Annotated in this window: 51 protein-coding genes, 6 pseudogenes and 1 other annotated feature (2 of these 58 cut by a window edge); of the genes and pseudogenes, 31 read left to right on the forward strand and 26 right to left on the reverse strand. The window is 61.0% G+C overall.

The features are described from left to right. A protein-coding gene (locus K663_RS21915; protein WP_020817427.1) for a hypothetical protein crosses the window boundary here: on the forward strand, window positions 1-976 show its 3' portion. Its footprint begins 146 nt before the window's first position; the window shows 976 of its 1,122 coding nt (coding positions 147-1,122); the start codon falls outside the window, past its left edge; the stop codon is at window positions 974-976. Between the two features lie 4 nt (window positions 977-980). Here K663_RS21915 and K663_RS21920 read toward each other — a convergent pair whose 3' ends face one another. Genes K663_RS21920 through K663_RS21940 form a run of 5 tightly spaced genes read right to left on the reverse strand, consistent with a single transcriptional unit; the run spans window position 981 to window position 5,033 of the window. Then, complete coding sequence (locus tag K663_RS21920; RefSeq protein ID WP_062121849.1) at window positions 981-2,138, reverse strand: FAD-dependent oxidoreductase; 1,158 nt, start codon at window positions 2,136-2,138, stop codon at window positions 981-983. Continuing rightward, on the reverse strand, window positions 2,135-2,773 hold the full coding sequence (locus K663_RS21925) for a glutathione S-transferase N-terminal domain-containing protein (RefSeq protein WP_020820192.1): 639 nt from the start codon (window positions 2,771-2,773) through the stop codon (window positions 2,135-2,137). Before K663_RS21925 ends, K663_RS21920 begins: the two co-directional genes overlap by 4 nt. A 6-nt stretch (window positions 2,774-2,779) precedes the next feature. Beyond that, the gene (locus K663_RS21930) at window positions 2,780-3,748 is read right to left on the reverse strand and encodes a Bug family tripartite tricarboxylate transporter substrate binding protein (protein WP_020820191.1); all 969 of its coding nucleotides are present in this window, start codon (window positions 3,746-3,748) and stop codon (window positions 2,780-2,782) included. Between the two features lie 41 nt (window positions 3,749-3,789). Next, window positions 3,790-4,404, reverse strand: coding sequence for a glutathione S-transferase family protein (locus K663_RS21935; RefSeq protein ID WP_020820190.1), 615 nt, complete (start codon window positions 4,402-4,404; stop codon window positions 3,790-3,792). Next, window positions 4,401-5,033, reverse strand: coding sequence for a glutathione S-transferase family protein (locus K663_RS21940; protein ID WP_020820189.1), 633 nt, complete (start codon window positions 5,031-5,033; stop codon window positions 4,401-4,403). Before K663_RS21940 ends, K663_RS21935 begins: the two co-directional genes overlap by 4 nt. Before the next feature lie 141 nt (window positions 5,034-5,174). Here K663_RS21940 and K663_RS21945 point away from each other — a divergent pair, with 141 nt between their 5' ends. The 15 genes from K663_RS21945 (at window position 5,175) to K663_RS22015 (ending at window position 16,604) form a co-directional block, all read left to right on the forward strand. Further along, a complete protein-coding gene (locus K663_RS21945; protein WP_020820188.1) occupies window positions 5,175-5,732 on the forward strand; it encodes a MarR family winged helix-turn-helix transcriptional regulator in 558 nt (185 codons plus the stop codon). Next, a complete protein-coding gene (locus tag K663_RS21950) occupies window positions 5,732-6,067 on the forward strand; it encodes a YciI family protein (RefSeq protein WP_020820187.1) in 336 nt (111 codons plus the stop codon). Before K663_RS21945 ends, K663_RS21950 begins: the two co-directional genes overlap by 1 nt. Before the next feature lie 11 nt (window positions 6,068-6,078). Further along, window positions 6,079-7,152: a maleylacetate reductase gene (locus K663_RS21955; protein WP_020820186.1), complete on the forward strand. Its 1,074-nt coding sequence runs from the start codon at window positions 6,079-6,081 to the stop codon at window positions 7,150-7,152. An 11-nt stretch (window positions 7,153-7,163) separates the two neighbouring features. Further along, window positions 7,164-8,303 (forward strand): muconate/chloromuconate family cycloisomerase, encoded by a 1,140-nt coding sequence (locus K663_RS21960; RefSeq protein WP_157838174.1) that lies wholly within the window; start codon window positions 7,164-7,166, stop codon window positions 8,301-8,303. After that, on the forward strand, window positions 8,300-9,001 hold the full coding sequence (locus tag K663_RS21965) for a dienelactone hydrolase family protein (RefSeq protein WP_020820184.1): 702 nt from the start codon (window positions 8,300-8,302) through the stop codon (window positions 8,999-9,001). The genes K663_RS21960 and K663_RS21965 overlap by 4 nt, the downstream gene beginning before the upstream one ends. Next, entirely contained in the window at window positions 9,001-9,699 is a 699-nt protein-coding gene (locus tag K663_RS21970; protein WP_020820183.1) for a 3-oxoacid CoA-transferase subunit A, read from the forward strand. Before K663_RS21965 ends, K663_RS21970 begins: the two co-directional genes overlap by 1 nt. 4 nt (window positions 9,700-9,703) lie before the next feature. Continuing rightward, complete coding sequence (locus K663_RS21975; protein WP_020820182.1) at window positions 9,704-10,369, forward strand: 3-oxoacid CoA-transferase subunit B; 666 nt, start codon at window positions 9,704-9,706, stop codon at window positions 10,367-10,369. Beyond that, window positions 10,366-10,608 carry a hypothetical protein gene (locus K663_RS21980; protein ID WP_021225953.1) on the forward strand — a complete coding sequence of 81 codons (243 nt, stop codon included), beginning with the start codon at window positions 10,366-10,368 and terminating at the stop codon, window positions 10,606-10,608. The genes K663_RS21975 and K663_RS21980 overlap by 4 nt, the downstream gene beginning before the upstream one ends. Before the next feature lie 161 nt (window positions 10,609-10,769). Beyond that, window positions 10,770-11,432 carry a peroxiredoxin-like family protein gene (locus tag K663_RS21985; RefSeq protein ID WP_013521175.1) on the forward strand — a complete coding sequence of 221 codons (663 nt, stop codon included), beginning with the start codon at window positions 10,770-10,772 and terminating at the stop codon, window positions 11,430-11,432. Beyond that, on the forward strand, window positions 11,429-12,418 hold the full coding sequence (locus K663_RS21990) for a DMT family transporter (RefSeq protein ID WP_013521174.1): 990 nt from the start codon (window positions 11,429-11,431) through the stop codon (window positions 12,416-12,418). The genes K663_RS21985 and K663_RS21990 overlap by 4 nt, the downstream gene beginning before the upstream one ends. Further along, the gene (locus K663_RS21995; RefSeq protein WP_013521173.1) at window positions 12,415-13,131 is read left to right on the forward strand and encodes a glutathione S-transferase family protein; all 717 of its coding nucleotides are present in this window, start codon (window positions 12,415-12,417) and stop codon (window positions 13,129-13,131) included. Before K663_RS21990 ends, K663_RS21995 begins: the two co-directional genes overlap by 4 nt. A 1-nt stretch (window position 13,132) precedes the next feature. Continuing rightward, window positions 13,133-13,927 carry an SDR family NAD(P)-dependent oxidoreductase gene (locus K663_RS22000; protein WP_013521172.1) on the forward strand — a complete coding sequence of 265 codons (795 nt, stop codon included), beginning with the start codon at window positions 13,133-13,135 and terminating at the stop codon, window positions 13,925-13,927. A gap of 63 nt (window positions 13,928-13,990) precedes the next feature. Beyond that, window positions 13,991-14,605 (forward strand): TetR/AcrR family transcriptional regulator, encoded by a 615-nt coding sequence (locus K663_RS22005; protein ID WP_013521171.1) that lies wholly within the window; start codon window positions 13,991-13,993, stop codon window positions 14,603-14,605. Next, window positions 14,602-15,306, forward strand: a complete 705-nt coding sequence (locus tag K663_RS22010) for a glutathione binding-like protein (RefSeq protein WP_013521170.1) — start codon at window positions 14,602-14,604, stop codon at window positions 15,304-15,306. Before K663_RS22005 ends, K663_RS22010 begins: the two co-directional genes overlap by 4 nt. Before the next feature lie 128 nt (window positions 15,307-15,434). After that, window positions 15,435-16,604 (forward strand): AlbA family DNA-binding domain-containing protein, encoded by a 1,170-nt coding sequence (locus K663_RS22015; protein WP_020820181.1) that lies wholly within the window; start codon window positions 15,435-15,437, stop codon window positions 16,602-16,604. Window positions 16,605-16,878: 274 nt separating this feature from the next. Here the strand turns inward: K663_RS22015 and K663_RS22020 are convergent. From K663_RS22020 to K663_RS22050, 6 genes and pseudogenes are all read right to left on the reverse strand, one after another. Next, window positions 16,879-17,139, reverse strand: a pseudogene (locus K663_RS22020) (transposase); the annotation flags it as partial. A gap of 63 nt (window positions 17,140-17,202) precedes the next feature. Then, window positions 17,203-18,260 (reverse strand): annotated as a pseudogene (locus K663_RS24115) (IS3 family transposase); the annotation flags it as partial. After that, window positions 17,863-17,979: a sequence feature (AL1L pseudoknot), on the reverse strand. It overlaps the preceding pseudogene by 117 nt. A gap of 805 nt (window positions 18,261-19,065) precedes the next feature. Then, a pseudogene (locus K663_RS22035) lies at window positions 19,066-21,147 on the reverse strand (Tn3 family transposase); the annotation flags it as partial. A gap of 30 nt (window positions 21,148-21,177) precedes the next feature. Beyond that, window positions 21,178-21,942: an IS6-like element IS6100 family transposase gene (locus K663_RS22040; RefSeq protein ID WP_001389365.1), complete on the reverse strand. Its 765-nt coding sequence runs from the start codon at window positions 21,940-21,942 to the stop codon at window positions 21,178-21,180. Window positions 21,943-21,974: 32 nt separating this feature from the next. Then, window positions 21,975-22,343: a PepSY domain-containing protein gene (locus K663_RS22045; protein ID WP_235589626.1), complete on the reverse strand. Its 369-nt coding sequence runs from the start codon at window positions 22,341-22,343 to the stop codon at window positions 21,975-21,977. Window positions 22,344-22,399: 56 nt separating this feature from the next. Continuing rightward, entirely contained in the window at window positions 22,400-23,290 is an 891-nt protein-coding gene (locus K663_RS22050; RefSeq protein ID WP_008603797.1) for a DUF1259 domain-containing protein, read from the reverse strand. 168 nt (window positions 23,291-23,458) lie between these two features. Here K663_RS22050 and K663_RS22055 point away from each other — a divergent pair, with 168 nt between their 5' ends. From K663_RS22055 to K663_RS22070, 4 genes are all read left to right on the forward strand, one after another. Then, window positions 23,459-24,409 carry a chromate resistance protein ChrB domain-containing protein gene (locus K663_RS22055; RefSeq protein WP_025160483.1) on the forward strand — a complete coding sequence of 317 codons (951 nt, stop codon included), beginning with the start codon at window positions 23,459-23,461 and terminating at the stop codon, window positions 24,407-24,409. A gap of 2 nt (window positions 24,410-24,411) precedes the next feature. Continuing rightward, window positions 24,412-25,809: a chromate efflux transporter gene (gene chrA / locus K663_RS22060; RefSeq protein WP_008603799.1), complete on the forward strand. Its 1,398-nt coding sequence runs from the start codon at window positions 24,412-24,414 to the stop codon at window positions 25,807-25,809. Window positions 25,810-25,883: 74 nt separating this feature from the next. Next, entirely contained in the window at window positions 25,884-26,552 is a 669-nt protein-coding gene (locus K663_RS22065) for a superoxide dismutase (protein WP_017184236.1), read from the forward strand. 88 nt (window positions 26,553-26,640) lie between these two features. Further along, window positions 26,641-27,720 carry a Cj0069 family protein gene (locus K663_RS22070; RefSeq protein WP_157838154.1) on the forward strand — a complete coding sequence of 360 codons (1,080 nt, stop codon included), beginning with the start codon at window positions 26,641-26,643 and terminating at the stop codon, window positions 27,718-27,720. Between the two features lie 84 nt (window positions 27,721-27,804). Here K663_RS22070 and K663_RS22075 read toward each other — a convergent pair whose 3' ends face one another. Together K663_RS22075 and K663_RS22080 are read right to left on the reverse strand one after the other, a co-directional pair. After that, window positions 27,805-28,365, reverse strand: coding sequence for a recombinase family protein (locus tag K663_RS22075; protein WP_017184234.1), 561 nt, complete (start codon window positions 28,363-28,365; stop codon window positions 27,805-27,807). Between the two features lie 167 nt (window positions 28,366-28,532). Further along, window positions 28,533-28,955 carry a MerR family transcriptional regulator gene (locus tag K663_RS22080; RefSeq protein WP_014072603.1) on the reverse strand — a complete coding sequence of 141 codons (423 nt, stop codon included), beginning with the start codon at window positions 28,953-28,955 and terminating at the stop codon, window positions 28,533-28,535. Between the two features lie 76 nt (window positions 28,956-29,031). On the opposite strand from K663_RS22080, the gene K663_RS22085 reads away from it, so the two are divergent. The 5 genes and pseudogenes from K663_RS22085 (at window position 29,032) to K663_RS22105 (ending at window position 35,030) form a co-directional block, all read left to right on the forward strand. Next, window positions 29,032-29,427: a mercuric transporter MerT family protein gene (locus tag K663_RS22085; RefSeq protein WP_014072602.1), complete on the forward strand. Its 396-nt coding sequence runs from the start codon at window positions 29,032-29,034 to the stop codon at window positions 29,425-29,427. 12 nt (window positions 29,428-29,439) lie between these two features. Beyond that, a complete protein-coding gene (locus K663_RS23645; protein ID WP_004213249.1) occupies window positions 29,440-29,769 on the forward strand; it encodes a heavy-metal-associated domain-containing protein in 330 nt (109 codons plus the stop codon). Between the two features lie 37 nt (window positions 29,770-29,806). Then, window positions 29,807-31,225, forward strand: a complete 1,419-nt coding sequence (gene merA, locus K663_RS22095) for a mercury(II) reductase (RefSeq protein WP_004213247.1) — start codon at window positions 29,807-29,809, stop codon at window positions 31,223-31,225. A 91-nt stretch (window positions 31,226-31,316) separates the two neighbouring features. Beyond that, window positions 31,317-33,896 (forward strand): annotated as a pseudogene (locus K663_RS22100) (Tn3 family transposase); the annotation flags it as partial. 99 nt (window positions 33,897-33,995) lie between these two features. Continuing rightward, window positions 33,996-35,030, forward strand: coding sequence for an IS110 family transposase (locus K663_RS22105; protein WP_010338606.1), 1,035 nt, complete (start codon window positions 33,996-33,998; stop codon window positions 35,028-35,030). 289 nt (window positions 35,031-35,319) lie between these two features. Here the strand turns inward: K663_RS22105 and K663_RS22110 are convergent, their stop codons facing one another. Beyond that, window positions 35,320-38,289, reverse strand: a complete 2,970-nt coding sequence (locus tag K663_RS22110) for a Tn3 family transposase (RefSeq protein ID WP_004213245.1) — start codon at window positions 38,287-38,289, stop codon at window positions 35,320-35,322. A 140-nt stretch (window positions 38,290-38,429) separates the two neighbouring features. On the opposite strand from K663_RS22110, the pseudogene K663_RS22115 reads away from it, so the two are divergent. Continuing rightward, window positions 38,430-38,699, forward strand: a pseudogene (locus K663_RS22115) (recombinase family protein); the annotation flags it as partial. A 63-nt stretch (window positions 38,700-38,762) separates the two neighbouring features. Then, window positions 38,763-39,527, forward strand: a complete 765-nt coding sequence (locus K663_RS22120) for an IS6-like element IS6100 family transposase (RefSeq protein ID WP_001389365.1) — start codon at window positions 38,763-38,765, stop codon at window positions 39,525-39,527. 18 nt (window positions 39,528-39,545) lie between these two features. Here the strand turns inward: K663_RS22120 and K663_RS22125 are convergent, their stop codons facing one another. The 4 genes from K663_RS22125 to linX form a co-directional block, all read right to left on the reverse strand. Then, window positions 39,546-40,703, reverse strand: a complete 1,158-nt coding sequence (locus tag K663_RS22125) for an FAD-dependent oxidoreductase (protein WP_021246209.1) — start codon at window positions 40,701-40,703, stop codon at window positions 39,546-39,548. A 428-nt stretch (window positions 40,704-41,131) separates the two neighbouring features. Then, window positions 41,132-41,602: a hexachlorocyclohexane dehydrochlorinase gene (gene linA, locus K663_RS22130; protein WP_013040172.1), complete on the reverse strand. Its 471-nt coding sequence runs from the start codon at window positions 41,600-41,602 to the stop codon at window positions 41,132-41,134. Between the two features lie 60 nt (window positions 41,603-41,662). Continuing rightward, window positions 41,663-42,403, reverse strand: coding sequence for an SDR family NAD(P)-dependent oxidoreductase (locus tag K663_RS22135; protein WP_235589627.1), 741 nt, complete (start codon window positions 42,401-42,403; stop codon window positions 41,663-41,665). 302 nt (window positions 42,404-42,705) lie between these two features. Beyond that, complete coding sequence (gene linX, locus K663_RS22140) at window positions 42,706-43,458, reverse strand: 2,5-dichloro-2,5-cyclohexadiene-1,4-diol dehydrogenase LinX (protein WP_007682029.1); 753 nt, start codon at window positions 43,456-43,458, stop codon at window positions 42,706-42,708. A 367-nt stretch (window positions 43,459-43,825) separates the two neighbouring features. Between linX and K663_RS22145 the strand changes: the two genes are divergently transcribed. Next, a complete protein-coding gene (locus K663_RS22145; protein WP_007682027.1) occupies window positions 43,826-45,064 on the forward strand; it encodes an acyl-CoA dehydrogenase family protein in 1,239 nt (412 codons plus the stop codon). 134 nt (window positions 45,065-45,198) lie between these two features. On the opposite strand, the gene gorA is transcribed toward K663_RS22145, so the two are convergent. The 8 genes from gorA to K663_RS22185 form a co-directional block, all read right to left on the reverse strand. Further along, window positions 45,199-46,545, reverse strand: coding sequence for a glutathione-disulfide reductase (gene gorA, locus K663_RS22150; RefSeq protein ID WP_007682024.1), 1,347 nt, complete (start codon window positions 46,543-46,545; stop codon window positions 45,199-45,201). 38 nt (window positions 46,546-46,583) lie between these two features. Then, window positions 46,584-47,576: a molybdopterin-binding protein gene (locus K663_RS22155; protein ID WP_007682023.1), complete on the reverse strand. Its 993-nt coding sequence runs from the start codon at window positions 47,574-47,576 to the stop codon at window positions 46,584-46,586. Then, window positions 47,573-48,514 (reverse strand): XdhC family protein, encoded by a 942-nt coding sequence (locus K663_RS22160; RefSeq protein WP_007682022.1) that lies wholly within the window; start codon window positions 48,512-48,514, stop codon window positions 47,573-47,575. Before K663_RS22160 ends, K663_RS22155 begins: the two co-directional genes overlap by 4 nt. 170 nt (window positions 48,515-48,684) lie before the next feature. Further along, on the reverse strand, window positions 48,685-51,219 hold the full coding sequence (locus K663_RS22165) for a TonB-dependent receptor (protein ID WP_062121855.1): 2,535 nt from the start codon (window positions 51,217-51,219) through the stop codon (window positions 48,685-48,687). Between the two features lie 117 nt (window positions 51,220-51,336). After that, a complete protein-coding gene (locus tag K663_RS22170) occupies window positions 51,337-51,576 on the reverse strand; it encodes a lipoyl domain-containing protein (RefSeq protein ID WP_007682525.1) in 240 nt (79 codons plus the stop codon). Continuing rightward, entirely contained in the window at window positions 51,573-52,556 is a 984-nt protein-coding gene (locus tag K663_RS22175; RefSeq protein ID WP_013040175.1) for an alpha-ketoacid dehydrogenase subunit beta, read from the reverse strand. The genes K663_RS22170 and K663_RS22175 overlap by 4 nt, the downstream gene beginning before the upstream one ends. Continuing rightward, complete coding sequence (locus K663_RS22180; RefSeq protein ID WP_021244803.1) at window positions 52,549-53,520, reverse strand: thiamine pyrophosphate-dependent dehydrogenase E1 component subunit alpha; 972 nt, start codon at window positions 53,518-53,520, stop codon at window positions 52,549-52,551. The genes K663_RS22175 and K663_RS22180 overlap by 8 nt, the downstream gene beginning before the upstream one ends. Next, window positions 53,517-55,160, reverse strand: a complete 1,644-nt coding sequence (locus K663_RS22185; RefSeq protein ID WP_007686272.1) for an AMP-binding protein — start codon at window positions 55,158-55,160, stop codon at window positions 53,517-53,519. Before K663_RS22185 ends, K663_RS22180 begins: the two co-directional genes overlap by 4 nt. Before the next feature lie 459 nt (window positions 55,161-55,619). Here K663_RS22185 and K663_RS22190 point away from each other — a divergent pair, with 459 nt between their 5' ends. The 3 genes and pseudogenes from K663_RS22190 to K663_RS23660 form a co-directional block, all read left to right on the forward strand. Further along, the gene (locus tag K663_RS22190; protein ID WP_007686274.1) at window positions 55,620-56,378 is read left to right on the forward strand and encodes a TetR/AcrR family transcriptional regulator; all 759 of its coding nucleotides are present in this window, start codon (window positions 55,620-55,622) and stop codon (window positions 56,376-56,378) included. Between the two features lie 221 nt (window positions 56,379-56,599). After that, complete coding sequence (locus tag K663_RS22195; RefSeq protein WP_062121858.1) at window positions 56,600-57,514, forward strand: alpha/beta hydrolase; 915 nt, start codon at window positions 56,600-56,602, stop codon at window positions 57,512-57,514. A 72-nt stretch (window positions 57,515-57,586) separates the two neighbouring features. After that, window positions 57,587-57,671, forward strand: a pseudogene (locus K663_RS23660) (SDR family NAD(P)-dependent oxidoreductase) (its annotated part continues 311 nt past the right edge of the window); the annotation flags it as partial.

Below are 57,671 nucleotides of genomic sequence, written 5' to 3' on the forward strand. Positions count from 1 at the left end.
CTTGCGCGCAGTGGCTGCGGCGATGAGAGCCAGCACGATGACCGTGACGCAGATCGCCTGGCCTTGGGCGGGCAGGATTGCAGCGCGCATAACGGGCAGCCGCTCGGCGGCGAAGGGGCCCCTGCTGGCGCGGATCCGATGGCAGGCCCGCAAGACCCAGGCCATCATCGTTCCCGAGCGCACCTCTGCGGCGTTGCGATGGCTCGGATGGAAGCGTCCGCTGGTACATTTCCGCCACGGCGCTGGCGACCGTGCACCATCCTCCGAAGCCAAGCAGAGAGCCTTCGATGCCATCTTCGTTCCCGGACAGAAAGACATCGAGCGTGCCGTCGCGCAAGGCCTCAGCCGTAAGCGGCTTTCGGCCGTGGGCTATATAAAGATCGACTATTTGCAGGCCTTGCCCACCGGACCGCGATTGTTCGACAACGATCGCCCGACCGTCTTCTACAACCCTCATTTTGATCCTGCGCTGTCCTCGATCGGGATCGCTCGCGATGTCATCGCCCGTTTCCGCCAACAGGAGCGGTACAACTTGGTCTTCGCCCCTCATGTCCGCGCGTTCGAAAACCTCGATCCGATCGCGCGAGCGCGGTGGCTGGAACTTGCCGTGCCAGAGCACATCGCGGTCGATCTGGATTCTCCCAAGCTGTTCGACATGAGCTATGCGCGGGCCGCCGACATCTATCTGGGCGACATGTCGAGCCAGCTTTACGAATTCCTCGCTAAGCCGCGGCCCGTCGCTTTCGTGAATGCGCATGGCGCTAACTGGCAGGACGATCCAAGGTACGCTGGTTGGCATCTGGGAGAGGTCGCATCAGGTGCTGACGATGTGCTTGCTGCAGTAGATCGAGCCTTCGAACGGCATCCCGACATGATCCAAAGACAGGCGAAAGCGACAGCGTTCGCGTTCGGCCGCTACGATGGCGCAATCAAACGGGCCTCATACCAACTGCTCCACACCCTGCAATCGCTCTGATCCCTTAGCGTACGTTTTCGAACATTCTCTCACCGGACCCCCGGTACACCGTGACCCTGCCAAATTTCTCGCGCGCCTGCGCCTCGCCAAACCCCACAGTTCCGATATTCGGATGCGTAAACACAGCGGTGGGAATATAGTCGTAGCTCATGAAGCGTTGTGCCGGTCCGAAGAGCCGGTCCACCAGCACCATCGCTTCGCCCAGCGCCACGGGTGTAAGTTGCACCCGCGCGGTTACGTCGCCCAGGGCGTACACCGAGTGAAGGCTGCTGCGGTAGCCCTCATCGACTAGGATCGCGCCGTCCCTACCCCGGGCGACCCCAAGTGCCTCCAGGCCCAAGCCGGTGACGTTAGGCACGCGGCCTGTAGCGAACAGCACGGTGTCGGCCCGCAGCCTACCTCCATCGGCAAGCGTGAGCTCCAGCCCGTCGGTCGTGCTGGAAATCGAGCTAAGCTGGGTGTCCCGCCGGACATTTATGCCGGCCTTGCTCATTTCTTGCGCGATGAACTCCCTGATCTCATCGTCGAAGCCGCGCAGCAACTGCGGTCCGCGGCACAGCTGCGTCACCCGCGCACCCAAGCCGTTGAAAATCGAAGCGAACTCGCAGGCGATATAGCCGCCACCCACCACCACCAAGCGTTTTGGGAACCGCGCGAGATCAAACATAGCGTCGGAGCTGACGGCGTATTCGCTGCCGGGAATATCGGGCACGCTGGGTGTGCCGCCCGTGGCGAGAAGAATGTGATGTGCAGTGAAGGTGCGGCGACCGCCCTGCGTCTGCACCTGGACCGCGTGCTCGTCCAGCAGCGATGCCCAGCCCTGCACGATCGTCACGCCCGCGCCTTCCAACAGGCCCTGGTAGACGCCGTTGAGACGCAGGACTTCAGCTGCGCGCCGAGCCTTCAGGCGCTCCCAGTCCAGCACCGGCGCGCCGGTAACCCAGCCAAAGCCACGCGCCTCCTCGAACGCATCGGCGTAGTGCGCAGCGTAGCTATAAAGCTTCTTCGGGATGCAGCCGACATTAACGCATGTGCCGCCTAGCGCAGCGGCTTCAGCCACGCACACGCGCACGCCGCGCTGCGCCGCCATGCGCGCGGCCCGGACACCGCCAGAGCCCGCTCCGATGACGAACAGGTCAAAGTCATAGACATCCTTCGTCACGGCTTGATGCGCTCCAGTGCCAACACGCCCTGGACCGCAGGACGCAACAGAACCTGCTGGGCGACCGCAGCGTATTTGGGGACGGCAGGCAACCGTTCTTTCAGCGGCACACGCAGGCTCCACAGGTAGAACACAGTGAGGTAACCGTCACAGACGGTGAAGTCATCGCCGATCAAAAAGTCCGATGCACCGATACGGTGGTCGGCCTCCTCCAGCGCTGCGCCGAGCGCGGCGATGCCATGCTCCCGCACACTATCTATAGCCTGTGGCGAATCGCCGGCAACGCGCTCAGCACGGAACATGTTGCGAAAGGCCGGATGCACAGTGCTGGACAAAAAGGCCAGCCATTCCATGGCCCTGGCGCGCGCCACCGTACCCGGCTCCGGCAGCAGTGCGCGTCCACGCGCGGAGTCGGCGATGTGCGTCAGAATCGCGGGCCCCTCGGTAATCACTTCACCCGTGGCCAGCAGGAGTGCGGGCACCTTGCCCCAGCGATTGATGCGCAGGTAGTCGGGCGTTCGGTTGTCACCGTTTTTGGTGTTGATTTCCGTTAATCGGTATGCCAGCCCCGATTCCGCCAGCGCGATGTGCGATGCAAGCGAGCAGGCGCCCGGGCTGTAGTAAAGGGTGTGCATGGGAGCCTAGTCGGGCTGCGCGCCTGAGCGGCGTACAGCGTCGCCCCACTTCGCACGCTCCTGCTTGACGTAGGCGCCGAAGGTGGCGGCGTTCATCCATGTGATCTCGTTGCCCGAAGTTCTGGCGAACTCTTTGGCCCTGGGCGAATTGATCGCGCGCTCAAGCTCTGTCTCCAGCACGCGTGCGATGGCATCGGGCGTGCGCTTGGGCACCACATAGCCGTACCAAGCAGTCGCCTCGAAGCCGGTCAAGCCGGACTCGCTGACAGTGGGGATGTCCTGCGCGCTGGACAGGCGCCTGGTCGAGGTCACGGCTAGGGCCTTGAGACGTCCCGCGCGCACCAGCGGTAGCGTGGCGGTCGGGGTGACCAGCGCCAGCTGGATATGTTCGCCGGCAACCATAGTCAGCGGATCCTTGGCGGCGATGTGCAGCAGGTCGATGCCCGCCTGCGCGTTGATCATCGCGCCAGCTAGGTGCCCGGTGCTGCCGGCTGCGTAGGAGCCGAAGGACAGGTGGCCAGGATTCTTTCGCGCGTAGGCCAGCATGCCTGCGAAATCTTTGAATGGCACCGCATTGTTGGCCACGATCAGATTGGGCGCGGACATAGCCAAACCCAGCGGCCTGAAGTCTGCATCGGCATCGAAGCCCACGGCCGCCTTGCTGTATAGCGTCTGGTTGATCGCGAAGTTGGGTGTTGCGGCCATTAGGATCGTGTAGCCGTCGGCCGGGCTGCGCGCGGCTGCTTGACTGCCGACGTTGCCGCCCGCGCCAGGGCGGTTTTCCACGATGAAAGGCTGCTTGAGGCTTCCGGACATGCTGTCGGCCAGCAGGCGCGAGATCGTGTCGCCGGCGGTTCCCGTGGCGAAGGGCACGATGATGCGCACCGGCTTGTCCGGATAGGTTTGCGCGGCTGCGAGTTGCGCCGAGGCTAGGAACGCGGTGATCAGCAGCAGGTGGATTCGATTAGTTTTCATGTGATGGGATCAGAAGTGTTGAACGTGAGTTGGGCGCAAGTTCACGAGAGGCCCACCATGACTTGTTCGCGGAAAGCCGGCCTGGCCCTGGCGGCCTCGTACCAGCGAGCGAGCGCAGGAAGGTCCTCACGTTCGATAGGCAGCTCGAACCAGCGGTACACCGAAGGCCCAATGCAGATGTCTGCCAGCGTGAATTCATCGCCTGCCAGGTACTGCCTTTGCGCGAGAGCCGATTCAATGATCCGCATCGCGGTCGCAGACGTGGTCCGGTGGCGCGCAATCAGCTCTGACTGGTGCTGCTCCTTAGGTGTGCGCACGATCGACTGGAACAGCGGGACCATGCCGGCCACCAGGGTTGTCAGCTGCCAGTCCATCCAGCGCTCGACCTCAGATCTCTGCGCGGCACCGGCGGGATACAGGCTCGTGGGATGCGTATTGCACAGATATCTCAGGATGGTGTTGGATTCCCAGACAACCACGCCATCATCCAGCAGGGTCGGCACTACGCCGTTGGGATTGAGCCGCAGATAAGCGTCTTCCTTGTTGCCTCCAAACTTGCCGCCTACGTCGGTGCGCTCCACGGCAATGCCGAGTTCCGCTGCGCACCACATCACCTTCTGCACATTGTGCGAACTCAACCGGCCGAGAACTTTCATGCGGGCCTCCTGGTGTGGGGAATGCTCATGCCGCGCTGCACGGCAGGCCGTGCGCCCACCTCGTCGAACCAGCGCTTAACGCTGGGCAGACTGTCCCATGAGATGTCGTGCAGTTCGAAGCGGTCCACCCAGGGATAGATGGCGATGTCGGCAATGCCGTATTCGCTGCCCGCCAGGTAGCGGTGGGTCCGCAGCTGCCCCTCTAGCACTCGGTAGAGGCGATGCGTCTCATTCGAGAAGCGCTTGAGAGGATAAGCTTCACCCGATGCAAAGCGGCGGAAGTGATGGGTCTGGCCGAACATGGGACCGACCCCACCCATCTGGAACATAAGCCACTGCAGTGCCAGGTAGCGATCCTGGGCACTGGCAGGGAGCAGCTTGCCAGTCTTCTCCGCCAAGTAGATCAGGATCGCGCCCGACTCGAACAGCACCAGCGGCCGCCCGCCGGGGCCCTGACTGTCCTCGATCACGGGAATCTTGTTGTTGGGATTGAGCTGCAGGAATGCGGGTGAAAGCTGCTCGTCCTTTGACAGGTCCACCGGCACGACTTCGTACTCCAGCCCCAGCTCTTCCAGCGCGATCGATACCTTTCGCCCGTTGGGCGTTGTCCATGTGTGCAGTTTGATCATAGTTTTAGACAGAATGTCTGGCTATATTAGACAGTCTTTTTGTCTTTGTGAATTGGTATTTCGTCAGTAATAACCCGAATAATGAACTTGACATCACTTCTTTTAGGCAGATAATATGTCCATATTGATTCACGGAAAATTATGAAAAAGTCCACCGAAACCTATTCGCCCTGGAAGCCCGCCAAACCAGATGCCACCATGGGCGCCTTGGCCGGCACGCTTGGCACTTTGCTACGCACGCCGTTCGAAGCACTGGCAGCGCGCGTCTACACGGCGCTGGCCGTCAGCTATCCCGACGTTCGTGAAGCGCATGGCGCTGTGTTCAGGCACCTGCCGCTGGCCGGCGCCTCCGTGTCTGATCTGGCCCGGCGCGCTGGCATGGCCAAGCAAAGCATGGGCTTCTTGGTCGATTCGCTGCTGGGAGCCGGCTACCTGGAAGCCGCGCAGAGCGCGACGGACCGGCGGGCCAAGCTAGTGCGCCTGTCCGCCCGCGGCATGCAGATGCAGTCGCGCGCGATAGAGATCGGCTTGGCGATCGAGGCCGAATGGGCCCAGAGCATGGGAGAAGTCGAAATGGGCGCGCTGCGCGCCCTGCTCAAGGTGCTGGCCGAGTCGATCCCCGAATCCACGACGGCGGGCAATGTGCCCGCAGAAACATCCACCCTCAGCAAGACACGCAAGAAGAAGGAGACTGTCTAATGTACGTAGCGATTTTTTTCCAAGATCTGCCTGGCACCGCCGCCAGGCGCCAGGCCGTGGTGTCTGAGCACCGCAAATACATGGAGGCGCGCTCCTCCCAAGTGCTGGCTGCCGGCGCGACATTTACCGACGACGGCAAGGCTGTCAAGGGCGGCAGCTATGTGATCTCAGTCGCCAGCATGGAGGAAGCTCGTGCCTTCGTAGACAACGACCCCTTCACCAAGGCGGGACTGCGTGCCTTTGTCACCATTCAGCCCTGGATCAAGGCTGTGTTCGACGGTCAGTTCAACATCCCGACGGACGACAGCCCGCTCTACGCGAGCTCGGTGGCCTGAAAGCTGCAACCATGCTGAACTTCACCTACCAAAGCCTCCCGTCGCGCGTGCGCTTTGGCCGCGGGACTATCTCGGAATTGGGCAGCGAGCTGGACAAGCTGGGTTGCCGCCGAGCGATGGTTGTTGCCAGCGCGCCCCAGGCCGCCCACGCGCAACTCCTGCGCGAGCAGCTGGGCGGCGCTTGCGCCGGCGCTTTCACGCGCGCGGCCATGCACACGCCCACCGAGCTCACGCAGGAAGCGCTGACGGAGGTTGCTAGGCTGGGCGTGGACGGAATCGTCGCAATTGGGGGCGGTTCGGCCATCGGCCTGTCCAAGGCCATCGCGCTGCATACTGACCTGCCCCAACTGGTAATTCCCACCACCTACGCAGGCTCGGAGATGACGCCCATACTCGGGCAGACCGAAAGCGGCATAAAAACGACGCAGCGCAGCCCCAGGGTCCTGCCCGAAACCGTCATCTACGACGTCGAACTGACTTACTCGCTGCCACTGGCCATGTCGGTCGCCAGCGGCATTAATGCCATGGCACATGCCGTGGAGGCGCTTTATGCCAGCGACACCAACCCGGTGGTCGCCCAGATGGCTGAAGCCGGTATCGCCGCTCTATATCGCAGCCTGCCGGCGCTGCGCACAGGCGCGGCCGATCCTGAAGTGCGCGGTCAGGCACTGTACGGCTCCTGGATGAGCGCCATGTGCCTTGCGTCCACCTCCATGGGCTTGCATCACAAACTGTGTCACACGCTCGGCGGCGCGCTTAACCTGCCACACGCCGAGACGCACACCATCGTGCTGCCGCACGCAATCGCCTACAACGCGCCCAGTGTGCGCGATGCTGTGGATGTCATCAAGCGCGCCATGGGCGGCGGTGGCATTGCTGGACGCATCCACGATATCGCCAGCAGCTGTGATGTGCCGGTTGCGCTGCGCGACATCGGCATGCGGGAATCAGACATCGACAAGGTTACCGATCTGGTCATGTCCAAGCCCTATGCCAACCCTCGCCCTCTAGACGCAGGCCTCATCCGCAGGTTGCTGACCAATGCATGGTCAGGCCTGCGCCCAGACCACTCTACCTACCTGTGATGAATTCTCGCGTGCCGCAGAACGAAACTATTGAGGCCATCGAAACACGCATCGTCGATGTCCCGCTGAAAAAGACCCACAATCACTCCAATGCCTCGCATGCTCAGCAGTCGCTAGTGTTCCTGACGCTGCGCACTTCGGGCGGCGCAGTCGCACACGGAGAAGGTGGCACGCCCGCAGGCACCGCCTTCTGGGGCGGCGAATCCTGCGAAACAATCAAGTGTGTGATCGACCGCTACTTGGCGCCGGCGCTGCGGGGTGTAAACGTGTTCGCCCATGAGCAGGTGCTCAAGACCATGGACCGGGCGGCGGCCGGCAACCACTTCGCCAAGGCGGCCGTAGACGTGGCCGTGCACGACGCCGTGGGGCGCCTGCTGGGGATTCCCGTCAGCGCGCTTTACGGCGGCCAGGTGCGCGGTTCCATGCCCGTGCTGTGGGCATTGGTCTCGGGCGACGCGGCCGCAGACATCGACGATGCGGCCCGCATGCTGCAGGAGCGCCGCCATAAGACGTTCAAGATCAAGATGGGGTTCGAAGGTCCTGAGACTGAATCTCGTAGAGTCATGCGTACTGCGCGGGCGATCCATGATATCGCTGCGCACGCGGTTGTGACGGTCGACCTGAACCAAGCTTGGGATATAGCGACATGCGCGCGCTACCTGCCGCAGTTCGAAGACGCAGGCATCGCCATGGTCGAGCAGCCGCTGCCTCACTGGAACCGTGACGGCATGGCGGCGCTGTCGTTGCGCCTACGGATGGCGGTGGTGGCCGATGAAGGTTTGTGGGATTTCCACGATGCATACGCCTCCTTCAAGTCGGGCGCCACCGGACTGTACGGAGTGAAGATCGGCAAGGGCGGCGGCATTCGTCGCGCCTACAAGGCTGCTGCGGTGGCCGAGGCCGCCGGCATTCCCATCTATGGCGGTATGGCGCTGGAAAGTTCCCTAGGCACGGCCGCCGCCCTGCAACTGTTCAGCGCGCTGCCGGCGCTAGACTGGGACTGCGAACTCATCGGCCCGCTCCTGCTGGCCGATGACCTGGCCACTGAGCCCACACGATACCGCGACTTTGAGGTTGTGGTACCGGGCGGCATCGGCCTGGGCGTACAGCCCGACCACGACAAGATCAATTTCTACACCCGCAAGACATGACTAATTTCAATTATTCCATCGACACCTCGCACGGCCCCATGGATGGCTACATCACTGCGCAGCCTGGTCAGGCCCGGCCCGGCATCGTGCTGCTGCCTGAGATTTTCGGCATCAACGGCGCGATGCGCCTGGCGGCAGACCAGTTCTCGCAGGCAGGGTTCGCGGTGCTGGCACCCGACCTATTCAGCCAAGTAGAGTCGCGCGTTGAGCTGGGCTACACGGAAGCGGACCGCGAACGCGCGATCGCCATCTGGCAAAAGATGGACGACTCTGTGGCGCTGGCGGACAGCCGCGCTGCCATCAATGCACTGGCGGCTGATCCACGCTGCAACGGAGAAATTAGCGTATTAGGTTTTTGCCTAGGAGGCAAATACGCGTTACTGTTGGCGGCCCAAGGCGGCATCCTCGCGAGCGTGTCCTTTTATCCGGTGCGTGTTAACGACTACCAAGAACAACTGATTACGCTAAAGTGTCCCACGCAGGTCCACGTTGGCGACGACGACGCGCACATACCGCCTCCAGTGCTCGATGTCCTTACAAGCGCGCTCTCGAGCAGCGAGACCAACGAGCTGCATCTGTATGCGGGAGCCGGGCACGGCTTTTTCAACTCGGTTCGCTCCTTCGGCTACTCGCCGCGCGCCGCGGAATCGGCGTTTACGCGCGCCGTCGCCTTTCTGAATCGGCACCAAGGTACTTGATGGCCGGCAAGATCGCAAGTACGGTGGCCGAGGCGATCGGCCCCGTAGCCGACGCATCGGTCGTGATGGTCGGCGGTTTCGGCACCGCCGGCATCCCCAATGAACTGATAGGAGGACTGATCGCCACCGGTGCTAGGGAATTAGTGGTTGTCAATAACAACGCTGGCAATGGTGACAGCGGCTTGGCCGCGCTGCTCAAGGCCGGCCGCGTGCGCAAGATAATCTGCAGCTTCCCGCGGCAAGCCGACAGCCAAATCTTCGATGCGCTGTACCGGCAGCGCCGCATCGAGCTGGAGCTGGTGCCGCAAGGCAATCTAGTCGAACGCATACGCGCCGCAGGCGCCGGCATAGGCGGCTTCTTCACGCCGGTGGGCTACGGCACGAAGCTCGCGCAGGGCAAAGAGACGCGCGAGATCGCGGGAAGGATGTACGTGCTGGAGTTGCCCATCCACGCGGACCTGGCGCTCATCAAGGCCGAACGCGGCGACGCCTGGGGCAACCTCACCTACCGGAAAGCCGCCAGGAACTTCGGTCCCATCATGGCGACGGCGGCCCGGCGCACCGTCGCCTCGGTCCATGAGGTGCTGGCGGCTGGTGACATGGACCCGGAGACCGTGGTCACGCCTGGCATCTTCGTCAAGTCACTGGTGCAGGTGCCGCGCGCGGCCACCGGCGCCGGCGGATTCAAGGGGGCATGAGGCAATGAACTACCGAAGCCGTGACAAGGCTGAACTGGCGTCCCTAATCGCCCGCGACATTCCGGACAATTCCTATGTGAACCTGGGCATCGGCATGCCCACGCTGATTGCCAACTACCTGCCGGAGGGCGCTGGTATCGTGCTGCACAGCGAGAACGGCATACTGGGCATGGGACCAGCCCCAGAATCGGGCGAGGAAGACTACGACCTCATAAACGCTGGCAAGCAACCAGTCACACTTCTAGCTGGAGGCTCTTACTTCCACCACGCAGACAGCTTTGCCATGATGCGCGGCGGCCATCTCGACATTTGCGTGCTGGGCGCATTTCAGGTCAGCCAATTCGGCGACCTTGCGAACTGGCACACCGGCAATCCGGAGGACATCCCTGCCGTGGGGGGCGCCATGGACCTTGCTACGGGCGCTAGGCAAACGTGGGTGATGATGGATCTGCTGACCCGGTCGGGGCAGAGCAAACTAGTCAAGGCATGCACTTATCCGCTCACGGGCTTGGCCTGTGTCGGTCGCGTCTACACGGACTTGGCCACCTTCACCCGCACACCCTACGGCATGACCGCAAGCGACATCGTCGAAGGTTTGAGCCTGCACGCTTTGTGCGACATGACCGGCCTTGAGCTGCTGGATGGAAATGCCGGGGGGAGCAGAGATTGAAGTGGCTGGCCGCAAAATGGCGTCGAGGCGCGGACATCGTCCCCTTTAGCCTGTTCGGTTGTCTACTGACCTCAACGGCCGGAGCGGTGACCAACGGACTGTTGGAAGGCAGCAGCGCGGGGTCCATCGCGCACCGGCTGGCCTGCGGCTATGCAGGTGCCTGTGTGATGGTGATTGCTCTCTTTCCCTTTCTTGCCACCATGCGCAAATCGCGCGCCGCGCGAAGCAGTGACACCTGAAAAGCGCATGAAGAGTCCGGCAATTTCAGTCACGACTATGCCTGATGCGACCTGCATTCAGGCAAAACGCTTGACACAAGCCATTTTTTATCGACTGATATAAAATAACGGGAGTCCGCTGCGATCCCCGCCGCGACTGCCTTGCTCGAAGGGAGATCCAAGTGGCCGTTATTGATCTTGATCGACAACTGCAAGAATTGCGAAAGGAGTTCGCCCGCACCGCTCCAGCCGGCCGGGTCGCGCTCTATGAGTCCAGGATCGAGGAACTGCGATCGACCTTTGCGAGGCACGCTGCGCTGAAGGAGGGAGACAGGGCCCCCGACTTTTCGTTGCCGGACGCCCAAGGCGGCACGGTGTCGCTGTCCGCTGCTCTCAAGCAAGGTCCTGTGGTGGTGACCTTCTATCGAGGTGGCTGGTGTCCGTACTGCAACCTCCAACTGCGGTCCTACCAGGCCTTGCTGCCCGAGTTGGCATCCTTTGGCGCAAGCATGCTGGCCATCTCACCTCAGCTTCCGGACGCATCACTGTCAACCGCGGAGCGCGAGGCGTTGACGTTTAACGTCCTGAGCGATCTGGGCAATGACGTGGCTCGCCAATTCGGGCTGGTCTATCCATTGCCGCAGGAACTGCGCGATGCCTTGAGTTCCAGCAACAAGGCGCTGCCGAGCATAAATGGGGACGCCAGTTGGGAGCTGCCCGTTCCCGCCACCTATGTGATCACGCCGAACCAGAGGATCTCGCTGGCTTTCATCGAGGTCGATTACCGGCAGCGATTGGCCCCGCAGCGACTTCTTGCGGCGCTGCAAGAGCAGGCGGTTACGTGACGCAGGCCGTCGACTTGGTGCAAGAAGCGGTAGTCGGACCGGCTGCCGCGTCGTGGCCTCAGAGATCATCCCGGAACGTCTTGCGCGGATTCTGCTGGGCCGGGCTCAGCGTCACGATCTTTGCGGGCTGGTTCGTCGTGACGCGCTTCAGTGTCACGCGCGAACTTCGCCTGTGGGATGTGACCGCGCTGCGGTTCGGCATCGGTGCCGTCATTCTTCTTCCAGTGCTGTTGCGGGGAAAGAGACGCCTATCAGCCAAGGAATGGCGTGAGGGGCTGGTCTATGCCTGCCTTTGGGGGTTGCCCTTCGTCCTGGCGGTCGCGCTCGGCCTGCAGCTCACGTCGGCCGGCCGCGCGGCAGCGATAGCGCCGACCCTGATGCCGGTATTCGCCGGCGCCTTCGCGTGGATTTTCCTGAAAGAGAAACAGGGCCGCGCGCGCTGGTGTGGCTACCTCGCCATCATCATCGGACTGGTGTTCATGGTTGCAGGCGGTGTTTCCGCTCACGGTGGCATGAACCCGATGGGCCTCATCGCCCTGATGACTGCCGCTGCCATGTGGGCCGTCTACACGCTGCTTTTTCGGCGCAGCGCCCTGACACCTGTGCAGGCCGCAGCCCTGATCTGCTTCTGGTCGGCCATCCTCTTCCTGCCGATCTATATTTTTGGCGGGCTCAGTCGCCTCGCCATGGCCTCACCCAGCGAGATCGGCTTGCAGGCCGTCTATCAGGGCGTCCTGATGAGCGGCGTTGCGATCGTTTCCTTCAATCGCTCTGTCGCGCTTCTGGGCCCATCTGCGGCCACAGCCATCATCGCCCTGATTCCGGTCGTTGCTTCGCTGGCCGCCATTCCCGTACTTGGAGAGCTGCCGTCTGGTGGAGAGTGCGTTGCACTTGCCGTCGTTGTTGGCGGCGTGCTCTTGGCAGCACGTCCTGCCCGTAAAGCAGCGAAGCCATCGATTTCCGCAACCACGAGGCATACACCATGATCCGGTTCTACTTTCATCCGACCCCCAACCCCGCAAAGATCGCGCTCTTTCTGGAGGAGACCGGTCTGGCCTACGAAGCCTTGCCGGTCGACACAAGCAAGGGCGAGCAGCATGCGCCCGCCTTTCGTGCGATCAATCCGAACGGCAAGGTACCGGCCATCGTCGATACCGAGGGGCCGGGCGGCAACGAAGTCAGGGTCTTCGACTCGACCGCCATCCTGATCTATCTGGCGGAAAAGACCGGCCAGCTTCTGGGCACGTCCGAGGATCGGCCGGAGTTGCTGTCCTGGCTGCTCTTCATCGCCTCGGGATTGGGGCCGTTCTCCGGGCAGGCGGTGCACTTCCAGTTCGCCGCGCCCGAGGGCTTGGACTACGCGGCCAATCGTTACCGCCGCGAGGCGGAGCGGCACTATCAGGTTCTCAACGATCACCTGTCCGGACGCGAGTTCATCGTCGGCAGCGGTTTCACGATCGCCGACATCTCCGCCTGGGGCTGGCTCGATCGCGCTTCCCGCGTGCGCAAGGGCGCCGAGGATCCTCTGGGGCCCTTTCCCGAACTGAAGCGGTGGTTCGCAGGCGTGGATGCGCGTCCGGCGGTCGCTCGCGCCCGGGCGCTCGCCAAGAGCCATGCGTTCAAGGCGATCAACGACGAGGAGACCAAGCGTGCGCTCTTCCCGTCGAACTATCCCCCTGCATCGGCGCAAGGAGTTTGAAATGGAACTGAAGAACAAGCGGGTCCTCGTCACGGGCGGATCGAGCGGGATCGGCCTCGCGCTGGCCCATGCGCTGATCGCGCGAGGCGCCAGGGTGGTCATCACCGGAAGGCGCAGAAGCGTCCTGGACGATGCACTGCGCAGCCTTGACTCGGCGACGGGCGTCTGCGCTGACGTGGGAAGTCCCGAGGGACGCGCGGCCACGCTGGACCAGGCGATACAGACGCTGGGCGGACTCGACATCCTCGTCAACAACGCCGGCGGCGTGCGGGCTGGCCGGCTGGAGAACACCACGGAAGCCGATATCGAGCAGATGGTGATCGTCGACTTGCTCGCGCCAGTCTTGTTGACCCGCGCGGCGCTCCCCGCTCTGCGGGCCAGCGGAGATGCCATGGTGGTGAATGTCGCCTCCGGCATTGCCCTGGTCGGCGCACCCTTCTATGCAACGTATGCCGCGGTGAAAGCAGGTCTGGCTCGCTTTGGCGAGGCGCTCAGGCGCGAGCTCAAGGGCGAAGGCATTCATGTGTTGACGGCCTATCCTGGAGGCACGGACACGCCGATGATGAAGTCGAATCGCGCTGGTCCCGAACTGGGGTTTTCGCGCGAGCCTGCTTCTGCGGTGGCCGATGCCATCGTCGCCGGGATCGAGGCGAACGCTTTCGAGGTCATCCGGGGCGGGGAGGCGAGAGCCCAGATGATTGCGCTCAACCGTAACGATCCGGTAGCGGTCGATGCGAGATTCCTGACGCTCAAGAGCGCGCTGGAAGAGGCGGTCAAGGACCACAGCGCATTGTGACGACGCGGCATCAAGCACCGCATCCACTCACGAAGCCAACCACGAACCGATCCAGGAACGATCATGGCGCGCCCCAGAGAGTTTGACGAAGCAGTGGCCCTCGATGCCGCGATTCAATGCTTCTGGTCGAGGGGCTACGAAGCCACCTCGGTGCGGGACCTGGCCGACGCGATGGGTATCGCCGGCCCCAGTCTGTACAACACGTTTGGCGACAAACGCACGCTGTACCGGCAGGCGCTCGAACACTATGTCGAGCGAGGCTTTTGCGATCGGGTCCGGCGCTTCGAGTCCCAGTTGGCACCTCGTGCGGCCATCGGTGCGTTCTTCGATGAGATCATCGAATTGTCGCTGGCCGACGACCAGCGCAAGGGATGCCTGATCGTGAACTCGGCACTGGAGCTGGCACCTCACGACGCGGAGTTTCAGGCTGCACTGGCCGCTGTCTTGCGCGACATGGAGGCCTTCTTCTACCGTTGCGTCAAGGCCGGCCAAGATGCCGGCGCGATCAACATCACGTTGCCGGCCGATGATCTCGCCCGGATGCTGCTCGGCTTGCTAATGGGGCTGCGCGTCCTCGCGCGATCGCGGCCAGAACCGGAATTGCTGCGTGGGCTTGTCCGGCCCGCATTGGCGCTGCTCGATGGCGCCGGCACATCTCAACGACGGAGTCGCAAATGATCGACCTCTACTATTGGCCCACGCCCAATGGCCACAAGGTCACGATGTTTCTGGAGGAGGCTGGCCTCGAATACCGCATTCATCCTGTCGACATCAGTGCGGGCGACCAGTTCAAGCCTGAGTTCCTCGCGTTCTCGCCGAACAACCGGATGCCTGCGATCATCGACATGCAGCCGGTCGACGGCGGGGAGCCCGTGACCGTCTTTGAATCGGGCGCCATCCTGGTCTATCTTGCGGAGAAAACGGGTCGCTTCATGCCGACCGACCTGCGTGAGCGCAAGGCGGTGCTGGAATGGCTCTTCTGGCAGGTCGGTGGACTCGGCCCCATGGCCGGTCAGAACCATCACTTTGGCATCTATGCGCCCGAGAAGATCCCCTATGCCATCACGCGCTACGTCAACGAGACCAATCGCCTGTACGGTGTGCTCGACCGACGCCTGGCCGTGCAGGAATATCTCGCAGGTGAAACCTATTCGATCGCGGACATGGCGACCTACCCCTGGGTGGTGCCGTGGAAGCGCCAGCAGCAGGAACTCGACGAGTTCCCCAGTCTGCGGCGGTGGTTTGATGCGATTCGCAATCGTCCCGCGACGATCAGGGCCTATGCGCGCGGCGAGCCTTTCGCATCGCGTCCTGCGGTGACGGAGGAGGGCAAGAAGCTTCTGTTCGGTCAAACTGCCGCAGGCCCGCAGGCGCGCTGATACGTTTATGGTGCACACACCAGCGATTACTCAAAGTCAAAGCAATCACGCGACGTGGGCGTGCGCCAGCTGCTGCAGGGAGCTCGGGAATTCGTGGAGATCTTTCGAGGCGCGGGCATGATATCGCTATGACCATCGAACCGTGGGCGGACGCCCAGCTATCTGAAGATATTCCTCGGCTTGCTCAGGGCGGTGAGAGCGAGACTGTGGAATTCAAGCGAGAGCTGCCAAAGCAGGTGCGGGATCTTGCCAAGGAAATCGCGGCTTTCGCTTCCAGCAGCGGGGGCCGACTCCTTCTTGGAGTGGCAGACGACGGCTCGATTCCAGGAGTCGAAAATGCACATGACCCAGCGGTTCGAGATGATCTCGGCAGAAGGATCGTGGGCGTTTGCCAGATCATCGATCCCCCCGTCCGCCCGCAGATCGGCTGGACATCGGCAAATGGGCTCGGCGTTCTCGTCATCACTGTCGAGAAGGGTTCAGAGCCTCTGTACTACGTGGATTCGCGCGCGTACATCCGGCACGGCACGGTCTCCCGACCGGCGACGGCCTCAGAGGTTCGCGCTGCCTTGACAGCTTCCATGCCCGGGGAGGCCGCAGAAGGACCCAAGAATCATCCGGAGCTGTCTGCGCTGGCCGACGTGCTCGCCAACGTGCGACGCTGGAGCGATACGGACTCCGAGATGCGAAGCCTGAAACCCTGGATTGAAGATTGGTCGGCAGATGCGGAGGTCTATGCGTCAAAGCTGCGCGACCTGTCCGTCTCCGACTGGGCCATTGAGAGCCACGTCAATGAACGGTTGGAAGCCACAGCTGAGAAGCTCGATGAAGTCGCACAGTTCCGGCACTACCTCGGCGAAGGGGAAAACTTCAACGACGTGTGCAACTCCGCAGGCTTCGCTGCTGCGGAGTTGATGCGCGATCTGGTCGATCCTATCGAGGTCAGCGATGAGACACAGCGAAAAGTCCTGGAGGCGATTGCCAAACTTGCCCGCAAGTTGACCCAAATGTGGGACCGTGCCAACAAAGAGATCTTCGATGGGCGTGTCGAGAAAGCCCAGCAGGAAACCTATGGCATCGGCCAGCAAATCGCCACTTGGACCTATTTCAGGCTGTCTGTTGTGCCGGAAAGCACGCTGGCCGATCTGCGCCGAATCGGTCTTAGCCTGCTCCAACTGGTGTCCATGAGGGTCTACATGGATGGCGGCGCTTCACTACAGCGCATCGTCGATGATGCTCAGACTCTTGTGAAAGAGCTGAATGCGAACGTCGAGAGTTTCCTGCAGTTCGATCGCTGAGTACTGTGTGCGCCGCCGTTTGCCCTTGGGCGGCTGCGGGCCACGGCTGCCAGAGGCGTGCTCGCTCCAGCGGTACGGTGACCGTGCGCGCACTCAGCGTCTATGCGCTGGCGCGCGCCTCAGGTCGCCGGGAAGCACAATCCCCAGGCTCCCATGCAACTCCTGACATGGATGCGGTCCGTAGCTACCCGGAACCCGAATACCCTCTAAACCCGCGTCAGATATGGGTTTGCGTCCGTCCGATGCAAATCGAAAGTCCTTGACAGCGGACATTTTTTAGGATGTCGCGCTCCTCGGTCAGACGCTTGATCTCGGCCTTCAGTCGCCGGACCTCCGCCGAGTCCTTCGCCGTCGGCAGCAGTGCCGCCTCCGCGCCGTCGGCATTGGCAGCGCTCTTCGCCTTGCGCAGCCACTCGTACAGGCTGTGGGTGGAGACCCCGAGCCGCTGGGCCACATCGGCCACCCGGAAGCCACGTTCGGTTACCTGCTTGACCGCTTCGGCCTTGAACTCATCCGTGTACTGCCTGTTGCTCATAAACACCTCTGTCGTTGCCATGAATTATGGCTCCTAGGTGTCTACGAAAGGCTGGCCGGTCCAGACCTCCGTTTTGTACAAGCCGTTGATAGTTTCAGCCAGGGCGTTGTCATAGGAGTCGCCGGTGCTGCCCACCGAAGGCATCAGGCCAGCTTCCTCCAAGCGCTCTGTGTAGCGAATGGACACGTACTGACTCCCCCTGTCGGAGTGATGAATCAGCTTTTCATCGCTTGAAGGATGCCGTGCGTAGAGAGCTTGCTCCAATGCATCCACAACAAAGTCAGTGCGCATGTGGCTGCTGACTCGCCAACCCACAATCCGGCGGGCATAGACATCAATCACAAAGGCCGCAAACATCTGACCTTGCCATGTCGATACATAGGTAAAGTCTGCAACCCAAAGCTGGTTAGGACGTTGGGCTGTGAACTGGCGGTTGACGAGGTCTAGTGGGCATGGCCTTGCCACATCTGGGCGTGTTGTGCACACCTTCTTGCCACGCCGCGCACCCTCCAACCCTAGCTTGCGCATCAGGCGCTGCACCGTGCAGCGGGCAATAGGCAAGCCCTCTCGATGCATTTGCTTCCAGACTTTGATCACCCCATAAACTTGCCAGTTTGCATGCCATACACGTTGGATATGACCGCAACTCTCTTCGTCTGATTGGCTGCGCTTGCAGCGCAGCCATGGGCAGTTTCTTTGTTGAACCCTGCGTCTGTAGCCCGATGGGGCAATTTGCAGCAGTCGGCAAATTGGCTCGACCCCATAGGCATCACGGTACTTGTCTACAAAGTCAATCAGCTCTTGATGCGACGGTCCAGCTCCGCCTGCGCAAAAAAAGCGCTCGCAGCCTTGAGTATGTCATTGGCACGCCGCAACTCCTTGTTCTCCCGCTCCAGTTGCTTGAGCCGCTCACGTTCATCTGTAGTCAAACCCGGTCGTTGGCCTGCATCTATTTCTTTGCGCTGTACCCATCCATGCAGGGTACTGACAGAGCAGCCAATCTTGGGGGCAATCGATTCGCATGCACCCCACAGTGATGCGTAATCCGCTTGGCACTCCTGCACCAAACGTACGGCACGTTCACGTACCTCAGGGCTAAAACGAGCAGCTTTAGTGTTCATGACTCAATCCTCTCAGGAGTTGAGCCTCCACGGAAGCCGGTGCGATTCAGTTGGGCAATTGCAATTGCCATGGTGAAAGTGCCACGAACAGTCAAACATCTGGGTAAGTAAGGGCTTAGCGTGCTTTATTTTCCGTTTTCTGAGGCGACCCCTTTCTGGCCCCTTCTCGGGGCCATAGAGGGCCGGCGCTGCCTGGTCGGCCTTGTGGATCGTTTGGGGACAAAACGCCGGCTGGTGACAGTTGAGGGGCGTTTCTTGACACTTGGGGGGCAGCGCACCCCGGCGCGATGCTGACAGATGAGGGGCCGGCCTCGAAATCGGCCGGCTGGAGCCGCGCCGGAGGCCGTCGAGGCGGCCTATGTGCTTGATCGGGCTGGCTTTATCCACAGAAGTTGTGGATAAGCCTGTTGGCAAGGCCCTTGCCGTACTGACACTTGAGGGGCGGGGGTGCTGACAGATGAGGGGCGCGATCCTTGACACTTGACGGGCAGACTATTGACCCTTGAGGGGCTTATCCATTGACACTTGAGGGGCGGCCCTTCGAGCCTTTTCCTTGGCGTATCAACGGCTTGCGCGCGTTTTCCGGTCAAGCTAACCGGCTTTTAACCCTTCATAACCTTTATATTAAACCTAGTTGTTATAACCCGGTGTCGAAAAAAGCGGCAAACCGGCCCAAGGTGCCCCCGCAGAATGATCGGCCGCCGAAGGGGGGTGCCCCCCCTTCTCGATCCCACCCGGCCGCTAAAGGAGGGCATAGCGTGGATGGTACGCTAAACAACGCTAAGGGCGAACAATCAGCGAACGCTTAGGCGGCGCGGCTATCCGGCGGCAGATTGAGGGCCTTGCGGCCAGCGGAAGCGGCTGCTCGATCCCAGAGGAAATCGCCCGAGAAAGCAATATGCTCCCAACCTACTGGGGACGTATGGGCGAGTAGATCATCAGGCACCGCGACCGATGTTGATCGTAGATGCTGGGCGGCGGCATCCATGTAGATCGTGTTCCAATAGACGATCGCGGCGACGAGCAGATTGAGGCCGGACGCCCGATATTGCTGCGCCTCGTGGCTGCGGTCGATGATGCGGCCCTGGCGGAATGTGTAGATCGCCTGCGTCAGGGCATGGCGCTGCTCGCTGTTGTTGAGACCGGCATGGCATCGCCGGCGCAGATCGGGATTTTCTAGCCAGTCCAGCATGAACAGCGTCCGCTCGATCTTGCCGATTTCCTGTAGCGCGACATCGAGCTGGTTCTGCCGTTCGTAGGCAGCGAGCTTTCGCAGCATGACCGATGGCGCGACATGGCCGGCCTTGATCGACCCTACGAGGCGCAGCACGTCTTCCCATTGCTCACCGATGATGTCGGTGCGGATACGCTTGCCCAACAGCGGGGTGATGGACGGATAGGCCGTGACCGGCGCGATCGGCGCGAGCCGCCTGTCGGGGAAGTCGCGCAGGCGCGGGCAGAAGCGAAATCCCAGCATCGCGCACAGGGCGAAGACATGATCGGTCGCCCCGCCGGTGTCGGTGTAATGCTCGACGATCCTGAGATCGGTGCCGTGGCTGGTGAGGCCGTCGAGGACATAGGGCGCCTCATGCGTCGCGGCCGAGATCACTTTGACGTGGTAGGGCGCGCGCTGATCAGAATTATGGGTGTAGAAGCTGAAGCCATGATCGACGCCATAGCGGGCGTTGATATCGCCGCCCGACGCGCCGCGCTTCGCGGCCCTGAAGAACTGGCCATCGGAACTGGACGTGGTGCCGTCGCCCCATACTCGTGAGAATGGCAGGCGGTGGTGCGCGTTGATGAGGAGGGCCAGCGCCGCGCGGTAGCTGTCGTCGCGGATATAGGCGTCATGGGTCCAGAGGAGCTGATCGCGCGTGACGCCCTGACTCGCCGCCGCCATGCGCGACAGGCCGAGATTGGTCGCATCGGCGAGGATCGTGGCGAGCAGCGCGTTTTCATTGGGACACGGCTCGCCGGTACGCAGGTTGGTGAACGCCGCAAGAAAGCCGGTTTCCTGCGCCACCTCATGCAGTAGCTCGGTGATGCGGATGCGTGGCATCATGGCATCGAGCCGGTCGGCCAGCGCTTCGGCGTCGGGCGTCGCGATCGTGCGAACGGGGGATATCTGGAGGCGGTCGTCGCGATATCGCACACCCTCCAGAGCGTCGCGCTTCAGGCGCTGGGCAAATTTCTTAAGCCGCCAGTCAAGTTCGCGGCCCCGCTGTTCGAGCCATTCGCCGGCTGTGGGTGGCAGACCGAGAGCCGACACGATCGGCTTCGCCTGGGGTTCGCTGAGCAGGTAGCTGTCGAACCGGCGGTATCCTGCCGATCGCTCCACCCAGACATCCCCGGAACGCAGCTTGTTGCGCAGATGCGCGATCGTCGCGATTTCCCAGAGACGCCGGTTGATCTTGCCGTCATCGCCCACGACGATTTTCCGCCATTCCTTGCGGAAGGGCATCGGAGCGTCGGCAGGCAGATCGCGTTTGCCCGACCTGTTGAGGTCGCGCAGCATCTCGATGGCGGCGATCGTTTTTGCACTGCCCTTTCCGGCCCTGAACTGGAGCGCCTCAAGCAGGTCGGGGGCGAACTTGCGCAACGTCGCATAGCGGTCGGCCGCCACCGTCAGCGGATCAAGGTTGGCGGTTTCCGCGATTGTCGCCACTTCTGGCCTCGCCTTCAGGAGGGTGTTCCACCCGACCGATGCGTCCAGGGCCTCCATTGGATCTTCGCCGGTATCGACCGCATCGGTCAATGCGTCGATTGTCCTGCGAAAGATCAGCATCAGCCGCGCCACATTCTTTGACGTGGTGGCATAGCTGCGCGCCTGGGCGTTCTTCGCGCGGGTGAAGATGCTGCCGATGGCTCTGTTGCAAAGATTGGCGGCAGTCAGAGGTAGGCTGTCGCTCTGCGCCGATCAGGCGGCTGCTGCGAAATGGTGGTTGAGCATGCCCATGGCCTCCGTCAGCGCCGAGGGCCCAATGCCAAAAGCTCTCTCCACAAGGCGCACCTCGCCCCTGATGCCGGGCTGCAGGCACCAGGGGCGAGCCTGTCCTTTGCGCAGGGCTCGCATGACTTCGAATCCCTTGATCGTGGCATAGGCCGTGGGGATCGATTTGAAACCGCGCACCGGCTTGATCAGTATCTTGAGCTTTCCGTGATCGGCCTCGATCACGTTATTGAGATACTTCACCTGCCGGTGGGCCGTCTCCCGGTCCAGCTTTCCTTCGCGCTTCAATTCGGTGATCGCTGCACCATAGCTCGGCGCTTTGTCGGTATTGAGCGTGGCAGGCTTTTCCCAGTGCTTCAGGCCTCGCAGGGCCTTGCCCAGGAACCGCTTCGCTGCCTTGGCGCTGCGGGTCGGCGACAGGTAGAAATCGATCGTGTCGCCCCGCTTGTCGACTGCCCGGTACAGGTAGGTCCACTTGCCCCGCACCTTGACGTAGGTTTCATCCAGGCGCCAGCTCGGATCAAAGCCACGCCGCCAGAACCAGCGCAGCCGCTTCTCCATCTCCGGGGCGTAGCACTGGACCCAGCGATAGATCGTCGTATGGTCGACCGAAATGCCGCGTTCCGCCAGCATTTCCTCAAGGTCGCGATAGCTGATCGGATAGCGACAATACCAGCGCACCGCCCACAGGATCACATCACCCTGGAAATGGCGCCACTTGAAATCCGTCATCGTTCCGTCCGTCCAATCTCCGCCAAGCATGCTCAAGCTTCACGATTTTTGCAACAGAGCCCGCGGCCGAGCACCTGGCCTTCGGGCGTGACGAACAGTTCGATCGTCTTTCCGTCGCTGTTCTTGCCCTTGATTTCATAGAGCGTGCTTCCGTCCGCCTTTCGGGTGACTTGCTCCGCTTTGCTTATTGACGCGAGTTGCGCGCGTGCCGCGTTCATCGCGGCCTCGGGCACCTGAGCAAGCGGGATGTCTCGTTCGCTGTGCTTGCCGATTATCCGGTTTTCGTTCGCCTCGTGGTTTTGCGCGATCGCCACGCCCGCGATCGCCAGCGCGGCCGCGCCCACGCCTGCGACAACAGTGAGAGTTCGTTTGCTAGCCATGTTCCATTCCACTTCCTGCATAAGGGCCGTGGGGTCGGGCGGGCGGCGGTTACGGCCCAATGAGCCGTCGTCCGAGTTCAACTCCTCTGATTGTTCATCCTGTCGAGCGCCGCGCGCAGCCCACGGGCGAGCTTGGCTGCGTCGTCGTTGGCCCAGAAGTGCATGAAGAACAGCCGCGGCTCGTCGTTTAGCATATGATTATGCAGCGCCGTGACCTCGATCCCGTTCGTCCGCAGCACGCGCAGGACCGGATCGACCTCGTTTGCGACAAGTACGAAATCGCCGGTGATGGCGGCTCGGCCGTCCCCGGTTGGCTGAAAGTTGATCGCGGTCGCCGTGCCCATCGTCGGCGGAGTCTCCATATCGCCGTCCATCAGCCGCTCGGCGCGCGGAAAGCTGTATTGGAGGATGCCACCGGCCGTCTTGCCCTCACCGCCCATCAACCGGTTGAGCGCGGCCACATCGAGGTCGAGCCGCGATGCGGCTGCGCTGGCCGAAGGCGATTGCGGCGCGGCGAGCGGGGTCCGACTGGCTGATAGCGCTTGCCGGAGCGCGGCCGCGAGCTTCACCGGGTCGCCGTGGCCGGCAATGTGCATGTACATGGTCGCAGGCGAAGAGCGGAGCAGGTGATTGTGGAGCGCGGTGATCGTAAAACCGCTTGCGAGCAGGCGGCTCAAAACGGGGTTCACCTCGTCGTGAGTCAGCACGAGATCGCCCATCACCATCGCCTCGTCGCCCATCGGCTGAAACGCCGCCCAAGAGCCGAGCGCGAGGGAGGGCTTGATCGTCACCCCATCCAGCGTGACGCTCAGGTCCGAACGCGGGAAGCTGTAGCGGTGAACGCCCCCCGGCTGTTCGGCCCCCGCTCGTCCTATCGCCCGGTCGACAGCCGACCAGTCCGGCGCTGCCCATGCCGGGCTTGCCAGCAGGAGGCTGGCGAATCCCAAGGCGATGGTCTTTTTCAGCATAATTGATCCTTCATCAGCGCACTCGACACGGAAAGCCTCACGTCATGCGAGCGCGCCGCCGGCGAGCCGCGACATTGCGCTCCGGTTTCTTTCTTCGGGATAAGCAGTCCTATGCTCATGAGGCTTGTGATGCAACCCTTACACTTGTAGGCTAGTGACGATACAACTATGACAAACACACAAGCTTCCCCTTGGTTGCTCCTGATCCCGCAGCTTCCGGCTAAGCCTGCCTATTTGCGGGTGAAGGTCTGGCGGCGTTTGCAGGCGATCGGGGCCGCGCCGCTCAAGAACGCCGTCCATGCGCTCCCCAATCGCGAGGACACGCGCGCGCTGTTCGAAGAACTGCATCGCGAGATCACCGAAAATGGCGGCGAGGCGCTGATCCTCGAAGCGCGCCTTGTCGGCGGCATGGGCGATGCGGAGCTGCGCGGAGTGTTCGACGCTGCGCGTGACGCCGACTATGAGGAGTTGGCACGCGAGGCGCGCGCGCTGTGTGAGGGCGAGTATGTCGCGGCGGCGGATGTGGGCCGCCTGCGCAAACGCCTGAACGAGGTCGCCGCGATCGACTTTTTCGGTGCGCATGGTCGGCAGGCGGCACAGGCCGCCATCACCGAGGCGGACCGCCGCTCTCACCAACATCCCGATGTGAGCGGCCCCGGTGCGCCCGAGCTGACCCCGGCGGAGCTAAAGCGCCGCGTTTGGGTGACGCGCCGCCATGTCCATGTCGATCGCATCGCGTCCGCCTGGCTCATTCGCCGCTTCATCGACCCCGAGGCGAGCTTCAAGTTCGTCGAGGGCAAAGGATATGTGCCGGAGCCTGACGAACTGAGGTTCGACATGGCGGACGCTGAGTTCACCCACGAAGGCGACCGCTGCTCCTTCGAGACCTTGGTGTTCCTCACCGGTCTCGAGACCGACCCCGCGCTGCGGGCGCTCGGCGAAATTGTTCACGACCTTGATATTGCCGATGCTCGGTTCGAGCGCCCGGAAACTCCGGGAGTGAGCGCGCTTATCGCCGGCATCTGTGCCGGCACCGACGACGACGAGGAGCGGATCGCGCGCGGATCGACCGCGCTCGACGGATTCTATGCTCACTTCACCCGGCGAAAAGAGGACTAAAGATGGAGGCCAGCGCACGCGCTGAAATCGCAGTCGAGACGCTGCACGAGCACGGCATCAGCTTTGGCGAGGCGGTGCGCGTCTGGATCAGGGTCGCGCTGCTCAGCTTCGGCGGACCGGCGGGCCAGATAGCGGTGATGCATCGCATCCTGGTCGAGGAGAAGCGCTGGATCGGCGAGGAGCGGTTCCTCCACGCGCTCAACTATTGCATGCTGCTGCCCGGCCCTGAAGCGCAACAGCTAGCTGTCTATATTGGCTGGTTGCTCCATAAGACCAAGGGCGGCCTGGTCGCGGGCGCGCTATTCGTGCTGCCCGGCTTCCTCGCGATTTTAGGGCTCAGCTATGTCTATGTGCTGCTCGGCGAAGTGGCGCTGGTCGAGGGATTGTTCTTCGGATTGAAGGCCGCCGTGCTGGCGGTGGTGCTACAGGCGGTGGTCCGGGTGGGTTCGCGTGCCTTGAAGAACAACGTCATGCGCGGTTTTGCCGCGCTGGCGTTCGTCGCGATCTTCGTGCTCGACGTGCCCTTCCCGCTGATCGTGCTTGCCGCCGCGCTGATCGGCTTCTTCGGTGGCCGCGCTGGTTACGCCGCATTCAAGGGCGGCGGCGGACATGGTCCCGCCGGCGCTGAGATAATCCACGACCGCGACACCGCTCTTGGCGAGGGCCTTCCCGACCATGCCCGGCCGAACCTCTCTTGGTCGCTGCGCATCTCCGGCGTCCTGCTGCTGCTCTGGCTCGGGCCGGTCGCAGCGCTGCTGTTCGCGTTCGGCCCCGACGACGTGTTCAGCCGCATCGCCACCTTCTTCAGCCAGATGGCGGTGGTGACCTTCGGCGGCGCCTATGCGGTGCTCGCCTATGTCGCGCAGGAGGCAGTCGAGACCTATGGCTGGCTCCAGCCCGGCGAGATGCTCGACGGGCTCGGCATGGCCGAGACCACGCCCGGGCCGCTGATCATGGTGACGCAGTTCGTCGGCTTCCTCGCGGCCTTCCGCGAAGCGACCGGGCTGCCGCCGCTCGTCGCCGCGACCTTCGGCGCAATCCTCACCACCTGGGTTACCTTCCTGCCATGCTTCCTGTGGATCTTCGCCGGCGCGCCATTCATCGAGCGGCTGCGCGGCAACCGCGCATTGTCGGCCGCGCTTTCGGCGATCACCGCCGCAGTGGTCGGCGTGATCCTCAATCTGGCGGTCTGGTTTGGTATCCACACTCTGTTCGAGCAAGTCCGCGAAGTGCCGTTCGCAGCCGGCACCATCGATCTCCCAGTCCTAACGTCCGTCAACTGGCCGGCGCTGGCGCTCGCGGTGGGTGCGATACTCGCCATGTTCCGGTTCAAGGCCGGCATGCTGCCGGTGCTCGGCGTCTGCTCGGTCCTCGGGGCCGCATATGTAATGATCATCTGAAGGAGTGACGCGTGACGATCGACCATCTTTCCCGACGCAGTGCAATCGCAACTCTTGGCATCGGAGCCGCCGCCATGACTATCAACGAAGCCTCTGCGCAGACGCCGGCCGCAGCGCCGGCGGCTGTCCCCGCCTTTGCCGGAAATCATCAGGTCAAGCCGCTCAGGTTCAATCCCGCCAGGCTTCACGGCCTCTCCGAAAGGCTGATCACATCGCACCACGAGAACAATTATGCGGGCTCGGTCAAGGCCCTGAATATGATCGAGACACGACTTGCCGCCGCGCTCGCTGACACGGACCTGCCGCCGGTGGTCTATGGCGGATTGAAGCGCGAGGAGCTGCACCGCACCGGCTCGGTCGTGCTCCATGAGGTCTATTTCGACGGGCTCGGCGGCAACGGCCAGGCAGCCGGTTCCATCCGCGACGCGCTGGGCGCGGCGTTCGGCTCGTTCGACCGCTGGGAAGCCGACTTCCGCCGTACCGGGATGAGCCTTGCCGGCGGATCGGGCTGGTGCGTGCTCGTCTACAATCTCCACACGCGCTCGCTGCACAACCATTGGGCGTGGGATCATATGCACGGTGCGATTGCCGGCGTGCCGCTGCTCGCGCTCGATATGTACGAGCACAGTTTCCACATGGATTACGGCACCGCCGCCGCCAAATATGTCGACGCCTTCTTCCGCAACATCGACTGGGAAGTGGTCGACCGGCGCTATGCCGCGGCTTTGCGCGGCGGCGGCTGAACCCGACCGCCGTGGCTTAACACCCACTGCTGCGCGACACCTGAGTTCGCGACCACAAAGGGGACAGGTCCGATGGGGAGATGCAACAATGACATCCGGCCCGAACATCGCTCTTCTTTGGCGTGGGCAAGCAGCCGAGTGGACGCATCGCTTTCATGAAGCCCGGCAGTGGCCGATAATGCAGGCCTTGCGGGCGCTCGGGGCGACCGCAAGGCCTGTACTGTACAGGGACGAGGCGGTTCGCGAGATTCGGGACGAGCTGCTGTCGTGCGACGCAGTGCTGGTCTGGGTGAATCCGTTGGACATTTCAGGCGACCGCTCGCAGCTCGATCCAATGCTGCGCGAAGTCGCGGGGTGCGGCGTTGTCGTCAGCGCGCATCCTGACGTGATCGCCAAAATCGGCGTCAAGGAAGTGCTCTACACAACGCGATCCATGGAATGGGGCAGCGATGTCGATCGATACGTGGACGCTGAAGGCCTTCGCGCTCGTTTCCCCGAACATCTTGCCGCAGGCCCGCGCGTGCTGAAGCCGAACTACGGCAACGGCGGCAGGAATGTATGGCGTGTCCAACTAGACGAAGCGGGAAACGCTCCGGCTTTGAAAACGTCGGTGAAAGTTCAAGAGGCCCGCCAAGGAAGCAAATCGGAGCGCATCAGCCTAGCCGAGTGCTTGGAAAGGTGGGTGCCGTTTCTAAACGACGGCGGCGTGCTGATCGATCAGGCTTATCAGCCGCAGTCGTCCGAGGGCATGGTCCGCTGCTACGTGTGCGGGCACCGAGTGGTTGGCTTTGGGCACAACCTGATCACTGCGCTGATGACGCCAACGGCCATTGATACAACGTCGTCAACCCCACAGCCGATGGGCCGCGCCATGTTCGGACCGGAGGTGACGCGCTTCGCAGCCTTACGGAAAGCGATGGAGGATCGCTGGATTCCAGAGATGCAAAGGTTGCTGTCGATCGTCGACCACGATCTTCCGCTTCTTTGGGACGCCGACTTCCTATTTCGCCCTGGTGAAGCCATCAGCGATGGCTCCTATGCGCTTTGCGAGATCAATGCTAGTTCGGTTGCACCATTTCCGCCAAGCGCCGTCCAGCCAGTCGCCGCAGCGGCAATCGGTCGCGCTCTTGCCATTCGTTTGACGAAGGAGACCTCCAATCCTCATTGATATGATTCAAGCAATTCAAGAGACGTGACATTGGTCGTATCAATCAGACAAGCCTAAGGGTGAGCGAGGCTGGGTGAAACCGGCTCAGGTGGCAGCGCGGAGATACTGGTAGAGGGTTTCGCGACTGATCCCCAGGTCACGGGCGATGACGGCCTTGCGCTCGCCGTCATCAACACGGCGGTGCAGCTCGGCGACCATTTCGTCGGAGAGGGAACGTTTCCGCCCGCGATAAGCACCGCGTTGTCTGGCGACCGCAATGCCTTCGCGCTGCCGCTCCCGGATCAGGGCGCGCTCGAATTCGGCGAACGCACCCATGACCGAGAGCATCAGGTTGGCCATCGGGGAATCCTCGCCCGAGAAGGCCAGGCTTTCCTTCACGAACTCGATCCGGACGCCTCTTTTGGTGAGGGACTGAACCAGTTTGCGCAGATCGTCGAGATTACGCGCCAATCGATCCATGCTGTGGACCACGACGGTGTCACCCTCGCGGGCGAAGGCGAGCATGGCATCGAGTTCGGGGCGGTTGATGTCCTTGCCCGATGCCTTGTCGGTGAAAATCCGGTCGAGCGACTGCCCGTCCAACTGGCGATCGACATTCTGATCGAATGTGCTCACCCGGACGTAACCGATCCTCTGGCCTTTCATCGCCGCCTCCGGTCAAAATGTCAGGTTGAATTCTATGACACGGCGGAACATGCGTCAATAAATGCTTGCCATAACCCTATCCTGACAGAAACCGCCGCTGCATCCTGACGTCCGGTTAGGCTATACTCCAAGCTGACATCACAAAATCAAATCCCTCAAAGATGGCGTCAATTGCCTTGATGGGGTAAAAACTGGAGTGCTTCCAGGATGGGACATTCGGCAACGTCATCTCCAGTGCATCTGGCTAACGTGGTCGCCAGCGTCACCTCTATCTTCTGCAAATCTGCAATGCGGCGGCGGACATCTTCAAGGTGGAGTTCGGTTCTCGCCATAACCTCCGCGCAGGTTTGTGCACCGGTATCGGTGAGCGACAACAATGACCGTATCTCATCCATTGCATAGCCAAGGTCGCGCGCGCGCAGGATGAACTGCAACCTTTGCACCAGTTCCGGCGAATAGACGCGGTAGCCGTTGGAACTGCGAGGCGGCCCCGGCAGCAATCCCACCTTCTCGTAATAGCGGATGGTTTCGAGATTGCAGCCTGTTTTCCGGGCAAGCTGGGCACGCAAGATGCCGACCTGTTGCTCCATGAAAATACCTCTTGAGTCTGTAGTGGCTACAGAGCCTACACTGCGAATCACTCAGTTGGAACAAGGGATTCAAGCCATGGTCTCAACGCCGGAAGCGGGACAGCCAGCCCTCACCGAAAACCACGAGCCGAAGCAGGCAAACTGGGTTGCGGCGGGCGCATTGATCGGCGCGGGGCTCGCCTCGGCTTGCTGCGTCGTCCCGCTACTGTTGGTTATGCTCGGAATTTCCGGCGCGTGGATCGCCAACCTGACGGCGCTCGAACCTTACAAGCCCTATGTCGCAGGCGTAACGCTCGCGCTGCTCGGCTACGGCTTCTGGCATGTCTATTTCAAGCCGAAACCGCCCTGTGAAGACGGTTCCTACTGCGCTCGTCCACAATCGGCTTGGACCACCAAGGCGGTGCTGTGGCTGGGCCTTGCCGTCGCCATCCTGGCGCTCACCATCGACTGGTGGGCACCCTGGTTCTATTGAAAGGAAATACCCATGAAAAAGACAGTATGTATCGCTATGGCCGTGCTGGCTATGGCTGGCGGCGGGGTCGCCTATGCAGTTAGTGGCACGGCGCAAGATCGCCCCGCGGCTACCGCAACCGCTCAGAAGCAAACCACCTTTGCCATAGAGAACATGACCTGCGCCACCTGCCCGATCACCGTGAAGAAGGCGATGGAAGGCGTCGCCGGGGTAACGGCGGTCACGGTCGATTTCGCAGCCAAGACCGCGCGCGCAACCTATAACCCGCGCCGCACCAATGCTGCTGCGATTGCCGCTGCATCAACCAACGCGGGTTATCCGGCGCGCGCTATTCAAAACTGAGCGGGGCGCCGCCAGCGCCTCAAGAAAGTGATAAGCAATGAACGACTGTTGCAACCGCCCCGGGCAGGAAGGATTTGACGTGGCCGTCATCGGCGCGGGTTCTGCCGGGTTCTCCGCCGCGATCGCCGCTGCCGATCTGGGCGCGAAAGTGGCGCTCGTCGGTCACGGCACGATTGGCGGCACCTGTGTCAATGTTGGCTGCGTTCCTTCCAAGACGCTGATCCGCGCCGCCGAAGCGGTGCATGGTGGGCTTGCCGCCGCGCGCTTTCCCGGCCTTGGGGGCGCTGTCCAGATGGATGACTGGTCCGTATTGGCGGCGTCGAAGGACGATCTTGTCACGACGCTGCGCCAAAAAAAATATGTCGATCTGCTGCCCGCCTATGACGGTGTGAGCTATATCGAGGGCAAGGCACGCTTTGCCGATGGTGCGCTGATTGTCGGCGATGCGCCCATGAAGGTCGGCAAGGTCATATTGGCGATGGGTGCGCACGCCGCCGTGCCGCCGATTCCGGGGATGGACAGCGTGCCCTACCTAACCAGCACATCGGCGCTGGCGCTGGATCGCTTGCCCAAATCGCTGCTGGTGATCGGTGGCGGGGTGATCGGGGTAGAACTGGGACAGATGTTTTCGCGTCTGGGCGTTGATGTCACCATCTGCTGCCGAAGCCGCCTGCTCCCCGAAATGGACCCGGAAGTGAGTGCCGCGCTGAAAAACTATTTGGAAGCCGAGGGCGTGCGGGTTTGCGCAGGTGTCGGCTATCAGCGTATCGCCCAAACACAGAGCGGGGTCGAATTGACCTGCGAGGGGCATTGTGACACCGTCGCGGCGGAACAGGTGCTCATCGCCACCGGACGCCGACCCAATAGCGACGGGCTTGGGCTGGAGGAGCGCGGCATAGTGCTTGCCCGTAATGGTGGAATCGTCGTCGATGACCACCTCGAAACGTCGGTTCCAGGCATTTACGCGGCGGGCGATGTAACGGGACGGGACCAGTTCGTCTACATGGCCGCCTATGGCGCAAAACTGGCCGCGCGCAACGCGGTGACGGGCAACCAATACCGCTACGACAATTCCTCCATGCCATCCGTCGTCTTCACCGACCCGCAAGTCGCCAGCGCCGGCCTCACTGAAACGACAGCACGGGCGCAAGGCCTGGACATCAAGGTTTCGCTGCTCCCGCTCGATGCTGTGCCAAGGGCACTGGCAGCACGCGATACGCGGGGTCTCATCAAACTGATTGCCGACAAGGCGAACGACCGTTTGCTGGGCGGCCAGATCATGGCACCCGAAGGCGCGGATTCGATCCAGACACTGGTGCTGGCGATCAAACACGGCATGACCACCCTGGAATTGGGTGCAACGATATTTCCTTACCTGACCACTGTGGAAGGCCTCAAACTGGCGGCCCAAACGTTTGATAAGGATGTCGCCAAACTGTCTTGCTGCGCCGGGTGATTGCTCGGGGATCAACCGGCAACGAATGGCCTCCCTCCAGTGCAAGCCGCTTTGGTGTCAATTTTGTTATTCGCCTCAGCGGGAGAGCAAAATGGCACGACGCCGACTTCTGACCGGAGACGAGCGCCGGCGCCTGTTCGATCCTCCTGTCCAAGAAACCGCGATCATTGGGCATTATACCCTTTCTGCGGAAGATGTTGAATTGGTTGGGCGCCGCTATGGTCCAGCAAATCGCCTCGGTCTGGCTGCACAAATCGCTTTGATGCGACATCCCGGCTTTGGTCTGCAACCCGAGATCGGGCTTCCCGACGTCATTCTTCAGTACCTCGCGGCACAGTTATTCGTCGATCCTTCCTCCTTCTCTGCATATGGTCAGCGCGCGCAAACCCGTACCGATCATGCCGATCTCGTGGCGCGTTATCTTGGCATACGCCCGTTTCGACGCGGCGACCTGGCACTTGCCCTGAATCTTGCCGCGCAAGCCGCCGAGTATACAGACAGAGGTGAACCGATTGTTCGCGCCCTCATGGTTGGCCTGAAGGGTGAGCGGTTCATTCTTCCGTCAGGCGACACACTGGAACGCGCCGGTCTTGCTGGCCGGGCACGCGCACGCAAAGCTGCCGCAGCCGCAATCGTCGAAGGCCTCAGCTCTGCTGAACTGACACGGCTAGACGAACTCGTAATCAACAACCCGGATTTCGGCATGACACCGCTGGCGTGGTTGCGTAATTTCGAAGAAGCCCCGACTGCGGCCAATATCAATGGCTTGCTTGAGCGCCTGCGCTATGTTCGCGGCATAGGTATCCACCCGGTAGTTGGGGGCGCCATTCCGGAATTCCGCTTTGCCCAATTTGTCCGCGAGGGCGGCGTGGCACCGGCATTCCTGCTTTCGGATTACAGCGTCAATCGCAGGCGGGCGACGTTGACGGCCGCAGTGATCGACCTTGAGGCCAGACTTGCCGATGCCGCGATCCAAATGTTTGACCGACTTATCGGCGGCATGTTCACGCGCGCGCGGCGTGGGCGCGAGCGTCGCTACCAAGATAGTATTCAGTCGGTGGGGCAACTCATGCGGCTGTTTGGCGCCACGATTACAGCACTTGATGAGGCTGTCCAGAATGGCGGCGATCCGCTCGAATTGATTGACGAAGCGGTGGGCTGGCACCGGCTTGTTGCGGCAAAGGCCCAAGTAGATGCCCTTGCTGATCTTGCCGGCGAGGACGCACTGGTAACGGCAACCGAGCGTTACGCCACGCTACGGCGTTTCAGCCCGGCATTTCTGGACGCCTTCACCTTCAAGGCGTCTGGAACAGGGACGGCACTGATCAAAGCCATCGATGTCATTCGCGATGCGAACACACGAAAGTCGCGCGACCTTCCCGATGGCGTTCCACTGCCATTCCCCAATCGGCAGTGGAAGCGTCTCATCACCGAAAGCGGCCGTATCGACCGCCGACGTTATGAAATTGCGATCATGGCAACCTTGCGTGATCGTTTGCGCGCCGGTGATGTATGGATCGAGGGAACCCGCAACTATCAGCGCTTCGATGCCTATTTGCTGGGTCGGCGCGACGCCGCCAAAGTGGCGGATGTGCTTCCGTTCGATTCAAATGCTGCATCCTACCTCGCTGACCGGGCACGAAATCTTGACTGGCGGCTGCGCCGATTTGCCAAGCAGTTGAAAACAAACAAGCTTGAGGGAGTGTCGCTCGAACGAGACCGGCTCAAGCTTCAGCAAATGCCGCCTGTCACCCCACCGGAAGCTGAAGCCCTCGATCGCAAGCTCGATACCCTGCTTCCCCGCGTGCGCATCACCGAGCTGCTGCTTGAAGTCGCCGAACGCACTGGTTTTTTGAACGCATTCCGTGACCTGCGCTCAGGCAAGGAGCACGACAACCCCAGCACGGTACTCGCCGCAATTCTGGCTGATGGCACCAACCTCGGGCTGGAGCGGATGGCCAATGCCAGCGAAGGCGTCAGCTATGCCCAACTCGCATGGACCCACAACTGGTATCTTTCACCCGAGAACTATCAGGCCGCGCTGGCCATGATCATCTCAGCCCATCACGAATTACCCTTCGCGCGGCATTGGGGCGCTGGCACCAGTTCGTCGTCCGATGGCCAGTTCTTCCGGTCGGGGCGGAGCCGTTCAGGGGCGGCGGACGTCAATGCCAAATATGGCGCCGAACCTGGCGTGAAAATCTATTCTCACCTTTCCGATCACTTCGCATCATTCGGATCACGGATCATGTCCGCGACGGCAGGTGAAGCGCCTTACGTGCTCGACGGGCTTGTCCTGGGCGCCGGCAACCTTCCGTTGCATGAGCACTATACCGATACCGGCGGCGCCACCGATCATGTTTTCGCACTCTGCCACCTACTCGGGTTCCGCTTCGCGCCCCGGCTGCGCGATATTGGCGACCGCAAGCTGGGTTCGATCGCTGCGCCATCGACATACAAGGGCATCGAAAATCTGATGGGCCGCACCATCAAAACGGCAGCGATCGAGGCCGATTGGGATGACATCGTCAGGATTGTCGCCTCAATCAAGGATGGCACGGTGGCGCCGTCAGTAATCTTGCGAAAACTTGCCGCCTACAAACGCCAGAACAGGCTGGATTTTGCATTGGCTGAACTGGGCCGTATCGAGCGCACTTTGTTCACGCTCGATTGAGGGCGTAGCGTGGAAAGTACGCCAGACGATGGAGTGGATGGCTCCCGCTCACCGGCTGAGGCAGACTGCCTCGGCTGAAGAGCGAGGAGACGGACGATGAGTGAGATTGTCACGATTGGGCTGGATATCGCGAAGTCGGTGTTCCAGGTCCATGGTGTAGACGCTGCGGGTCAGGTGGTTGTGACCCGGCAATTGAAGCGCGGACAGATGTTGAAGTTTTTCGCGGCATTGCCTCCGGTTCTGATCGGGATCGAAGCCTGCGGAACGGCGCATCACTGGGGTCGGCAGCTCCAGAACCTGGGCCACGACGTAAAACTCATCCCGCCGATCTACGTGAAACCTTACGTCAAGCGGCAGAAGAACGATGCCGCCGATGCCGAAGCGATTTGCGAGGCGGTGACGCGGCCGACAATGCGGTTCGTCGAAATCAAGTCAGTTGACCAGCAGGCTGGCGGCGTGCTGCACAAAACGCGGGCACTGCTGATCAAGCAGCGGACGATGATGTTCAATGCCGTGCGCAGCCATCTGGCCGAATTCGGTCTTGTGACGGGTACCGGCGTGGCGCAGGTGGTGCGCATGGTCGATCGGCTTGCGAAAGGGGACGAACTCGATCTTCCGGAACTGGCGCGCGAGACACTCGGCGTCTTAGCGCGCCACATTCAAGAACTGCAGGACAAGCTCACCGGGATCGATAAGCAGTTGACCCGCTGGCATTATCGCAACGACGTCAGCAACATCCTTGAAACCATCCCCGGCGTTGGTGTGATCACCGCCTCGGCGCTCGCGTCGATGGTGACCAACGCGCAGAGCTTCAGGTCGGCCCGCCATTTCGCCGCCTGGCTTGGACTCGTGCCCCGGCAAAACTCGTCAGGTGGCAAGACCCGCCTGGGCAAGATTACCAAGGGCGGCAATCGCTACCTGCGACAATTGCTGGTCGTCGGTGCGACTTCAGTGCTGCGGCATGTCCGGGCGGGCAGCGTCAAAGGCTTTGAATGGGCCAAAGCCTTGCTTGATCGCCGTCCGCCCAAGGTCGTGGCCGTTGCTCTGGCCAACAAGATGGCGCGTATTGCATGGGTGGTGATGACGCGCGGCGTCGAGTATGAAAGAAAGGAATTGGCGATCGCAGCCTGATTGGCAGGCGATGGCAAAACAAGGTTGAGGTGTGAAGACCGACTGAAGGCAAGCCATTCGATCCACCGAGCTTCGGCAAACCTGCTTAGCGTACAGGACTTCGAGTCCGCGTAAACGATGAGGAGGCCAGGGCTGGCGGAATCCTTCAAGGCCAGCAGCCGTATAAAGGCTGCACATAAAGGCCGGACACGCGACTGCACTCGATATGGCATGTCAGAACGTCAGAAAATCGCACCGCAACGCGGGAGCCATCCACACGCAACGCTAAGGACGAACAGTCAGGGAACGCTTAGGCGACGCGGCTATCCGGCGGCAGATTGAGGGCCTTGCGGCCATTGGAAGCAGCGGCTCTATCCCAGAGGAAATCGCCGGAGAAAGCAATATGCTCCCAGCCAACAGGGGAGGTATGGGCAAGCAGATCATCAGGCACCGCGACCGATGTTGACCGGAGATGTTGGGCAGCGGCATCCATGTAGATCGTGTTCCAATAGACGATCGCGGCGATGACCAGGTTGAGGCCGGATGCGCGATATTTCTGTGCCTCATGACTGCGGTCGATGATCCGACCCTGGCGGAATGTGTAGATCGCCTGCGTCAGGGCATGGCGCTGCTCGCTGTTGTTGAGGCCGGCATGGCATCGCCGGCGTAGATCGGGATTTTCCAGCCAATCCAGCATGAACAGCGTCCGCTCGATTTTGCCGATTTCCTGTAGCGCGACGTCGAGCTGGTTCTGCCGCTCATAGGCGGCGAGCTTTCGCAGCATGACCGACGGCGCCACGTGTCCGGCCTTGATCGACCCTACGAGGCGCAGCACGTCGTCCCATTGCTCAGCGATGATGTCGGACCGGATGCGCTTTCCCAATAGCGGGGTGAGGGACGGATAAGCTGCAACCGGCGCGATCGTCGCGAGCCGTCGGTCGGGAAAGTCGCGCAGGCGCGGGCAGAAGCGAAATCCAAGCATGGCGCACAGGGCAAAGACATGATCGGTCGCCCCGCCCGTGTCGGTGTAATGCTCGGCGATTTTCAGATCGGTGCCGTGGCTGGTGAGGCCGTCGAGGACATAGGGCGCCTCATGCGTCGCCGCTGAGATCACGTTGACGTGGTAAGGCGCGCGCTGATCGGAATTATGGGTGTAGAAGCTGAAGCCATGATCGACGCCATAGCGGGCGTTGATGTCGCCCCCCGATGCGCCGCGCTTCGCGCCCCTGAAGAACTGGCCATCGGAACTGGACGTGGTGCCATCGCCCCAGACCCGCGAGAATGGCAGGCGGTGGTGCGCATTGATGAGGACGGCGAGCGCCGCGCGGTAGCTGTCGTCGCGGATATAGGCGTCATGGGTCCACAGGAGCTGATCGCGCGTGACGCCCTGGCTCGCCGCCGCCATGCGCGACAGGCCGAGATTGGTCGCATCGGCGAGGATCGTGGCGAGCAGCGCGTTTTCATTGGGACACGGCTCGCCGGTGCGCAGGTTGGTGAACGCCGCAAGAAAGCCGGTTTCCCGCGCCACCTCATGCAGCAGCTCGGTGATGCGGATACGTGGCATCATGGCATCGAGCCGGTCGGCCAGCGCTTCGGCGTCGGGCGTCGCGATCGCGCGTACCGGCGATATCTGGAGGCGGGCGTCGCGGTATCGCACACCCTCCAGAGCGTCGCGCTTCAGGCGCTGGGCAAATTTCTTCAGCCGCCAGTCCAGTTCGCGGCCCCGCTGTTCGAGCCATTCGCCGGCTGTGGGTGGCAGGCCAAGAGCCGACACGATCGGCTTCGCCTTCGGTACGCTCAGCAGGTAGCTGTCGAACCGGCGGTATCCCGCCGATCGCTCCACCCAGACATCCCCGGAACGCAGCTTGTTGCGAAGATGCGCGATCGTCGCGATTTCCCAGAGCCGCCGGTTGATCTTGCCGTCATCGCCCACAACGATTTTCCGCCATTCCTTGCGGAAAGGCATCGGAGCGTCGGAGGGCAGATCGCGCTTGCCCGACTTGTTGAGGGTGCGCAGTATTTCAATGGCGGCGATCGTTTTCGCGCTGCCCTTTCCGGCCCTGAACTGGAGCGCTTCAAGCAGGTCGGGGGCGAACTTGCGCAACGTCGCATAGCGATCGGCCGCGACCGTCAGTGGGTCGAGGCTGGCGGTTTCCGCGATCGTCGCCACTTCCGGCCTGGCCCTCAGGAGGGTGTTCCACCCGACCGAGGCGTCCAGGGCCTCTATAGGGTCTTCGCCGGTATCGACCGCATCGGTGAGCGTGTCGATCGTCCTGCGAAAGATCAGCATCAGTCGCGCCACGTTCTTCGACGTGGTGGCATAGTTGCGCGTTTGGGCGTTCTTCGCGCGGGTGAAGATGCTGCCGATCAGCTTGTCCGCCATCTCTAGGGCGCTGTCGGTCAGCCGTTCTTCAAGATCGAGCAGGAAGGCAACCAGCGTGGCGCGCCGCCGGGAGGGAATATATCGCTCGGTCATATAGGCAGGCGAAGCGCGGCCTTCCGTGACATATTGCCGAAGTCGGTCCGCATGGATGCGACCAGCCACCTCCCGGGAGATGCCGATCTTTCGCACTTGCCGCAAGCGGTCGAGAATCTGGCGGATATGATCGGGCTTGGCAGCGACAGGGATGGTCTTGAGGAATGCGAGCTGGCTCATGCCGCCGGCGTCGTCAAAGAGCTGGTCAAGGGCTTGGACCTGTTCAGTGCTGAGATCGGCAATCAGGGCGTAGGCAGCCTGCTTGCGGGCACGCGCACGCCCCGCGCTGCTGGCGCGCTCGATGGTGGAGATGGACGGTAGCAGAATCCGGGCCTCGCGAAGGGCGGTGACGACGCCGCTTGCGATCGTCATCCCCTTGTCGGTTGCCCATGCCGTTTTCGCGGCCGCTTCTATCATAAAGGGGATATCGGCGCGGGTCGGCCCCCGAAGGCCTAGGCGCGCCGCCAGCTCGCGGGCATGGTCCGTCATCGTTTGATCCCGTGCGGCATAGTCGGCCAGATCAGTTACGCGCAGGCCAAGCTGCTCCGCGACGAAAGCGGCGAGATCATGGGGTATCGCTCCCCTGTCGCGTATCAATTGCGCGAGGGCGATGCCCGGATGCCGCAAAAGGGCGAGCTGCAGCGCGACGCCCAACCGGTTCCGTCGCTCCCGCCGCGCGCCGATGATCTCAATGTCCGCAGGCTCGAAGGTATAGAGCCGGGCCAGATGGTCACGATCGGTCGGGATCGCGAGGATCTGGCCGCGCTCGCTTTCGGTCAAGAGTTGATGCTTGCGCTTTGTCATGCCGATTCCTGTCCACAAAAGGTCAATTGCGACTATGGACAGGCATGAGTAAAGAGACATAGTATGTGGACGGATATGGGTGGGGTGAAGCGGTCGCGCTTCAGAGCGTCCACAGAACGACCGTTTGGGAGACGCACGGGATGGGCGATATTCTGGGTTATGCCCGCGTCAGCACCGGCGATCAGGACGTGGCTGGACAGACCATGCGTCTGGAGGAGGCCGGCGCGATCAAGGTGTTCACCGACGTCATGTCGGGCAAGAGCATGGAGCGGCCCGGTCTGGCCGAACTGATCGCCTATGCCCGCAAGGGCGACACGCTGGCGGTGGTCCGCCTCGATCGGCTTGGGCGCTCGCTCGCCGAATTGCTCACCACGGTCGAGACGCTACGCGGCCAGGGCATCGCGCTCCTGAGGGCTCTGTTGCAAAAATCGTGAAGCTTGAGCATGCTTGGCGGAGATTGGACGGACGGAACGATGACGGATTTCAAGTGGCGCCATTTCCAGGGTGATGTGATCCTGTGGGCGGTGCGCTGGTATTGTCGCTATCCGATCAGCTATCGCGACCTTGAGGAAATGCTGGCGGAACGCGGCATTTCGGTCGACCATACGACGATCTATCGCTGGGTCCAGTGCTACGCCCCGGAGATGGAGAAGCGGCTGCGCTGGTTCTGGCGGCGTGGCTTTGATCCGAGCTGGCGCCTGGATGAAACCTACGTCAAGGTGCGGGGCAAGTGGACCTACCTGTACCGGGCAGTCGACAAGCGGGGCGACACGATCGATTTCTACCTGTCGCCGACCCGCAGCGCCAAGGCAGCGAAGCGGTTCCTGGGCAAGGCCCTGCGAGGCCTGAAGCACTGGGAAAAGCCTGCCACGCTCAATACCGACAAAGCGCCGAGCTATGGTGCAGCGATCACCGAATTGAAGCGCGAAGGAAAGCTGGACCGGGAGACGGCCCACCGGCAGGTGAAGTATCTCAATAACGTGATCGAGGCCGATCACGGAAAGCTCAAGATACTGATCAAGCCGGTGCGCGGTTTCAAATCGATCCCCACGGCCTATGCCACGATCAAGGGATTCGAAGTCATGCGAGCCCTGCGCAAAGGACAGGCTCGCCCCTGGTGCCTGCAGCCCGGCATCAGGGGCGAGGTGCGCCTTGTGGAGAGAGCTTTTGGCATTGGGCCCTCGGCGCTGACGGAGGCCATGGGCATGCTCAACCACCATTTCGCAGCAGCCGCCTGATCGGCGCAGAGCGACAGCCTACCTCTGACTGCCGCCAATCTTTGCAACAGAGCCGTTGGGATCATAATGTTGATGTACGCGCGCACGGTCATGGTAATTGCGCTTCTCGTTGAAGACACGATTCCCATAGCGATTGACAATGAACATGCTGTCGCCCGGCGGAATCCATACGTCGCTTGGCACGCTTACATATTCCAGCGCCTCTTCCAGCACGATCTCGGCGCGCCAGGCGCTTCCCATATTGCCAAGCTTCGCTCCAACAGCCCCGGCAATCGATACAAAGTCGCCAGTATTGGTCGGCACCCCGCAACCGCCATAGACCGGCCCTGTCTGATGGAGATTGAGCATTTCGCGATTATAGGTGAACCCGCCCGTTGCGAAGATCACGCCTTTGCGCGCGCCAAAGGAAACCTCCTTCCCGTCGTTCAGCGCCTCGACGCCGAGCACCGCGCCATCCCCGTCGGTAACCAGGCGGACAACCTGGTGGCTGGTGAGCAGGGGAATGCCATAAGCGTCGATGCGCGCCTTGATCTGGCGCATCAACTCCGCGCCGAATCCTGGCGACCCATCAGGCTTGATGGGTCCGAGGCACCGTCCGCGAGGCACCTTATTGTTGCCGTCGAGCACGCCATAGTCAGGCAGATCGGTTCCCTGGCCGTCGGGAAGGACATGAAAGCGGCCTATCTCGGCTGCCTTGATTTCCCGCAACATGTCCGTCATCGGCGACGCGTTGTCGTAAAACGCCTCAAGCAGTTTGTAGACATCCTCACCCAGGCCGAGCGTCGGTGAATTGCTGTCGAAAAGATGCGGATATGAATAGGCAGCGCAATAAGCCAGGAGCGAAGCCTTTGGATCCTCGATCCCCCGCTCCTTCAGCCTGAAATTATTGGGCACCCAGAAAGCCCCACCGGATTTCGCGGACGTACCGCCATATACCGGCGCTTTTTCCAGCATGAGGACCTTCGCGCCGTCCTTGGCAGCCGCAAGTGCGGCAACCGAGGCGGCCGCGCCGCTGCCGACCACGACTATATCCGCGATTTGGGTCCACTGCCGGCCCACCGCGGCAACAGCCGGAGCAGATGCCGCAGCACCCAGGGTGGAAACCGCCAGCCCCGCGCCGCCGGCCTGGATGAAAGCGCGGCGAGATAACCGCGATCGCTCTGCCGATTGCTTCAAGAATGCCCTCCACCGGTCGAACGACCCAAAGCCGCCGACCGTCTCTCCTGCGTCGAAGTCAATGCTCCGCCCTTCTTTTACCGAAGCGAGATCACGTCGCACCTCGATACAAGGAAAGGATAGATTACCAAATGGTCACATGTCAACCGCGCCTGATCTCCGCATCGGCAAGCACGAGAAGGCAAATGGGGCCATCCCGAAACATCTTTCGATGGGCGGCGCTCATGCTTCTAACGGACCAGGCGGGCGAAATTGCAAGCCCGATCGGCAATGCTGAATGGGGGGCCACCATTCGGCGCCAGGTGCCCCGGCGTGACTCATCTCCAATCGCGAGTCGCGTTGTGTTTGAGTTCTCCATCCATATAAAATTGGGCATCCACACGACAAGCGTCATGTGAATGCCCAACTAATCACTTGTATATATAAGATTATGCGCCGGACGGTGCGAAATGAATGCCGGGCGGTGCGAAATGAATGCCGGCCAGCGGGGTGAAATAGTTCGTGCATGCGTTGCGCTTAGAGAACTTCCACACCCCGTCACGGCGCTCATACTCATCCGTGAAGACCGCAGCGATAAGAATCGACTGATTACCTTCGACGAGATTTCCAAGGAGAAGGACGTCGCCAATACCATTTACCTTGTCCGCGCTCACAAATTCCAAGCGCAGATTGGTTCCATAATGAATACATTCGTGAAACATTGGCCAGAGTACGTTATTGGCCAAATCGAGGGCGCCTTCCGGGCCCTTGTAGGTGCCGATTCCCTCAATGGTCCACTCTGCATCATCCCACCAAATAGAAGCGAGACGGCCCTCTTGGCGCTTGTCTACGGCAATGAGCTTGTCAGAGTAGAGGTCCTGAATCGCGGCCCGGCTTGCAAGTCTGTCTAGATCACTCATTTTGTATCTCCTAGTTGAATATAATCCCGTAATCTTAGCAGGATCGAGGGCATCAAGGATTTAGGCCGCAGAAGACCAGCCGCCATCGATGAACAGTTCCGTTCCAGTAACATATTTAGCTTCGTCTGACAGAAGATATAGCGCCCCATAAGCGATATCGTTCGGCTCGCCAAGATCGCCCATCGGGATCTGCGCTTTGTACCATTCAACCTGCTCGGGCGTGACGTTCGCCTGCATCGGCGTCTTCATGCCACCAGGAACGATGGTGTTCACCCGCACCCCTTGCCCGACATATTCCAGCGCAGCCACCTTGGTCATCGCGCGTACCGCAGACTTGGTCGCCGCATAGCTGATCAAGCCAGGCTCACAGATGACGCTGACGAGCGAACTGATGTTTAGGATCGCACCATTTCCCGACTTCGCAATTTCCGGCGCAACCATCTTCAGGCCCAGGAAAAGCGCAGTCTGGTTGACCGCGATCATCTTGCTCCAGCCTTCGAGCGTCTCGTCCTGGATCATCGCGCCGTGGATGATGCCCGCGGTGTTGTAAAGCGTCGTGAGCTTCCCAAAGGCCCCAACCGCCGCCTCGACAGCCCCCGCCCAGCTCGCAGCATCGGTGATATCCAGCCGCACGAATAGGGCCTCGCCCCCGCTTTCCTGAATCTCGGCCACGACCTTGTTGCCCATTTCGACATTCAGATCGGCGACGACGACCTTGGCGCCCTCCTTGGCAAAAAGCCGAGCCTGCGCTGCACCCAGGCCGCTCGCCGCGCCCGTTACGAGCGCGACTTTTCCTGCCATTCTGTTGCTCATCCTGCCATTCTGTTGCTCATCCTGTGCCTCCTAAATAGCTTGAGCGCGCAATTCAGACCCGCGTCGCTGAGGGTTCTTTTTTCCGATGCACAACAACTGGGCCGATCACCGGACCTTGATCCAAGCACAATTACCAGTTGGTAGTCAAGCTGGATTCTGAGGAACCGGACCGAAAAGTGAGACTAAATGTCCAAGTCCCCTGGCCCGCTAATGCTGCCCCTTTGCGCGCGGCACGCAGCCGCGCGCTTTCACTTTCTAATGCTGTGTTTTCACAAATAATATCAATGAGTTCAAACACCCACGGACCAGCCTCCGTCAATCGGCAGATCCACGCCAGTAATATATTTCGCCTCGTCAGAGGCCAGAAAAAGCGCGCCGTTGGCAATGTCGATCGGGTCACCGAGCTTTCCCATGGGGATCTGGCTTGTCTGCTGCTTCAGCACGTCAGGGGGGACATTCGCCGTGATCGGCGTGTTCATTCCGCCGGGCACGATCGTATTCACCCGAACGCCGCGGTCCACAAACTCCAGCGCCGCCGCCTTGCTCATGATGCGCACGGCCGCTTTGGTGGCACAGTAGCTGGCATTGCCGGCGGTGGGAAACATGCCGATCAACGAACTGATGTTGATGATCGAGCCATTGCCCGACTTCACCAGCTCGGGGATTGCCGCCTTGATTCCGAGGAAGATAGCAGTCTGATTGACCGCCACCATCTTGTTCCAGCCTTCAATGCTCTCCTCCTCGAAGCCGCCAGGATGAATGATACCGGCAGTGTTGGATAGAGTCGTAAGCCCGCCAAAAGCCTCGACGGCAGCGGCAATCGCATTATTCCAGCTCGCCGCATCGGTAACATCCAACCGAATGAAGAGCGCATCGCCACCAGCAGCCCTGATTTCGGCTACGACGCCCTTGGCCATCTCTTCATTGAGGTCGCCGATTACGACCTTGGCGCCTTCTTCCGCGAAACGCTTCGCCTGAGCGGCGCCGAGCCCGCTCGCTCCACCCGTGATGAGCGCAACCTTGCCTGCGAGTCTGTTAGCCATTCTTCATCCTCCGAAAATGCTCAACTGCGCGAATTGACTTCGCTTCAGCCTTGACCACATCGCCAGTGGCCCCATGTGCCTGGCACCAGCCTGAAAGATCAGAGCATACTTACCACATGGTTACAAGCCTGCTTTGCGAGAGGACGAAATGCCCTCTTGTCCAGCCGGGGCGAAAGGCGCTGGTTCATACTCTATGTTCTACAATGGCTTCCTTTACAGCGTTCGCGGCCTGCAATCTCCGACTCGAAGTGAAAAAGCCTACGCAGATGGCGCATGCCCTCCTTTTATCGAATCGCTTGGATCATGCAGGGGTTAATGATAATTACCATGTGGTCATCATGCCCATGGGCCAGATAAGGACTGCAATATGAATTTCACGATGTCGCCCGCGGAAACCATGTGGCGTGATCGGGTCCGTAATTTCATGAACGATGTGGTTCGGCCCCATGATGAGACCTATGCCGCGCAGCAGGCTAGTGGAGAGCGGTGGAAGACTCTGCCGATAATCGAGGAATTGAAGGAGCGCGCGAAAGCGGACGGCATATGGAATCTTTTCATGCCGCCGCTGGCCGGCCACAATCCCGTCGACAGCAGCTTCGAGTTCGTCGCTCCGGGCCTTACCAATCTGGAATATGCCTCCTGCGCGGAAGAGATGGGCCGCATCGAATGGGCGTCCGAGGTGTTCAACTGCTCCGCGCCCGATACCGGCAACATGGAGGTCCTGCACCGCTATGGAACTCGCGAGCATAAGGAGCGCTGGCTCCGGCCGCTGATGGAGGGGAAGATTCGCTCGGTCTTTCTGATGACCGAGCCGCGAGTCGCATCCTCTGACGCCACCAATATCGAAACCTCCATCGTTTGTGACGGCGACCATTATGTGATCAACGGCCGCAAATGGTGGTCTTCGGGCATAGGCGATCCTCGATGCTCGGTCGGCATTCTCATGGGAAAGACCGATCCTGATGCCCCGCGCCATGCTCAGCAGAGCATGATCCTCCTGCCGCTCGACACGCCGGGGGTTAAGGTTCTGCGAATGCTTCCTGTGTTTGGCTATGACGATGCGCCTCATGGTCATGGCGAAGTCGAGCTGAAGGATGTTCGCGTTCCGGTCGAGAATATGCTGCTCGGCGAGGGGCGCGGCTTTGAAATTGCTCAGGGGCGATTGGGGCCAGGCCGAATCCATCACTGTATGCGCACGATTGGCTTGGCCGAGGAAATCTTGAAGAAAATGGTGGAGCGGCTCCTTTCGCGCACTGCCTTTGGGAAACGCCTAGCAGAGCATTCCATCTGGGAGCAGCGGATCGCCGAAGCACGGACGTCACTTGAAATGACCCGCCTCCTATGCCTCAAGGCCGCCGACGTGATGGACAAGCTTGGGGCCAAGGCAGCACAAGCGGAAATCGCGATGATCAAGGTGGCGGGGCCGCATATGGCGTTGAAGATCGCCGACGATGCGATCCAGGCGCATGGCGGCGCGGGCGTCGCCGACGACTTCGGCCTTGCGCGCGCCTATGCACATCTCCGCACAATGCGCCTGGTGGATGGGCCGGATGAGGTTCACAACCGCGCGATCGCTCGCCTCGAAATGCGCCGCTATCGTCAATAGTTGAATTGCCGACCCTGTTATTCGGTCGCAATGACCAGCTAACGGCCTGCCGGTCGCGTTCAGGCGAACGGCAGGCCAAGCGCATGACCGACGCAGCGCCCAGGCGCATACGTCGGTAGCTGGCAACCCAAGCCCTACCGCATCAGCACCAGTTCCTCGGCCATAGAGGGATGCAGTGCTACGGTATCGTCGAACTGGGCCTTGGTGAGCCTCGCCTTCACCGCGATCGCGGCGGCCTGCAGGATTTCAGGCGCGTCGGGGCCGATCATGTGGATGCCGACCACCACGTCGGTCTCAGGATGGACGACCAGCTTGTAGAGCGCGCGCTCGTGGCGGTCGGCGAGCACATTCTTCATCGCCCGGAAGTCGGAGGTGTAGACCTTGACCTCACCGAGCTTGTTGCGCGCCTCGGCCTCGGTCATGCCCACGCCCGCCATCGGCGGATGGCTGAATACGGCGGACGGGATGCAGCCATAATCGACCCGGCGGGGATTATTGCCGAACACAGTGTCGGCAAAGGCCTGGCCCTCGCGGATCGCGACCGGCGTCAGCTGCACCCGGTTGGTGACGTCGCCCACCGCATAGATGCTGGCGCAGCTCGAGCGGTTGTCGTCGTCCACCTTGATCGCGCCCTTGGCGTCGAGTGCGACGTCGGCCGTCTCCAGCCCGAGATTTTCGGTATGCGGGCGTCGGCCGGTGGCGAATAGCAGCATGTCGGCCGGGATCGGCTCATGGCCGGTCATGTGCACCAGCAGCGAGCCGTCCGGTTGCTTGTCGACCTTCTCGAAGGCGACGTGGAATTTGAACTCGATCCCCTTGGTCATCGAGATCTGGAGCAGCCGGTCGCGGATCTGCTCGTCATAGCCGCGCAGGATCACGTCGGTGCGGTTGACCAGCGTCACATGCGCACCAAACTGGTGGAAGATGCCGGCAAATTCATTGGCGATATAGCCCGCCCCTGCGATCACCACGCGCTTGGGGAAGGTATCGAGATGGAACACTTCATTCGAGGTGATGCCATGCTCGGCCCCCGGAAAATGGGGTACGATCGGCCAAGCGCCGGTTGCGATCAGGATTTTGCCGGCGGTGATCGTCTGGCCCGAGCCGAGCAGCACCTCATGCGGCCCGGCGACGGTCGCCCGCTCGCGGATGATCTCGACCTTATTGTTGCCGAGCGTCTCGGTGTAGAGACCTTCGAGCCGCGAGACCTCGGCGAGCACATTGTCGCGCAGCGCCGACCAGTCAAATTCGCAATCGGGCACCTTCCAGCCAAAGCGCCGTGCATCCTGCAGATCCTCGGCGAAATGCGAGCCATAGACGAGCAGCTTCTTGGGCACGCAGCCCCGGATCACGCAGGTGCCGCCCACCCGATGCTCCTCGGCGACCGCCACCCGCGCGCCATAGGCTGCCGAAACCCGCGCCGCGCGCACTCCGCCCGAGCCCGCCCCAATGACGAACAGATCATAGTCGTAGGTCAACATCCAATAATCCCAACCAAGTAAGTGTTGTTTTTCTACAGCTAGAGGGCGCGCGCATCGAGTCGTCCGCCTCCATCCCCGAGCAGACCGCCGACTCCCATGCCGGCGATCACATCGCTATCCACGCCGAACCCAGCGAAGAGCCGCTCCAATATCAGATCAACTCCATTACGCAGGGGGCTACGTGCACAACCCGGCAACCCAATGACAGCCCGCCTGCGCAACCAACCGAGGCACAGGAGATTGCCGGGATCGACCGGCATTCCCACCCGCTCCACGCGCCCGCCCGCTTGTCGAATGGCCGCGGGGACCACATCTTCGCGGTCGGCCGTCGCCGATGCCGCCATGATCAGCACAAGATCCGCCTCCGAAGAGTCCGCGAGCAAATTGGTTAGAGCCGCTTCATCATGATCGCAGATCCACACATGATTCAAATGTCCGCCAAGCCTCTCGACTCGCTGCCTTATAACGGTTTCGGTCTTGGCGAGAAGCTTGAGGCTTACGCTGCCTAGACTGGTTTGCACGAGATTGACCGAGAGGGGCCCGAATGCAGCTATACGGACCTTGCAACCATCCGCGACTTGCCCCGCTGAGACAAGTTCGGCTCGGGGCACCGCATAGGGAATTATCTTGACGGTGCCTACCACGTCGCCCGCGCGCACCGGCGTCATCGGCGCGACGGCGGCGAATGTGATCGCCTCCGTTGCCCGATTGAGCTTGCCTATGCCGTCGGGTGCATAAACGAGAAGGCCGTTCGTCTCGGCGATCAGATCAGCCCGCCCATGGACGGGAGGTTCGGCGCGGACATGATCTCCGGCCAGCCTCTGCGCAATCGCCATCGCGACATCATTTTCACCAATATCGTCCGTATCGAGCCGAGCAACGGTGAGCGCTTCCAATCCCGCATGCCGGACCGCCGCCAGATCATCGCAATCGAGCACGCGCCCTTTTGGCAAGCGGCGTCCCGGAATCGAGAGGCTATGGGCCAGGATCGCACCCTCGGCCTCTTCCAGCGATACCCGTCCAAACCTCACTTCGAGCTCCGCAAGACTGTCGTCATCTCGGCCAGGATGGAAACGGCGATCTCGGCTGGTCCCGCCGCACCGATTGGGAGCCCTGCCGGCCCATGGATGCGGGCGAGCTCCTTATCCGTGAAGCCGGCGGCGCCGAGCCGCTCGAGCCGGGCAGCATGTGTTTTTCGTGATCCCAATGCGCCGATATAGAAGGCCGGCGAGTTCAGAGCGCGCGCCAGCGCCGGATCATCAAGCTTTGGATCATGCGTCAAACTGACTACCGCGGAGCCGCCGTCCGGGCGCCAACGATCAAGCGCTTCGTCGGGCCAATTCTCGTCTACAGGTTGATCAAATCGGGCAGCCGCCGCGAACATGCCGCGCGGATCGATAACGGTTGTCTCATAGCCCGCAAGGCGCGCCATCGGGACGAGCAGCTGGGCGATATGAACCGCCCCCACGATCGCGAGACGACGGCGCGGAGGATAGAGATTGAAGAACCATTCCTTCAGAGGGGCCGCATTCTCGCGGGTCGCACCGCTTGTCAGATCCGTCGCCAGACCCAGCGGCAAACCCTGCGCCCGTGCATCAACGATACGCTCGATCAGCGCAGGCGGAAAATGTGCCCCATCGACGGTCTGTAACAGGATGGAGATTCGGCCGCCGCAAGCAAGTCCCACCTCCCAGGCCTGCGCGTCAGCCACGCCATAATCCAGGCGACGAAAGCCGCCCCCTGCCGCAATCAATTCGAGAGCCTGAACGATGACGTCGCCTTCGACACAACCGCCGCTGACGGAGCCTTCGAAAATTCCGTCGTCGCGGATCACCAGATGGGATCCCGCCCGCCGAGGCGCCGACCCCCAGGTCTCGATCACTGTGGCAAGCGCGACATGACGGCCCGCCGCAAGCCATAGCGCCGCGGCATCTATCACGACATCCAGGTCATCCGCTGCCTCAGCCATGATCCCATTCTGATCCAAAAAATGCTGAACTTAAAGGATTACGGCCGGAGCGTCCGAAAAATCGGATGCTCCGGCCGTATCCATTCAATGCACCACCGGCTTCATGCCGGCAGAGGAGGGGAGATCCCAGGCCAATCTCGACAGACCAACCCAAGATCCTCCGATCAGCTTTAGAAACGGAAGCTGGTCTTTACTCCGTAGGTGCGTGGCATGGCCGCATACCGAACCGCCGTATCGTACAGGAACGCTACGTTGTTCCAGTAATATTCGTTGGTCAGATTCTTCACCCAGAACTGGACCTGCCATGCATTGTCCGCATCCTGAAGTGCAATGCGAGCATCAACGGTGGTAAACGGCTTGATGTAGGTTACCGCCTTCGTCACCGCATCATGACCGATCGCAGCCTGCGTGCTGCTGTTATAGGTCAGGCTGGCACCCAAATTCACTGCCAGGCTGGCGCCAAGCGGAACGGTATAGTCGGCGTTTGCACTCGCATTCCATTTCGGAGCGAATGGCACCCGGTCGCCGGCAAAGTCAGTAAATACCCCGTCGGAATTCAGACCGGAGTATTTTTTGATCTTCGCGTCGACATAGGTCACCGCGCCACTGAGGTTGAGGCCATCGACCGGCCGCCATACGATGGCCAGCTCACCGCCCTTGACGGTGGACTTAGGCACGTTGTCGAGTGCGAACACGGTGCCGAAAGGCGGCTGATCGAAGAAGCCCCTCAGCTGCTTGTTGCGGTAGTCATAGTAGAAGCCAGCACCGGTGAGCAGCACCGAGCGGTCGAACAGCTCCTGCTTGAAACCCGCTTCGTAGGTAATGACCGATTCCTGAACGACCGGACGATATTGACTGACAGTCGCCGCCCCAATCGTTGGGAAGCTGCCTGCCTTATAGCCCTTGGTCACGTTCGCGTAAAATAGCGAACCAGCCACCGGCTTGAAGTCGACGCCAACCTTCCAGGACAGATTATCCTCATTGAGGTTGGTATCGCCGAGGATGCTCTCAAAGGCATCCGGCCGTTGCCCATTCTCTACACCGATAAGTGGATTGCCGTTGGCATCCGTCAGCGGGTCGATCGCACTGGTGCAGTCACCCGGCTGCAGGGGGGTCGATGCTCCCAGGCCCACCAGGGATCTGGCGAACGTGTGGATAATGTCGAACAGCCTGCGCTGGGCGTCGTCGCCATGTATCGGGTCGAAATTATTATCAAAGGTACAGCCGACGAAATGGCGCTTGCTGTTCGTATAGCGAAGGCCACCCTTCACCGTGATGGTGTCTGTCACATCGAAATCGACGTTTCCAAAGAACGCATAATTTTCGATCGTCTGCCGGCTGAAATCCGATCCTCTGGAAAATGGCACCGGCAGCAAAGTGCTCGTCCCGTCTATCTGAGAGAAATTCGAGACGATGCTATCTCCATAGGAAGCCTTGCTTAGCTCATAGACTTTGCTGTGCTGATAATTAGCACCGACGGTGACCCGCATGCGCGATGCGGCGTCGTTCGACAGGCGCAATTCCTGGTTGAAGTCACGAATATATCCGTCGTTGGCGACATAATCATAGTCTTGCACCGCAGTGCCGTCATCCGCCGCCCGGCTATTACGCTTATAGTCCGAATAAGAAGTGATCGAGGTCAGGGTCAGATTATCGGTCACGTCATAGTCGGTACGCAGCGCGGCATTATACATTCTGTCGTCACGGAAAGGTTCAGCATCCGCGGACCAATCGGCGGCGCGCGCCTTGCGCGGCGCATATGGCGTCACCAATGTACCCGTTTCGAAATTATAAAGCTGAGGGCTCAAAAATTGCTCCTGCCCCGCCGTGGCAGGACGCAGGAAGATGTACTGCCCGATCTGCGGCTCGCTGCCGTCATGCCAACCACTCAGGCTGGCCATGAAACTGAGTCTATCGGTGGGCTTCCAGTCTAGAGTGATACGGCCAGCGAATTCCCGCCGCTTCCCGAACTCGTCACCTGGACGAGAGAAGTAATTTTTCTGCCACGATCCCGCATAAGTGCTGCGGCCAGCGAGCCGTATATTGAGCGTGTCGGTCACAGGTCCACTGATGAAAGCTTCGCCTTCAACCGTGCTAAATCGTCCATAGCCAAGGCTGAACCCGCTCGTCAGAGTGTCGGTCGGCTTGTTGGCGATGTAGTTGATCGCGCCGCCGGTGGAATTCTGGCCGAACAGAATGCCCTGCGGACCTTTCAGTACCTCAACACGCTCCATGTCCAAACCGACCCCGATGCCGGGCAGCGCGGAGAAGCTGAGAGGCGCCTGGTCGACATAAACGCTAACCGCAGGCGATGCCGCCAGAGCGGTATCGAAATAGCCGACGCCACGCAGCGTGAACACCGGGGTGCCGAATGCCGACCGCGCATAGGTCAGACCCGGGACGGCCTTGGTCAAATCCTGGACGCTGCTGATACCCTGCTTGACGAGCTGATCGCCACTGACCGCCGCAATCGTGAGGCCGACCTTGTTGATCGATTCAGCGCGCTTGCTGGCGGTGACGATGATCTCGCCGGCACCCAGACTTTCACTCTGCGGCGCTTCGGCGGCTGCGGATTGGGCAGCAGGCTGCTCCGCCGGAGCCTCGCTCTGGGCGAATGCGGGCGAACAGAAGCAAAGAAGCGCGACGCCCGATGCGTATAAGTTAATGCCGTGCCGTTTCGTTGTGCTTTCTGGTCTGACAATCATAACCATCCCTCCCTAGATATGACCGAAGTATCGTTTCGCGCTCTTAAACATTTTTTCTTCGGTCGCGTTGAAAAACTATCCGTGTCTCCTGCCCACTTCACTCCGGTGTCAGGACAATTATTTCGTTTCTATTCGGCAGACTGCCGCTCCAACAGCAGCATCATCACCTTCAGAAACCAATATTTCAATGAGAGTTCCATCGCACGGGGCTTCCACCTCGGACGTCACCTTTTCGGTTTCCACCTCATAAAGGATGTCACCGAGAGCAAAGTCTGCGCCCAGCTGTACGTGCCAGCGAGCGATCGTGCCTTCTTCCATGTTCATGCCAAACATCGGCAACTTAAGCGACATCTTCATGCAACGTCTCCATCGCGTACAGCCGCGCGGATCGCAGCCTCAACCATAGCCTCATCAGGGATCACCGCATTTTCGAGATGGGGCGCGAACGGGATCGCCACATCCTGCACGGTGACCCGGCGCACGGGACCACGCAACGAAGCAAAACCCTGTTCGGCGACGATAGCGGCAATTTCACTTGCGGCGCTGCATGTAGCACGCGCCTCATCGAGGATTACTAGGCGCCCGGTCTTGCGAACCGAGGCCAGGATCAGCTCCTTATCGAGCGGGAAGAGCGTCATCGGATCGACAACTTCGACCTCGATCCCCTCTTCGGACAATGTCGCCGCTGCGCGCATTGCATGACGCACCATCACACCGATCGCGACCACCGTGACATCGCGACCCTCGCGCTTCACCGATCCCTTGCCGAGCGGCACGACATGATCGCCATCGGGCACTTCTCCTTGCTCGCCGCCGCGGCGGGTGGGCAGCAGGAAGAGGACCGGATTATCCTCACGGATGCTGGCCTTCATCAAACCCTTGGCGTCGGCTGGCGTGCTGGGGATCACGACCTTGATGCCGCCAAGGTTCATAACGCCTGGATAGGGTGCATCGGAATGCTGGGCGCCAGATGAGCGGCCGGCACCTGTAGATGCCAGGTAAACGAGCGGCAGCTTGAGCTGGCCCGCCGTCATATAGCGAAGCTTGGCGGCCTGGTTCGCGATGGAGTCAAAGCCGGTATAAAGGAAGTTGCCATACATCATGTGGCAGATCGGGCGATAGCCGGCCGCTGCCATCCCAACCGCCATACCGGTCATGACAACCTCGGAGATTGGCGTGTTGATCACCCGCTTGCCCCCGAACTTGTCGAAGAGGCCGCGTGTATCGCCGAACAAGCCGATCCTGACATCCTCGCCATAGAGGATCACACGATCGTCGCGCTCCATTTCTTCATGAAGCGCTTCGTTGACAGCATGGATGAGGCGCCGCTTAGCCATTGGCGAACATATCCTCAAAAGCACGGGAGACAGGGGGAAGAGGATCATTCAAAGCATCGGTGATGGCGCTTTCGGTAACGCCCTCGACCCTGGCCCGGATAGCGGCCACGTCCTTTTCCAGATCCTCGGAGACGAGAAATTCTTCCAGCCGGCTAATCGGATCGCGCTGCTTCCAGCTCTCGACTTCTTCCTGGGTGCGATAAGGCGCTGCAAGGAAGCTTTCTTCGGATTCGACATGAGTCCGCCAGCGATAGGTACGAGCCTCGATGAGCGTGGCCCCTTCGCCTGAGCGCGCCCGCGCAACCGCCTCGCCAACGACCCGCCATACGGCGTGGACGTCATTGCCGTCGACCAGCGCGCCGGGCATGCCAAACGGTTCGGCGCGGCGCCAGATATCGCCAGCGTTCACCGTCTCATAAGGGGAGAATTGAGAAAATCCGTTATTCTCGCAGACCAGCAACAGTGGAAGCTTCCACAGGGCGGCGATGTTCAGCGCCTCGGAAATGACGCCCTGGCTGGACGCACCGTCACCGAAAAACACCACGGCAACCCGGCCCTCGCCGTCAAGCTGCGCGCCGAGTGCCGCACCGACCGCGAGCCCTACGCCACCGCCGACAATGCCGTTGGCGCCCAATATGCCCTTCGAGACGTCGGCAACATGCATCGAGCCGCCCTTGCCGTGGCAAATGCCGGTCTCTTTGCCCATGAGCTCCGCCGCCATAGCGCGCGGATCTCCGCCCTTCGCCAGGAAGTGACCGTGCCCGCGATGAGTGCTGGCAACCCAGTCGCTGTCGTCAAGATGTGCGCAGACGCCGGTGGCCACCGCTTCCTGGCCAATATAAAGATGCACATTGCCAGGAAGTTCGCCGGCTTTCCCGAGGTCACCAAGCCGCTCCTCCATCCTGCGGATAAGCAGCATGCGCTCAAAAAGCTGTAATGACCGTTGAAGGTCCGGACCATTCATAAGGACGCCTCCGTGGGCTGAGCCTGCGCAACCAGGCGATCACGCAGGATATTCTTCTGGACTTTGCCCGAAGCCGTGCGCGGAAACGCGTCGACCATCTCCACGCGCTCCGGCCATTTCTGTCGCGCTAGCCCTTGCTCCCCGAGGAAGCTGCCAATGTCGGCGACGGAAACGGGCGCATCCGCAATCACATAGGCGCAGACCCCTTCACCCAGCCTTTCATGCGGCATCGCCACCACTGCGACGTCGGTGATTGCAGGATAGCGATGCAGCGCATCTTCGATTTCCTGAGGGCTGATATTCTCGCCCCCGCGCACGATAACATCCTTTTTACGGCCGCTCACCGCCAGGAAATCGCCAAATTCGATCCGTCCGAGATCACCCGTGCGGAAGAAGCCGTCCTGATCGAACGCATCGTCCGTCAGCGCTTGATCGGTATAGCCCAGCATCACCTCCGGGCCGCGAACAAGGATCTCTCCTTCCGCCCCCTCGCCCAGCAACGCTCCCGTCGCTTCGTCGATGATCCGCACTTCATTGTTGACGATGCGCCCGTCCGTGGTCGCGCCAAGCTCAAGCTCTTCGACGCCCCGGACACCCAGCGTGACCGTTGGCGCCTCGCTGCTTCCGAAGGCGCGCGATATGGCGCACCCCGGGATCGCCTGCGCCGCCCGGCGCACAAGTTCCGGCGCAACCGGCGCCCCGCCGCAGATAAACAAACGCATCGTGGGGAGCAGAGCCCCGGCCGACACGACCGTATCCGTAAGTTCCCTGAGGAAGGGAGTTGCGCCAACGCTCATCGTTACGCCGTGCCGCTTGATCAGCTCGACCGCCTCAGAGGCGTCCCATCGCTCCATCAACACCGCGGCACAGCCGGTGACGAAACCCATTTCGAGCGCGTAAAGATAGCCGGTTATATGCGTAACCGGCGAGGGCATCAGCACCACATCGCTCGCACCAAGGCCCCAATAGTCCCGAGCGGCAAGGAGCTCGGCCATTAAGCTATTGTGGCTGTGCAGAACGCCCTTGGGATGGCTTGTCGTGCCCGATGTATAGAGCAGCAGCTTGACGGCATTGGGATCGGGATGGCCGCTTGCCACGTCAGGCGCGTTTGAAGCGAGAAGCTCCTCATAACCAAGACAGCCCTCCGCCTCACCCCGGACGGTAACGATGGTGGCAAGATCGGGAAGGCCCGCCTGAAGCGCGCGCGCCATATTGACATAATCGAAGCCACGGAAGCTCGTCGGCACGAACAGAATCTTAGCACGGCCGTCGCGCAGGATGTAGCCGACCTCCGCCTCGCGATAGATTGGGATGATGGGATTGCAGACAAAGCCGCCGATACAACAAGCCAGGTTGATTACCGCGGTTTCGAGCCAGTTGGGAAGCTGGAAGCTTACCACATCGCCCGGAACTAGGCCACGCGTGGCAAGTACCGCAGCAATCTTTCTTGCCTTGGTAACAAGATTACCCAGATAAAGCGAGCGATCGCCCTCAATAAATGCGAGCATGTCAGGCTTTTCGATCACCAGACGCGCAGCGATATCGGCGATCGACTCATTCCGCCATGCGCCTGAAGCTGTGTAGTTGTCGATCATCGCGTCGTTCAGACGGGTGATCCAACCGCTCACGTCCTTTCGCACGTCTATCCCCTCACTCGCGAAACACACCGACCACGAGCTTTCCCGATTCGTCTTCCGTACATGGGAAACTAGCCTGCCAACCCGCTCACGCAGGCCCCTGGCAGCATCCGATCCATCCGTTCAGCATTTCCGGCCGGATGGCCCCAACTTGCACGGCGCTTATCGTCTCTGCGTCTGTTTGAAACTTTAGGTTACCGTTTGGGCATTTGTCAATAGCCCTATGCGCCACAAACATCGCCAAAAAGAAGCTACGTAACGACCAATTCCCAACTCCTGCCCGCCGGCCACAATGCTGCAAGCGCACATGCAACAACTCACAGAGTAAGGACCTCTTCCAGCGGCGGCGCGTATTCAGCGCGCACCGCCGTCAGCTGGAGCGAAGCATCCGCCTATGCACTTGACCAGCCGGTCATTTTTTAGCATTCACGACCATTGGCATCGGCGCCAAGGCGCTTGGTTATGAAAGAAGGGAATGAGGTGACGACCCCGCGTAAGAAAACGCAGACCGACACTCCGCGGTTGCCGCGCGCCGAACGCGAGCGGCTTATCGTGGAAGGCGCCGTGCAATTCTTCGCGGAAGTAGGGTTTGGTGGTGACACACGCGAGCTAGCGAAGCGGCTGAACATCACGCACCCTTTGTTATTTCGCTATTTTGCCAGCAAGAACGCACTGATTGAACGCGTGTATCAGGAAGTATTCATCGGCCGGTGGAATCCATACTGGGAAATTGTAATCAGCAACCGCAATGTTCCGTTGCGAGAGCGGCTGGTAAATGTATACCAGGCGCTCGCCCAGACAGTGCTTAATTATGACTGGGTCCGCCTATTCATGTTCGCAGGTCTTAAGGGATCCGACATAAACGGTCGCTGGTATTCTTTCATGCAAGAACATCTCGTCAGGCCGGTTTGCGCCGAATTTCGTCACGATCTTGGCCTGCCTACGATTGAAGAGATGCCTCTCACACAGAACGAATCCGAACTCGTGCTTGGCGTCAATTCGCGCATCTTTTATCTCGGCGTCCGGAAATTCATATATGGGGTCGACACGCCTGAAAACGTCGATGCCTGGGTAGAGATGGAAATTATTCTGTTTCTGGATGGGGTCGTCAACATTTATCCCGGGCTGGTGGCTCCTCCCCAGCGCCGCGTCCGCAAGCCACGACTGGCCAGGGCCACCAAAAAAAGGCCTTCTCCCCTTGATGTAGCGTCGATAGGCTGAACCCGGCAAAACTTCCTGCTTTCAAATAAGTTAACGGCACGGCCTCGGCCCCATTGGGCCGAGGCCCATGCATATCGGGTGCCAAGCTCTGGAGGCGCAGAGAAGCTATCTTGACACGTTACCAGTTGGTCACTTAGTTAGGGCAATGATAGCGATGAGGATGGGCGCCACGGCGCGACCGTCCGGCCGCGGCTCTAATTAAGCGAGGGAGGGCAAGGGTAATGGTGCAGAGGCTCGACGTAGAGTTCCAGTCCGAAGGTGATACTGTTCGGGGTTGGCTCTACACACCCGACGAAGGCGGGCGTCGGCCCACTGTCGTGCTCGCTGGCGGCTGGTGCTATGTGCGTGAGGTCACGATGCCGACCTATGCGCAGAAGTTCGCTGAAAATGGCTTTAACGCGCTCATCATCGACTATCGCAACCTCGGGGTCAGTGGCGGCGACAATCGCCAGCATCTGGATCCCTGGGCGCAGATCCGGGATTATCAGAACGCCATCAGCTTCCTCGAGCGCCACCCTGCGGTCGACCCCGACAAGATCGGGGCCTGGGGCATTTCCTATTCCGGCGGCCATGTCATCATCCTTGCAGCGATCGACGAGCGGGTGAAAACGGTCATCAGCCATGTTCCCGTTATCGACGGATATGAGAATATGCGTCGTATCCATGGCGTAAACGGCTGGCGCCAACTTCTGAAGCTGATCGCCGATGATCGCGCGCTACGTTATGAAAAGCCCGGTGAGCAACTCTATTTGCCGCACGCCACCATTGATTACGTCAATGACATTCCTTGCTGGCCGGTGCCGGAAGCGGAAATTGTCTTTAACGAGATCAAGAAAAATGACGCGCCGCTCTATCAGAACAAGAGCACTGTCGAATCGGTCGAATTGCTCCTAAATTACAATGTGAACAGCTTTGTTGGTCGCGTCATCAACACACCTGTCATGATGGTGGTTGCCGAAGGGGACGATATTACCCTATGGGATCTTGAAATCGATACGTTCAATGCCATTCCTTGCCCCCGCAAGGAACTTGTGGTGTTGCCGCACACGACCCACATGACGCTCTATTCCGACAAGGCGAGAGGCATGATGGCCGCCGAGGCGGGACTGAGGTGGCTCAACGAGACGCTCCGCTAAGGCGAACGCTTTTCACGGCCGCCTGCGGGGTAGCCAAAGAGATATCCTCTGCGGAAAACAGGACCGGTGATCATGTCCGAAGTATATCCTCTCCAGGACCGTATCGCATTGGTGACCGGCGCATCGAGCGGTCTTGGGCGCCATTTCGGACTGCTGC

This window comes from Sphingobium sp. MI1205 (assembly GCF_001563285.1).
Lineage (GTDB): Bacteria > Pseudomonadota > Alphaproteobacteria > Sphingomonadales > Sphingomonadaceae > Sphingobium.

Coding starts and splice junctions, on each gene's coding strand:
- K663_RS22135 (WP_235589627.1), bottom strand. CDS start 42,403: ATGGCAGGAAAAGTCGCGCTCGTAACGGGCGCGGCGAGCGGCCTGGGT.
- K663_RS22065 (WP_017184236.1), top strand. CDS start 25,884: ATGACTATCAACGAAGCCTCTGCGCAGACGCCGGCCGCAGCGCCGGCG.
- K663_RS22075 (WP_017184234.1), bottom strand. CDS start 28,365: ATGAAAGGCCAGAGGATCGGTTACGTCCGGGTGAGCACATTCGATCAG.
- K663_RS21930 (WP_020820191.1), bottom strand. CDS start 3,748: ATGAAAACTAATCGAATCCACCTGCTGCTGATCACCGCGTTCCTAGCC.
- K663_RS22000 (WP_013521172.1), top strand. CDS start 13,133: ATGGAACTGAAGAACAAGCGGGTCCTCGTCACGGGCGGATCGAGCGGG.
- K663_RS22015 (WP_020820181.1), top strand. CDS start 15,435: ATGACCATCGAACCGTGGGCGGACGCCCAGCTATCTGAAGATATTCCT.
- K663_RS22050 (WP_008603797.1), bottom strand. CDS start 23,290: ATGCTGAAAAAGACCATCGCCTTGGGATTCGCCAGCCTCCTGCTGGCA.
- K663_RS22160 (WP_007682022.1), bottom strand. CDS start 48,514: ATGGCTGAGGCAGCGGATGACCTGGATGTCGTGATAGATGCCGCGGCG.
- K663_RS22165 (WP_062121855.1), bottom strand. CDS start 51,219: ATGATTGTCAGACCAGAAAGCACAACGAAACGGCACGGCATTAACTTA.
- K663_RS21965 (WP_020820184.1), top strand. CDS start 8,300: ATGACTAATTTCAATTATTCCATCGACACCTCGCACGGCCCCATGGAT.
- K663_RS22175 (WP_013040175.1), bottom strand. CDS start 52,556: ATGGCTAAGCGGCGCCTCATCCATGCTGTCAACGAAGCGCTTCATGAA.
- chrA (WP_008603799.1), top strand. CDS start 24,412: ATGGAGGCCAGCGCACGCGCTGAAATCGCAGTCGAGACGCTGCACGAG.
- K663_RS21975 (WP_020820182.1), top strand. CDS start 9,704: ATGAACTACCGAAGCCGTGACAAGGCTGAACTGGCGTCCCTAATCGCC.
- K663_RS22105 (WP_010338606.1), top strand. CDS start 33,996: ATGAGTGAGATTGTCACGATTGGGCTGGATATCGCGAAGTCGGTGTTC.
- K663_RS22005 (WP_013521171.1), top strand. CDS start 13,991: ATGGCGCGCCCCAGAGAGTTTGACGAAGCAGTGGCCCTCGATGCCGCG.
- K663_RS22080 (WP_014072603.1), bottom strand. CDS start 28,955: ATGGAGCAACAGGTCGGCATCTTGCGTGCCCAGCTTGCCCGGAAAACA.
- K663_RS21970 (WP_020820183.1), top strand. CDS start 9,001: ATGGCCGGCAAGATCGCAAGTACGGTGGCCGAGGCGATCGGCCCCGTA.
- K663_RS22190 (WP_007686274.1), top strand. CDS start 55,620: ATGAAAGAAGGGAATGAGGTGACGACCCCGCGTAAGAAAACGCAGACC.
- K663_RS21945 (WP_020820188.1), top strand. CDS start 5,175: ATGAAAAAGTCCACCGAAACCTATTCGCCCTGGAAGCCCGCCAAACCA.
- gorA (WP_007682024.1), bottom strand. CDS start 46,545: ATGTTGACCTACGACTATGATCTGTTCGTCATTGGGGCGGGCTCGGGC.
- K663_RS22145 (WP_007682027.1), top strand. CDS start 43,826: ATGAATTTCACGATGTCGCCCGCGGAAACCATGTGGCGTGATCGGGTC.
- merA (WP_004213247.1), top strand. CDS start 29,807: ATGAACGACTGTTGCAACCGCCCCGGGCAGGAAGGATTTGACGTGGCC.
- linX (WP_007682029.1), bottom strand. CDS start 43,458: ATGGCTAACAGACTCGCAGGCAAGGTTGCGCTCATCACGGGTGGAGCG.
- K663_RS21955 (WP_020820186.1), top strand. CDS start 6,079: ATGCTGAACTTCACCTACCAAAGCCTCCCGTCGCGCGTGCGCTTTGGC.
- K663_RS22120 (WP_001389365.1), top strand. CDS start 38,763: ATGACGGATTTCAAGTGGCGCCATTTCCAGGGTGATGTGATCCTGTGG.
- K663_RS22010 (WP_013521170.1), top strand. CDS start 14,602: ATGATCGACCTCTACTATTGGCCCACGCCCAATGGCCACAAGGTCACG.
- K663_RS22055 (WP_025160483.1), top strand. CDS start 23,459: ATGACAAACACACAAGCTTCCCCTTGGTTGCTCCTGATCCCGCAGCTT.
- linA (WP_013040172.1), bottom strand. CDS start 41,602: ATGAGTGATCTAGACAGACTTGCAAGCCGGGCCGCGATTCAGGACCTC.
- K663_RS23645 (WP_004213249.1), top strand. CDS start 29,440: ATGAAAAAGACAGTATGTATCGCTATGGCCGTGCTGGCTATGGCTGGC.
- K663_RS22195 (WP_062121858.1), top strand. CDS start 56,600: ATGGTGCAGAGGCTCGACGTAGAGTTCCAGTCCGAAGGTGATACTGTT.
- K663_RS22110 (WP_004213245.1), bottom strand. CDS start 38,289: ATGACAAAGCGCAAGCATCAACTCTTGACCGAAAGCGAGCGCGGCCAG.
- K663_RS22070 (WP_157838154.1), top strand. CDS start 26,641: ATGACATCCGGCCCGAACATCGCTCTTCTTTGGCGTGGGCAAGCAGCC.
- K663_RS21995 (WP_013521173.1), top strand. CDS start 12,415: ATGATCCGGTTCTACTTTCATCCGACCCCCAACCCCGCAAAGATCGCG.
- K663_RS22180 (WP_021244803.1), bottom strand. CDS start 53,520: ATGAATGGTCCGGACCTTCAACGGTCATTACAGCTTTTTGAGCGCATG.
- K663_RS21925 (WP_020820192.1), bottom strand. CDS start 2,773: ATGCACACCCTTTACTACAGCCCGGGCGCCTGCTCGCTTGCATCGCAC.
- K663_RS22045 (WP_235589626.1), bottom strand. CDS start 22,343: ATGCAGGAAGTGGAATGGAACATGGCTAGCAAACGAACTCTCACTGTT.
- K663_RS21950 (WP_020820187.1), top strand. CDS start 5,732: ATGTACGTAGCGATTTTTTTCCAAGATCTGCCTGGCACCGCCGCCAGG.
- K663_RS21940 (WP_020820189.1), bottom strand. CDS start 5,033: ATGATCAAACTGCACACATGGACAACGCCCAACGGGCGAAAGGTATCG.
- K663_RS22040 (WP_001389365.1), bottom strand. CDS start 21,942: ATGACGGATTTCAAGTGGCGCCATTTCCAGGGTGATGTGATCCTGTGG.
- K663_RS22170 (WP_007682525.1), bottom strand. CDS start 51,576: ATGAAGATGTCGCTTAAGTTGCCGATGTTTGGCATGAACATGGAAGAA.
- K663_RS21935 (WP_020820190.1), bottom strand. CDS start 4,404: ATGAAAGTTCTCGGCCGGTTGAGTTCGCACAATGTGCAGAAGGTGATG.
- K663_RS22085 (WP_014072602.1), top strand. CDS start 29,032: ATGGTCTCAACGCCGGAAGCGGGACAGCCAGCCCTCACCGAAAACCAC.